Source organism: Gallaecimonas pentaromativorans, from assembly GCF_003751625.1.
Lineage (GTDB): Bacteria > Pseudomonadota > Gammaproteobacteria > Enterobacterales > Gallaecimonadaceae > Gallaecimonas > Gallaecimonas pentaromativorans.
This window is the reverse complement of sequence record NZ_RJUL01000004.1, coordinates 223,323-278,529: the sequence shown is the minus strand read 5'-3', so window position 1 is coordinate 278,529 and position 55,207 is coordinate 223,323. Positions and strand designations below refer to the sequence as shown.

Here is a 55,207-nt window from a genome sequence, read left to right as displayed (position 1 = left end):
TCGTGAGTGAGACCCTGCTTTACACCGCCACCAACACCTTGGAGGCTCATCTGCTGCAAGGCTTGCTTGCCGGTGAGGGCATCAAGGTGCGGCTCGACAGCGATCTGTTGATGGGCGGGGTGGGGGATCTGCCGGCCAATGTACAACACATTCGGCTGTGGTGTTACAGCTACCATCTGCTGGAGGCCCAGGCGGTGCTGGAGGGGTATTTCAACCACAGCGGCCAGGACTGGTATTGCGGGCAATGCGGCGAACATAACGGCAGCGCCTTTGAGCTGTGCTGGCACTGCCAGGCCCCGAAAAAAGCGGGATAAAAAAGGCGCCAACCGGCGCCTTTTTCAATACAGCAGGCTAAAGAGCTGACGCCGGTACTTGGCGGCAAGAGCGTTGCCCTGGCCAAGGGCAGCCAGGATATCCAGGCAGGTTTTCTTGGCTTCGCCGTTCTGGAAGTTCAAATCCTTTTTCAGCACCGTCATCAGGCTATCGAGGGCTTCCTCGTTACGCCCGGCGGCGTGCAGCTGCACCGCCAGTTTCAGGCGCAGGCTGTCGTCCTCTGGCGCCTGAGCCAGGGCGTCGGCCAGGGCCCGGATCTCAGGGGTGTCGGCGGCATCCTTTTTCAGTTGCAACTCAGAGAGAAGCCCTTTGTAATCGGCGTCCTGGTCTTTCATGGCAATGGTGGCCAGCTGCGCTTCGGCCTCATCCAGGCGGTTTTCCTGCAAGTAGGCGTGAATAAGCGCCAGTTTTACCGGGTGCGGATCGCGAGCGTTGGCCATGGCTTGGCTGAGCTTGGCAATGGCCTCTGCGGCCTTACCGGCTTCCAGTAGCCCCAGGCCTTCTTCAAAGTCTGGGTCCTGGGGCGCCGGCAGGTGTTTGTCCAGCAGCTGCTGAACACTCTCTTGGGTCTGCGGGCCGGCCACGCCGTCGATGGGGCGGCCTTCTTTTAGCAAGTAGAGGGTCGGCACGGCTTGAATTTGAAACTGGGCGGCCAGCATCTGCTGGGCGTCGCAATCGACCTTGGCCAGCACAAAGCCGCCCTGGTAGTCCGTCGCCAGTTGGCTCAATACCGGGGCGAGGCTGTCGCAGGGCTCATGCCCGTTAACGTAGAAGAACACCAAGACCGGCTGCGTGAAGGAAGCATCCAGCAAGGTTTGCTGAAAATTTTCGGTGGTGACGTCGACTATGTACTGGCTCATAAAGACATTTTTTCTTTGGGTGATGCTGTGCAATATGGGGGCTCGTTGGCAGAATGCAAGGGCAGGTGGTGTCCGTTACCCTTGCGTTTGTCGCATCTGCCTTGCCAGCTTCCTCTCTTTGGGGCAATGTCGAGGTGATACTATAACAATCAGGGAGAAGAAGAATGAAACGGTTACTGCCCCTGGCCTTGTTGTCGGCCTCGGCGCTGGCCCATGAAGGCATGTGGATGCCGAGCCAATTGCCCCAGATGGCCGACACCCTCAAGGCTGCCGGCCTTAAGCTCAACCCGGCGGACCTGGCCGATTTAGGTAAGGCCCCCATGAATGCGGTGATAAGCCTCGGTGGCTGCACCGCTTCTTTTGTTTCCCCCAAGGGGCTGGTGGTCACCAATCACCACTGCGCTTACGGCAGCCTGCAATACAACAGCACCGAACAGCATAACCTCATTACCGATGGTTTCCTGGCCCAGACCCTGGGTGAGGAAAAACCGGCCGCCCCCGGCACCCGCATCTGGGTAACCGAGTCCATGACCGATGTCAGCGCTGCGGTCAGTAGCGCCCTTGGCGACAAAACCGGTAGCGCCCGTTACCAGGCCCTGGAAGATAAAGAAAAGTCCCTGGTCGCGGCCTGCGAATCGAGCCCCGGTTATCGCTGCAACGTTTTCAGCTACTACGGCGGTGCCCAGTATTGGCTGCTTAAACAGATGGAAATCAAAGACGTGCGGCTGGTCTATGCCCCGGCCGAGGCCATCGGCGTCTTCGGTGGCGACATCGACAACTGGATGTGGCCCCGCCAAACCGGGGATTTCTCCTTCTACCGCGCTTATGTGGATAAAAACGGCAAGCCGGCCGATTACGCCGCCGACAACGTGCCGTACCACCCCAAATCCTTTTTAACCATCGACGGCGCCGGCGTCTCTGCCGATGACTTTGTGATGGTGGCCGGCTACCCGGGCTCCACCAACCGCTATCGCACTAGCGAAGAAGTGCGCTTTGCCATCAAGGATTACTACCCGGCCATGCAAAAGCGCCTGGCCCACCTCAACGCGCTGATCGGCAAGGCTTGCACGGCAGAAGAGGGGGCTTGCATCAAATACGCCTCCTATCGCCAGGGCCTGAAAAACTACGCCAAGAATTTTGAAGGCCAGTTGGACGGCTTTGCCAAAAGCGATTTGGTGGTAAGAAAAGTGAAGCTCGAGGCCGAGCTTAACCGCTGGGTCAGTGCAGACCCCGACCGCGAAAGCCGCTACGGCAAGGCCCTTAGCGACTTGGGCGCCTTGATAGATGAGCAGCAAAAGGCCGACCTTGCCCAGTTCAAGCGCCGCGGCGTGATGGACAGCCAGCTCTTTGCCACCGCCTACCGACTCTATCGCTGGTCACTGGAGCAGCAAAAGCCCGACGCCGAGCGTGAAGCCGGTTACCAAAACCGCGACAAAGACCGCCTGCTGGGCAGCCTTAACGCCATGGACCGCCGCTTTGCGGTGACCGTAGACAAAGCGCTGTGGCTGGACGGCCTCAAAGGCTACGACAGCCTGCCCAAAGCAGAGCGCATCGGCGCGGTAGACAGCGCCATTGGCAGCGATGCCGCCAAAGCGGTGGACGGTTTTTACGCCAGCACCGAGCTTACCGACAGCGCCAAGCGCCTGGCCTGGGTAGATAAAACCCCGGCAGACTTTGACAAGAGCCGCGATCCCTTCATTCGCTTGGCGGTGGCCAGCTACCCGGCACTCAAAGCCCTGGAAGATGCCGAGAAGGACCGCGACGGGCGCTTTTTGAGCCTGCGCCCGCAATATATGGACGCGCTGATAGCCTACAAGCAAAGCCTGGGCGAGCTGGTCTACCCCGACGCCAACTCGTCGCTGCGGGTCACCTATGGCCACGTCAAGGGTTACACCCCGGCGCCCGGCACCATCAAAGGCGATGAAGACGGCGCCCATTACAACCCCAAGGGCACCTCTTATTACGTGCCCTTTACCACCTTGAAGGGCATTGTCGCCAAGAACACCGGCAAGGTGCCCTTTAACGCCCCCAAAGCCGAGCTTGATGCCATTGCCGATCAGGATTTTGGGCCTTACTACGTGCCGGCGCTGGACTCGGTGCCGGTCAACTTTTTGTCTACCGTGGACACCACCGGCGGCAACTCGGGTTCACCCACCCTCAACGCCAAGGGCCAGTTGGTAGGCCTGCTGTTTGACGGCACCTACGACTCCATTAACGCCGATTGGGATTTCACCCCCAACACCCGCTCCATCCACCTCGATACCCGTTACATGCTGTGGGTGATGGATAAGTTGGACGGTGCCGACAACCTGTTGCAGGAAATGACCATCGTTAACCTGCCAGACGATCTCTGACAGCCAAAACAGAGAAAACCCGGGCTTGCCCCGGGTTTTTTCTATCTGTACTTGAGGCTTTACATTGCAGTAACATATTCCGGTAACAAAATAGACCGTAATAAACGGCGTAAAAACAGGGAATTAGCACGTTGAAGAAAACACTGATTGTGGGAGCCTTGCTGGTGGTGGCGGCGGCGGGAAGCAGCCTGTTGCTGGGCAGTCAGACCCAAAAAGAATACCTCAAGTGGGTAAACAGCTTATCGGCGCATCCGGGCATCAGCGCCAAGAGCCTGGACTTTGAGTCCAGCCTGTTTGCTCCTCGTGCCAAAACCAAACTCAGCGTGACCGATCCGGTACTCAAAGCGAGCCTCGCCGAGCGAGGCCTGCCCGACAGCCTGGTGCTGGTACACCAGTTCCAGGTCTGGCCCTGGCAAGTGGCCAGCAGCACCGCCATTGCCTGGGACAAGAAAAGTGCGCCGTTCAAGGCGCTGTTCGGCTCAGACATTGCCTTGAAAGTCGAAGGCCACCACTGGATCTGGGGTACCCAAAGCCTTAAGGGCCGGGTGGGTATGGCGAGCTGGCAGCAAGACGGCGAGCTGCTCAACTTCTACCCTTTGACCTTCAGCGCCAGCCACAGCCAGCAGCATTGGCAGCAAAGCTTTAACTGGAACGGCATGGAGGCCAAAAGCCCGGAAGGCCGCCTGGTGCTGTCCGGAGTCAAACTCAAAAAAGAAGGGCAGGGCGACGACGGCCACTTTGACGGCCAACTGGGCGCCGTCACCTACACCGGCGAGCATTTTGTTGGCCTCTCGGGCATGACCTTCAAAGGCACCGACAGCGACAAGCTCACCAAGGGGCGGCTGCAGGCCGAAGAGGCAAAATTTAACCGCGAACCTTTTAGCCATCTCGACCTTGCCTTGGCTATGGAGTCGGTCAATAACCACGCTCTGGATAAACTGCTGCTAAGCGCCCTGGGTATCGGCCTGACCGGCGACGCAGAAGCCCGCAGCCAGTTCAGTGTGGCCCTTGGCGCGCTGCTCTCCGGCGGCGGCAAACTGCAACTGGACGATTTAAGCCTCGACTCGGTAAACGGCAAGCTCATCGGTCGTGGCCAACTGGCGCTCAAGGCCGGTACCGTAGACAGCCTAGAGAGCTTCCTGGCTGCCAGCCAAGGGGAGCTGAAATTGGTGGTGCCGCGCCATTTTGGCGAGCTGGCGTCGCTGGACACCGACACCCTCAACGTGCTGGCCCAGCGCGGCTGGGTGCGCGAAGAGTCCGGCGGCCTGGGCCTTGATTTCAAGGTGGCCGACAAGTTGCTGACCTTAAACCAGCAGCCCCTGATGAAAGCGTTATAAGGAGTCCGGCCATGGCGAAGGTATGGGGAATGTTGCTGCTCGTCGCCTGCCTTCCCGCCCAGGCCGTGCAATGGGTGTCCCTGGCGTTGCCAGCGCCGGCCAACGGTGCCTGGCAGCAAGCCGGGGACTTTTTGTATCTGGCCGGCAACAGCCAGGATAAGCGCAGCCTGACCCGGGTGAATACCAAAAACTGGCAGGCTGCCTTGATGGCGCTTCCCAAAGACGGCGACCGCTTTTGCACTCTGGACGACGGCCGCCTGCTGCTCTTTGCCCGCGACCAAATCTTTTTAGGCACGGCCAGCGGCCCCAAAGCCCTTGGCAGCGCCCCCAGCATCTGGCGAAGCGTCGCCCCCAAAAAACTCCACAAGGTAGAGTGGTGCCAGGGCAACCGCCTTTTTGTGCCGGACTTTGATGTGCTGCGGGTTTACAGCGTTTTTGAAAGCGGGTTGACGCTGGTCAGCACCTTGCCGGTTTCGGCCTTTATGGAGCTTCGCCAGGGCGACCCCAGCTACAGCGCCAAGGCCTTGTTCCTGGCCGACATCAACCTTGATGGCAAGCCTGATCTGCTGGTGGAAGACGACAATGGCCTGAGCCTTTTTCTCGCCAAGGGAGCGGGCTTTGAAGAGCGGCCCCTGGCTTTTGCCCCGGCCCTTAACCTGACCCCGCTCGCCAAACGGATGCTGCGGGTTAACGACGGTGAAGACTTTGAAAAGCTGCGCATTCGTACCATTGCTTCGGTGACCGATCTCGATGGCGATGGCCTAAGCGATTTGATTGTCTCCAGCGTGCAATCGAAAAGCCTTTTAGACCAAAACCAGTCCTTTGAAGTGCGCTTTGGCATCAAAACCGCCAATGGCTTGGGCTTTGCGGTCGCCCCCGACACCGCGCTCAATACCCAGGGCGTGGTGTTCAAGCTCAACCGCCAAGACTTGGATGGCGATGGCCATATGGATTTATACACCCCGTCGGTGAAACTGGGGGTCGGCAAGATAGTCTCGGCGCTGTTGACCGGTTCGGTGTCGGTGGCGCTGGATATTCGCCGCCTGGACGGGCGCACCCTGGTGGCCCTGGATGACGGCATCGACGCGGACATGGACGTGTCCCTTGGCAGCGGCGAATTCAGCATTCCGCTGATGGCCGCCACCGAGCTGGCCAGCGGGACTCTTTTTGCCATCAAGAACGGCGAAAACAAGCTGGCGCTCTACCGCTTTAGCGATGGCCGCCTCAAGCGCGATGGCAGCCTGACCTTGCCGCTGCCCAAGGATGGCAGCCGCTGGCAGCAGGGTAAGGGCTGGTTGGCGATTTTGCCGGGGCCAAGCGATGGCGACCAAAACCATATCCTGGTCCTTGCCGATAAGCTGGACGCCGCCGCCACCGGGCCCTGAGGGCCTTTGTCACCGCGTTGTCATGGAGCGGGGGTAAGCTTTTGGGTTAAAGAACAAGCCTGAGCCTTAACCGTGTCTGGCCTTACTCCCCATCGCCTGCTGCCTGTAGCGCTGCTGCTGTTTCTCTGGACCTTGCTGGGCAGCACCGGCTATTGGGTCATAGAGCAAAGCCGGGCCCACCAGCGCCAACAAACCCACATCCTGGCCCTGCAAATTCGCGAGCGCCTCAAAACCTTTGCCACCGAACGCCAGGCTGCCATCAAGCAGCTGGCCTCGGTGTGGCCCGAAACCCACCCCAATACCGAGAACTGGTTTGCCCAGGAAGCCGGCAACCTGCAAAACATGTTGCCGGGGCTGGGTTATCTGGCCTGGGTGGACGGCAGCGGCGCCCTGCGTATCGCCCGCCAGGAAAAGGTGCCCCAAGGTTGCCAGTGGCTGTGGGGGAGCGAGCCCATCAATGCGCGCCTTGGCGCTATTCGCTACGGCATCGCCCTTTGCCAGGTGCTGCCCACCATCATCGACAGCGCCCTTGCCACCGGTTTTGCCGCCGCGGTGCGGCTAGATGAGCAGGCGGTATACGCCCTTGGCCACCCCGGTGAAGTGACCATCCGCGAGCCTTTTATCTGGTTTAACAAAAATCTGCAGCTAGAGCTTTCGCCAATTGCCGGCCTTAATGGCCACCTGTACCTGATGCTGGGCTGCGCCATGGTGGTGGCGCTGATGCTGTCGGTACTGATGCACTTTTCCCTAAAAAGGGCCTGGGCCCTAAACCGCAGCCGCGGCATTTTCCAGGCCGCTTCCAAGGCGTCAGTCGATGGCCTTTTGGTATTCACCCCAGACGGCGGTGAGTGGCACCTTGCCGAATACAACGACTCTGCGGTGCGGCTGGTAAGCCCGGCACCCGACATGACCTTAAGCGCCTTTTGCGAGGCCTTGGCAGCGCCCTCGTTAACCGGCCAACTGGCCGCGCTCGACATTGGCGACAGCATCATTACCAGCCTGGAACCCGTTGCTGGGCGCAGCCTGCACCTGCAAGGGGTGCGGGCCAAAAGCAACCTTGCCATCACGGTTCGTGACATCACCCAACTTAAACTGGCCGAAGCCGACCTTGCCGCCAGAGAAGCCAAATACCGCCGGCTTATCGAAGGGTTACGGGGCCATTTGGTGTTCAGCCTGGATGAGCGCGGCGAGCCGGAGTTTTTATCAAAAGGGGCGGCCGAGCTTTTTGGCAACGAGGATATCGGCGAGGTGTTTAGCCAGCTCCGTGGCCAGCAGCGCTGGCGTGAGGCCAAGCAGCGCTTAAATAGCGGCGAAGACTCGGTGCGGGTGCAGCTGCCGCTTCGCATCAACGAGGTGGAGCGCCATATCGAAGTGGTACTCAGTAAGGTTGAATTTGGGTTTGAAGGGTTGCTTCGGGACGTAACCGACGAGGCTGAGCTGATGCGCCGTATTCGCCATCAAGCCAGCCACGACGCACTCACCGGCCTTGCCAACCGTTATGCCTTCGACAAGGCCCTGACCAAAGCCTGGCAGCAAGGTACTGCCTGCCAGGCCCTGCTGCTGATGGACTTGGACCAGTTCAAGCTGGTGAACGACCGTTTTGGCCACGAAAAAGGCGACCAGCTGCTGCTGGGGGTGGCCGAGCGTTTAAGTAGCGCTTTGGCACCGCAAGCCTTTATTGCCCGCTTGGGAGGCGATGAATTTGCCGTTGTGCTGAGCGGCGAGGATTTGCCCGGCCAAGGCCAGCAACTGCTCGACGCCCTTCGCCAGGCGCCGGTGGCAGCCGGCGAGCACCAGTTTCCGATCACCGCCTCCATGGGCCTGGTACCTTTTGGCGCTGCCAGCGACACCGCCGACTTAAAACGTATTGCCGATATGGCCGCCTACGCCGCCAAGGAAGCAGGGGGCGATCGCTTGCAGTGCTACCGCGACGGCGACGGTTGGCTCAAAGCCCGTGAAGAGACCATGGTCTGGGCCGAAAAGGTGCGAAGCGCCATCTCGGAACACCGCCTGGCGCTGGCGGTGCAAAGCATTGCCCGAACCGAGCAACCGACCACGGTGGTGCACCGGGAGGTGCTGGTGCGGCTTTGGGACAACGGCGAGCTTATTCCGGCCTGGCGCTTTATTCCGGCCGCCGAGCGCTATGGCCTGATGGTGGCCCTGGATAAAGCGGTGATCGCCAAGGGCCTTGCCTGGCTCGCCACCAGGCCTGCCGAGCGCCTGGCCTTTAACCTCTCCGGGGCGTCGCTCTCTGACCAAGGCTTTTGCCAGTGGCTGCTGGCTACCCTCAAAGAAGGTCAATTGGCGCCAGAGCGGTTGTGCTTTGAAGTAACCGAAACCGCTGTTATCGAACACCTAGGCCACGCCACCGAACTGATGGATGCGCTGCGGGCCCTAGGCTGCACCTTGTCCTTGGACGACTTTGGCTCGGGCATGAGTTCTTTGTCGTATTTAAAGGCGCTGCCGGTTGACCATATCAAGATTGATGGCGCCTTTATCCGGGAAATTAAGAACACCCACTTTGATCGGGTGGCGGTGCGCACCATTGCCTCGCTGGCAAGGGCCTTGGGGAAAGTTACCATCGCCGAGTATGTAACCGATCAGGCGACCCTGACCCTTTTAAAACGCTTGGGCGTGGACATGGTCCAGGGCTACGCCATAGACCAGCCCACCTTGCTTGAAGAGCTTCAATCGCTGCCGGCCACCATGGCCTGAAACTCGCTACTGTCGCTTAAGGCTTCAAAGTCTTCTTCTTCCCGGGCTGATTGGCGCAGGGCGTCAGAGAGGTTGATGGCCCGGCCCAGATCTGACAGTGCCCGCTCTTTTTGGCCAAGACCGGCCAGGGCGCAGGCCCGTTGGTAAAGGGCGTGGGCGTTGTTGTTGTCTACCGCCAACACCTTGTTGCAAATAGACAGTGCCCAGCGACGCTCGCTCATCATCATGGCCGCATCGGCCTTATGGGTAAGGGCATCGAGATCTCCGGGGCGAAGGGAAAGAATTTCGTCATAGATCTCGATTTTGTTTTGGGGGCTGGGCTCTTGTGAGGCTTTGAGCCACAGCGAGTGAATGTCCCCCAGGCGCTCTATTTCCTTGTGTTGGTCGGCGATGGCCGAGGTTTTGCGCCGCAGCTCCTGCTCCAGGGTTTTAAGGCGCTTTTCATATTGCTGGGTCAGGCGATTTATCTCGTCGTTGGCAAACTGCTTGGTATTGGCCTTGATCTCTCGAAGGCTCTGCCAGCCTACCAGCGCCAGTACCGACGCGCCGCCAGCAATGAGGTAGAAAAAATAGCTGACGGTATTGGTGGAGTAGGTCAGGGCCCGTTCTGACAAGCTCACATCGCGCTGGGCCATTTCTTTGGCAACCTGTGCCTTGTATTCGAGCATGTCGGTGCGCAGGGTCTTAAGCTCGTCCAGCAGGTAGCGCTCCATCAAGGGCGGCAGTTCGGTGCGCTTTGGCGCCGGGTCTGCCGCTTTTTTATCGGCGTTATCTGCCAAAGGTTCGGCGGCAAACAGCGGCAGGGAAAACAACAAGGCCAGCACGGCGATACGCATCAGGGCTCCTTATATTGGCAAGAGAGGGGAAAGAGATGGTCGATAAAACGCTGGGCCGTGGGGTGAGGCTCGTGGTTGGCAAGACCGGCCCGCTCGTTGGCCTCGATAATGACGTACTCGCTTTGGGTTACATCCGGCACCAGCAGATCCATGCCCACCACGGCAATATCCAGCGCCTTGGCGGCTTTGAGGGCCACATCCACCAAGTGTGGGTGCAGCTGGCCGGTCACGTCCACCAGCCGGCCGCCGGTGTGCAGATTGGCGGTGCGCCTTACCGCCAGGCTTTTACCGGCCTCAAGTACGGTGTCTAAATCAACCTTTTGAGCCTTTAAGGTGCGAATGGTCTCGTCGTCAACCGGAATACGGGATTCTCCGCCGGTGGCCGCTTCCCGGCGCCGCGACTGTTTGGCGATAAGCTCGCCGATACTGAGCCTGCCATCGCCCACCACAAAAGGCGGCTCGCGCCGGGCGCCGGCCACCACTTTATTGCCGATCACCAAAATGCGCACATCGTTGCCGGGCATCAAGGCTTCTAGCAGCACCTGGTCACCATGGTGTTTGGCAAGGGCAATGGCGGCCTCCAGTTCGTCGCCCTGGCGCACATCAATGCTGATGCCTTTGCCTTGTTCACCGTCCAGGGGTTTGACGACGATGCGTTGCTGCTGGTGCAAAAACGCCTTGTCTGCTTGGCTGCCGTCACTTAGCCGGTAGGGCGGGGTTTTCAGGCCGGCGCGGCGCAGGCACTGGTGGGTCAGGGATTTATCCTGGCAGCGCAGCATGGCCAAGGCGTGGGTCTGGCTGGTTAAGGATTCAAAGCACTGCACGTCCTTGCCGCCGTGATGCAGGGTAAAAAGCCCTCTGGCGGCGTCTGTTACCGTTACATCAATGCCCCTTGCCACTGCCTCGTCGACAATGATGCGGGCGTAAGGGTTCAGGCCGGAGAAATCCTGCGGCCCCATAAACAGCTTTTGGTTAAAGGCGCTGCGGGTTTTGATGGCAAAGCTTTGCAGCGGCCGAAAGCCCAGGGACTCGTACAAACCGATGGCGGCGCTATTGTCGTGCATGACCGACAGATCCATAAAAGCGGCGCCCTTGGCTTGGAATTTCTCGGCTAAAAAGCGCACCAGCGCTTCTCCTACGCCGGGGCGGGCGGCGTCTCTGTCTACCGCCAGGCACCAAAGAGAGCTGCCTCGGTCCGGGTCGTCGGCCAATTCCCGGTAGTTAAGGCCAGTGACGGTGCCTATCACGGTGCCGTCGCTGGCGTCTTCTGCCAGCAACAATAAATGGCCTTGAGAGAGCCTTGCCTCGGCGGGGAGGGTATCTGGGATGACTTTCAGGCTATGTTGGCGGTACAGACGATTAATGGCCGAAGCGTCGGCCTTGTCCTGGGCGCGGCGAATGCGAATACCGCCAATAGGGGTGGCTTTGGGGCGATAGTCGCTCAGCCACAACCGCAAGGTGTCGGAGGGGTCTAAAAAGAGTTGCTGGGGCGCCTTGGCCAGTACCTTGTGGGGGTCGCGCACATAAAGGGCGATGTCCCGCTTGTCTTCGCCTTCTTGCAGTAAGGCCTGGGCCAAGGCACTTGGCGAGCTGAAGGTATGAGACAGCAGCAAGCGGCCCCAACCGCAGTCGATCACCACGTCGCTTTTGCCGTTATCTGGGCCATGGTGCAGGTAGCCGGGAGTGCGGGTACGTTGCAGGCGATGCTGGGTGTTGCGTTGGCTGTCATAGGTCATGAGCTTGCATCCACAGTTCCAGGCTGGCCAGTTGCCACAGCTTGTTGCCGCCAAGGGGGGTTAGTGCCTTTTCAGGCGCGCTAAAAAGCCGGTCAAGGTAGCGGGGGTTAAAGAGGCCCCGCGCCTTGGCCCGGTCTGAATACAGGGTGTCTTTGACCAGCGCCAGCACCTGGCCTTGGATGTACTTGAGCTTGGGTACCGGAAAATAGCCTTTGGGCCTGTCTATTACCGCGTTGGGCAGCAATTGATAGCCGAGCTGGCGCAAGAGGTATTTGCCGCCGCCCGGCACTTTCAGGTGTGGCGGCATGCTGGCGGCAAGCTCAACCAGTTCGTGGTCCAAAAAGGGCACTCGCGCTTCCAGACCAAAGGCCATGGTCATGTTGTCTACCCGCTTAACCGGATCGTCTACCAGCATCACCTGGCTGTCCTGGCGCAGGGCTTTGTCGATGGCCAGCGTGGCGCCGGGCATCGCAAAATGGCTTTTTACAAAGTCGCCGGCAAAATCGCCCTGCTGCCAAGGTGGAAGTAAGGTCTCTTGCATCTCTTGAATGCTTCGGTCAAAAAAGTGCTGGCGATAACAGTCAACCGGTGCCGAGGTGTCTTGCATCGGTGGGTACCAGTGATAACCAGCAAAAACTTCATCGGCCCCTTGGCCCGATTGCACTACCTTGCAATGGCGCGCCACGTGCCGGGATAAAAGGTAAAAGCCGATGCAATCGTGGCTGACCATGGGCTCAGACATGGCGCTAATGGCCGGCAGCAGTTCTTTAAGCAGGGTGTCTTCGTCAACGCGAATGCGGTGGTGCTCGGTGCCGAACTGCTGTGCGATAAGGTCGGAGTAACGAAACTCGTCCCCTTCTTCGCCGCCTGCGCCTTCAAAGCCCACTGAAAAGGTCTGGACCTTGGGGTGCACTTCGCTGACCAGCGCAGTAATAAGGCTTGAGTCAAGGCCGCCAGAGAGCAGTATGCCCACGTCTACTGCGGCCAGATTGCGCCGTTTAACCGCCCCGCGAAGGCTGTGGGCCAGTTTGTCTAGCCACTGGGCCTCGCTCAGTACGGGTTTGTGGTCAAAATCGGGTTGCCACCAACATTGGCGTTCGGTGCCCTTGCTGCCAAAACGCTGCCAGTAACCTGGCGGGAGCTTTTCGATGCCTTCTAGCACGGTGTCCGGCGCTGGGGTAACACCGTGAAAATTTAAATAAAAGTCCAGGCCCTTGGCCGACAGCGCTGGTTTTTCACCTTTGCCGAGAAGCGCCGGCAGGGTAGAGGCAAAGCGCAGGCCGCCAGCTTCCGGTTTTAAGTAAAGCGGTTTGATGCCGAGGCGGTCTCTTGCCAAAAAGAGGCTGTTGTCGGCGAGGTTGTAAATCGCCAGGGCAAACATGCCGTTAAGGCGAGGCAACATCTGCGGCCCCCAGGCATGGAAGGCCTTGAGCAGCACTTCGGTGTCACCGTCTGAGTGAAAGGTGTAACCCAGGGCGCTTAGCTCCTGGCGAAGGGCAGGGTAGTTGTAGATGGCGCCGTTAAAGACCATGGCCAGCCCCAGAGTGTCGTCCACCATGGGTTGGGCCGAGCCATCGGAAAGGTCCATGATTTTAAGCCGCCGGTGGCCCAGCAGCAGGCCGTTTGTTTGGTAGCGGCCTTCGGCGTCTGGCCCTCTGGGGGTCAGCTGTTGGAGTGCGCGTTCGAGTTGCTGTGGGTCAAAATGATTGTCACCTTGACGATAGTGCCCGTAAAAACCGCACATAGCCACGATATCCTCTCGTTGCTTGCCAGTTTTCTATCATGGGAAAGTGACTTAAATATTTCAACACGAATGAAATGTTGCGGCAGCTTACGCTCATCTTCGCTAACAGTAAGCTGCCTGCAATTTAGATATGGCGGTATTCGCCGTCGACCAAAAACTCATCCAGTACCGCCAGCAGATCGTCTGCTCTGTCCATAGGCACCGGCGCTATTGGGTCGTCTTCGTCGCCATCTTCGTCTTGCTCCCAGAAGAAGCGGCGAAGGGCGTCGGCAAAGGGGCTACTTTGCTCGCAAAGGGCGTCGAGGCTGTCCAGATAAACGATGCGGCGAAGGCCAACGGTCAGATCGTTCAGGGCATCGGCCAGGGCCTGGCCTTCCATGAATTGGCCCAGTTGGATAAAGCGCTCCCGGGCCGACTCTTGCTGGTCTTCGTCCAGCTCGCCAGCGTGGGCCACCATGCCCAGGTAATCTTCAGTCAGGTAGTGCAGCAGGGCCTCTTCGTCGTCGAGGAGCTGATATTGACTGCCTCTTTCCAGCAGCATGGTGTGGGAGAAGCTGTCATCGATATGGCAAAGGACCAGCGACATAGGCGGTAGCTCGTTGAGGTTGGTGGAACGACAGTGTGGCGGCAAAAGCGCCATGAAAAAAGCCCTCATCTTGCGATGAGGGCTTTTTCGTTATGGTCGGCGCGAGAGGATTTGAACCTCCGACCCCTGACACCCCATGACAGTGCGCTACCAGGCTGCGCTACGCGCCGTTGACCACGTTGCTGCAATAAGCGTGGGGGCTTGCCATGCAGCGGCCGCTACTCTCACCGATCTGAGCGGCGGATGCAAGCAAAGTTTGCGCCCTTGCGCTTAACTGCTGGCTTTGTGCGCGCCCTGCCCGGAATTTGCCCAGGGGTGATGGCAAAGGACAAACCCTTCGTCACTGCCTGGTGGCTCAAAGTAGCGGCATACCGCGGCAAATTGCTCGGCGCTGGGGGCGAAGGGATGTTCGCCCCTGCGATTGCGGGCCAACAGCCGCTCAAGGCAAATGGCTTCGGGCACATCAAGGCAATGAAGCTGATGGCCGGTGTTCGCGGCGGCAATGAGCTGCTGCGCCCAGGCCCGGCTTTGGCGGGTGTTCATGGGAAAATCCAGCACTAGGGTATTGCCGGCCTTTAACAGGGCAACCAGATGCTCAAAGAGCGCGGCTTTCAAGCGAGGCGCGAAGGCGGCGTAATCAGCCAGGCTGGTCATTTGCGGCCCATAGAGGTTGGCAAGCCACTTGTCTTCGCTTAAGAGCAGTGCTCGCTGCTCGGCGGCGATGCGGTGGGCGAGGGTGGATTTACCCGAGCCGATAGTGCCGCAGAAAAGGTGCAATTGTGGGTGGGGCATGGCGCTCTCCTGATTAAGGCCCCGAAAAACGACAAACCCGCCTTTCGAGGCGGGTTGGGGAAGACAAGGTTCAGCCCGCCATTTAGGGAATGGCGATAATTTTCTGGCTGAAATAAAAGGTAAAAAACGTCATGTCCCCAGCATGCCCGGCAACGAAACGGTAGGCAAGGCGTAGATAAAGAAAAAGCCCTCGTCTTTCGACGAGGGCTTTTTCCGTTATGGTCGGCGCGAGAGGATTTGAACCTCCGACCCCTGACACCCCATGACAGTGCGCTACCAGGCTGCGCTACGCGCCGTTGACCACGTTGTTGCAATAAGCGTGGGGACTTGCCTTGCAACGCCGACAAGTTTACTCATCCGCGCTTTTCATGCAAGCCCTGTTTGGAGCTTGACGGTCTGTTTGGCGACTTTTTGCCCGAGATGGGCCTAAGAGGGCGACTTTTCGCCCTTTACGGCACTTAGCCACGTATTTTTACCTGCAATATCAGTAGCCCAGCAAAAGTACGGCAATAAAAAAGCGGCCTGCTGGCCGCTTTTTTTACCGGTAGAAGCGTTTCAGTTCTTTTAACGCTTCCATCAGGGTGCCAATCCTGACATGGGCCTTTTTAATTGGCTGGTAGTGGTTGTCGCGAATGCTGTACTGGCCGAAGCGGTTCATGACCAGCACGCGATCGTTTTGCAAGATGGCGAACTCATGGAAATCCCCAAGAATGGCCCAGCCAGGCCGCTGGTCGGCAAAAAGACTGGTGCCGGAGCTGTACTGGTTGCCAGGCACCTGGCTACCCAGGGCGCTGCCCACCAGGGTCGGCAAAATATCCTGGTGGCTGGTCAGGCCGTTGAAGGTCTGGTGGGCCATGCCGGGCCAGTTGATCACCAGGGGCACCTGGGTTTGATAGCGGCTGAAGTCGCTGTTGTAGCCCCAGGTGTCGTTTTTGTTGTCGTTAAACTCCATGCCATGGTCGGAAGTGACCAGCAGCAGGGTGTGGTCCAGCTCGCCCCGCGCTTTGAGGGTGTCGATAAGTTTGCCCAGCAGATCGTCACTGTAGTGCACGGCATTGAGGTAGCGGTTTTTCACCTGATCGACATCGCTACTGGCGTCCAGCTCTGCCAGGTTCACCACCGGCCAGTCTGGCTGGAAGGGGTTGGGGTAATCCTTGGGCGTAGAGAAGCTGGCCGGTGCCCCCAGTTGCAGGTAGGCAAAGTAGCCGCCCTGGCGCTTGGCTGTCCAATCCAGGAGGGCGTCCAGCGCCTGCTGGTCTCGGTGGGAGACACTGCCGCTAAAATCCGCAATGCTCATGCCGCGAAAGGCGGTTTGCCCCAGGTCGTTTTGGGTGAGGCCGTCTGAGGCGAAAACACCGATGGGGTCGTTGAGGTCTTTAAAGCTTTGCACCAGTAAGGACGGGTCGCGGCCCAGCTTGACAGCGTTTTGATAAACCGCCGGCAGGCCATAGAAGAAGCTGAACATACCGTCGCGCGGCTCGTTGGAGCCGGAGAAATGCTCATTAAAGCGAAGGCCCTTCTCGGCCAGGGCTTCGAGGTTTGGCATGGTGTCGGGGGCCAGGGCATCGGCTCGCAGGCCCTCAACCACTACCACTATGACCTTGGTGTCGGGGTGGCTAAAGGGGGCCAGGGTCTTGGGCATCTTTAACAGGCTTTCGGTGCCTTTGGTGTCTTGCAGCCGCTTTTGGTAATCGTCCATGTCCAGCAGGCCGTGGCTGGCCAGGAAGGTCTTGGCTGTGGCGGGGTAGGAGACAGGGAACACCGCCCCTTGGCGCAAAATGGGGTAATAAACCCGGGCATCAGCCCAGATGTGCATGCTGTGAGAGGCGAAAAAACACACCACAAAGGCAGCGGCCACGTTAAAACCCATGCGGGTTTCTTTAAAGCGGTGGCGCCGGCGCCAGAGGAAATTTCCAGCCACCAGCTCCAGGGCAAAAATCACCACCAGCAGGATGCCAAGGGCCATCCAGGTAAAATAGTGGCGGGTCAGCACCTGGCCTTCGCCTGAGGCAATCAAATCCCACAAGAAGCCGTTAAGGTGCAGCCGGTATTGACTGAACACAAAGGTGTCGGCCACCAGGGTCAATTGGCCAAGGGTCGCCACCAAGGCGCCGAAAAAGCGCACCAGTCGCGGCAGCGGCACCAATATTGAAAAGGGAAAGAGGGTGATAACAAAAACGATAAAGGCCAGGAAGGCAAAATGCCCGGCCCAGGTGACAAGGGTATAAAGCAGGCCAAGGAAGGTGTCGGGCAGGCCATTTTCAATGAGGTAGCGGCTGCCGATCAGCATCGCCAGCAGAATATTGAAGAACGTAAACCAGTGGCCCCAGTTAATCAGCCTGGAAATACGCTCGGCCAGCCGTGGCTCCAATCTGTCCTTTTCCTGTCCCGTCATTGCCTGTCTGCTTGTTGTTGATTTGGCGGGAACATTGTCACATTGAATGCCCCGCCCGGCAATCAGTGGTGCCCGCTGACCACACTTTGTTCAAGGGTTTTGGCAAATTGTTTGACCAGCTCACTGCGCCGGCCTGCCGGCACGTTGTCGTTGACCACGTTGCTCAGCACGTTACCCAGCACCATCAGCGCCAAGTCTACCGGCACCTTTTCTTTAGTCAGCAGTGCCAGCATGTCGCTGGACAGTTTGGTGATGTGCTCGGGGTCGTATTTGGATTGAAAGGGCATGGGGGTGGTCTCGGTCTGTCAGCAAAGCTGATATGATACCACGCCCTGTTAACCTGCCAGATACCCTATGAGCATCGACGTTAAAGCCGTTATTCTTCATCGCCTGGATCTTAACCAGGAAGGCCTGTTGGTGGTGCGTCCCCGTGAGCAGCAACTACCCAATAGTGACGCTGTGTCCAACCTCATTGCCGAGCTGCACGCCAGCTACGCCGCCAAGCCCGGTAAAGGTTTTGCCGCCTTTAAAGACGGTGGTAGCGGCTTTGCCGAAGCCCTGGCCAATTACCTCGACGGCCAGCAGCCCTTTGTGCCCTTCTCCTTGCAAGCCGCCGAACTGCTGCAAGCCCAGCTCAATCACTACGCGCTGATTGAAACCGGTTATCTGCTGATTGCCCACTACCAGCATCTGGCGGTAGACAAACTGCTGGTAATGCAGCTCAAAGCCCAGGATTCAGTGACCATCACTGACGCCCTGGAGCTGGGCCAGACCCGCTTTTTGGAACTCAAAAGCCTGCAACTGGCGGCCAGTATCGATTTAACCGCCTGGCAGGTGGAGCCTGAGCGGCGCCAATACATCAGCTTTATCCGTGGCCGCGCCGGGCGCAAAGTCTCGGATTTCTTCCTCGATTTTCTCGGCTGCGAAGAAGGGGTTAATGCCAAGGCCCAGAGCCAGGCCCTGCTCACCGCCGTGGACGACTACTGCGCCGCAGCAGGCCTTGAAGGCCAGGAGCGCCAGGAAGTGGGCAAACAGGTCTTTGATTATTGTAAGGAAAAGGCCTCAAGCGGTGACGAGGTGAATGTGGCAGAGCTGTCCGATGCACTGCCGCCCTGGGAAGGGGAAAGCCGCTTTGCCGATTTCGCGGTGCAAGGCGAATACGGCCTGGAAGACAAATTCCCTGTCGAGCAAAGTGCCCTTAAGCCGCTGGTGAAATTTTCCGGTACCGGCGCTGGCGTCACCATCAGCTTTGAAGAAAAGCATTTGGGCGAGCGGGTTGTCTACAACGCCGCTACCGACACCCTCACCATCAAGGGCTTACCGGCCAACCTGCGCGACCAGCTAAAACGTCGGCTAGGTAGCACGGATTGAAAAAACCGGCGTTAGCCGGTTTTTTATTGGCCCAAGGAGCTTGATTCTGCCGGTCGGCAGTATAAATTCTCGACAGAGCGCAACTTTTCCCGGCGGTCGGCTGGTAGGGAAAAGGCAGGAGAGCGGTAGCCTTCAGGCTGCCCGAGCACAATAAGAATGCGGTACTTTTGAAGGGGAACAGCATGATAAGAGCCGAAGATCTGCGCCGCGAGCGGCGTATGGAAATCAACTCGCCGGTAGAGATAATCGTGCAGGATGCCCATCTTGCCGGCCATTGCAGCAACTTGAGCGGTAACGGCATGGGGGTGATGCTTGATGAGCCGCTGGCCGAAGGCACTCAGGTGCAAGTCAAGATAGAAGGGGGCATGGACCGGCTGCCGCCTTTTATGGCCGATGCCGTGGTGATCCGCTGCGAGGCCAAAGATCCGGGCTTTGAAGTCGGCCTTTCTTTCTCAAACTAACAAAGGTGAGCGCTTTTTAAACAAAAGGGCGGTCCGCTGTACCTTTCACCGGGGTGCTGCGGTCTTATAAGGGAAAGCTGTCACAGGAGTCCCTTATGTTAAAAGCAGCCCTTACCATGGCGCTGACAACGGCGGTGCTGGCCATGCCAGCTTACGCCGACAGGGATGAGCAGCGCCGCCGTGACCCGCCCCAGTGGCAAAATAAGTCGGTCACCCTCAATAACCCCCATCAAACCCGCCAAAAAGGCGAAGAGTTCAAACGCCAACGCTTTGCGCCCCAAGAACATAAGGGGCGCAAAGAGCATCGCCGCCAGGATAACTGGCAGGGCCAGCGCCACGAGCCCAAACACCGCTCCGATTGGCAGGGCAAACCGTCCTATCCCCATTGGCAACAGCCCAAGCCTCGTTACCATCAGCAGCAGCGGCCCCGGTATTCCGGGTATACCCAGCACTGGCACCCATCGCGCCATCATTACTATGTGCGCCAGTTGCCAAGGGTGGCGGTGAGCTTTGTGCTAGGGGGCCTGACCTTTTACAGCGCCTACGACAGTTACTACCGCTGGTACCCCAGCTATGGCTATTACGGCCTGGTCGACCCCAGTGAGATTTGGGCGGTGGGCACTGTGGTCAGCGCCTTACCCCCCGGCGCCATTGAAGTGTGGGTTGCAGGTACCCGCTATTACGCCGTGGGCGATGTGTATTTTCTGCCCTTACGTGGCGCCCGTCACGGCCGGTTTGTGGTGGTTGCCCTTTAAAAAAGCCGTGGCGGTTGCCACGGCTTTTTCATAAGGCCACGGGGCAATCAAGGCACACCGCTAGCACCCTGAAAAACTCTGCTTCCTCTCCTGTCACCACGCCGTCTTGGCGGATGGCTTTGAGCGCCCCTTGCAAGAAACGCTGGCGTACCGGCTCAGAGGCGCCTTGCAGCTTGCTAAGGGCCTGACCCAGTGTCTGCGGCGTAGGCGCCTCAGGCAACAGGGTGATGTTGTAAAGCCCCATGCTGTTAGCGCCCATGCCAAAGGCGCGGGTGGCGGCGTTGTCATCGGGGTTTAGGCGGGCGAGTGCGCTCAGCAGCAATTGCACCTCTTCGCTAAGGGCGGAAAGTTTGCGCACCTTTATGCCCTGGCCGGTAGGCGCTTCGTATTGAGCGCCCAACTGATGGGTGACCAAACGGTAGAGCAGCCACTCAAAGAGACTGGTTTTGCCGTCGGCCTGCACCAGTTTCATCAAGATGTCCCGGAATTGGCGATACTGGCTGTCAGACAGCGCCTTGAGGCTGGGAATGGCCTTTTCAACCAGTGGGAAACGCTGCCCCGGTTGCAACTCGCCAAGCTGTTCGAAGAGCTTGGCTACCGGCGCTGGGTTTTGCAGCATCGCCAGCTGCCGCTCGCGCACCGCGCTGTCTTGGTCCAGCAGCAGCGCAAAGACAAGGTGGCAGCTGTCCAGTGGGTCGCGGCTGGCTTTATCCAGGCCGTAGGGCAGGGTGGCTGCCAGAGCAACGGCGGCCTGCATGGCGATATCGGCTTGGCGGCTTGGCTTGACCTTGGGGCTGACCATCTCGCCTTGATTGGGTTCTTGGCGGCTGTAGTTACCGTCCCAGTTGGGGTCGAGCCTTAAAATGCGCTGGCGAAGGGGCGGGTGGCTGGCAAAAAGCCCACCAAACTGGGCGGTGAGCGCCGGGCCAAAGAACAGATGGCTGTAGTTTTGAGTGTCCGGGTGCTGCACCGCCGAGGCCACCACATGGCCGCCCAGCTTTTTAAGGGCCGACGCCAGGCTCTCGGGGTGGCGGGTAAATTGCACGGCTGAGGCGTCGGCCAGGTATTCGCGCTGGCGATTGATGGCCGATTGCATGATGCGCGCCCAAAGCACCCCCAGATAGCCCATGATCACCAGCCCCAGGCCGATAAGGGGCAGGGCGTTGCCGTCTTTTTTGTTGTTCCGCGATGACCCGGAGCCGGCGTGCAGCAGCAGCCGGCCCAACTGGCCCACAAACAGCAAGCCAAACAACAGCGCCACCAAACGCAGGTTAAGGCGCATGTCACCGTTAAAGATGTGGCTAAATTCGTGGCCGATAACGGCTTGCAATTCGGCGCGGGTGAAGGTGTCCACGGCGCCGCGAGTCACGCCGATCACCGCATCGTTGATGGAAAAACCGGCGGCAAAGGCGTTGATGCCTTTCTCATTTTCAAGAATGTACACCGGCGGCACCGGCACGCCCGAGGCGATGGCCATTTCTTCAACGACGTTCAGTACTTTACGCTCGGCTAAATCCTGAGTGTCTTGGCTCACCCGCCGGCCGCCGAGGGCCTCGGCCACTTTGCGTCCGCCGCCTTTGAGGCTGAAGTACTTAAAAAGAGCGGCTAGGATCGCCGCGCTCATCACCCCGGCCGTCACCCAGCTGTAAAGGCCAAGGCTTAGTAGCGGTTTGGTGTCGTGGTAGCCGTCGCTCTGGTTGGCATTGAGGCCAAAGCCCACCACCAGCGTGGTAACGAGCGACAGTAGCAAGAGCCCTGCCACAAAAAAGACCAGCAGCCAGAAGGTCTTCTTTCTGGCCTGGTCCTGATGGCTGTAAAAATCCATGGCTTAGAAGCTGACTTTGGGCGCGGCCTGGATGGCGGCGCTGTCCTCAAATTCCAGCAAGGAAGCGTCGTTGGGGTGGCCGAAGGTGGCGGCAACCAGCACGTTGGGAAAGGATTTGCGGTAAATGTTGTAGCCGGTCACCGCGTCGTTAAAGGCCTGGCGGGCAAAGGCGACTCGGTTTTCGGTGGCGGTCAGCTCTTCGGTGAGCTGCATCATGTTCTGGTTGGCCTTGAGATCCGGGTAGGCCTCCAGTTGCACGTTAAAACCGGCCAGACTGCTGGTCAGTTGTTTCTCGGCTTGGCTGAGGGCTTGGATAGCATCGGGGTTGCCGGGCTGGCTGCTGGCCGCTTGCAAGGACGCCAGCGCCTGGTTGCGGGCTTCGGTGACCTTGGTCAGGGTTTCGCTTTCGTGCTTGAGGTAGGCCTTGGCGGTTTCCACCAGGTTGGGGATAAGGTCGTAGCGGCGCTTGAGCTGCACTTCGATTTGCGAGAAGGCATTTTCAAAACGGGCTTTGAGGGTTACCAACTGGTTGTAAATGGACACCAGCCAAAAGGCGAGGATGGCGACGATCACCACCAGTACGATCAATCCGGTCATCGGGATTCTTCCTTGGTCAAAGAGTTAGCCACACTTTACTGATGGATGGCCTAAAAAGAAAACCCCGCTGGTGCGGGGCTTTTTGTATCAGAATTTTGCGTTGCCCGGCGAGCGGGGGAAGGGGATCACGTCACGAATGTTCTGCACACCGGTCACGTAAGACACCAAACGCTCGAAACCAAGGCCAAAACCGGCGTGGGGCACGGTGCCGTAGCGGCGCAGATCCCGGTACCACCAGTAGTCTTCTTTATTCAGGCCCATTTCTTCGAGACGAGCGTCCAGCACGTCCAGGCGCTCTTCGCGCTGGGAGCCACCGATGATCTCGCCGATACCGGGGGCCAGCACGTCCATGGCGGCAACGGTTTTACCGTCGTCGTTAAGGCGCATGTAGAAAGCTTTGATGTCCTTGGGATAGTTCTGCAGGATAACCGGCGCGCCAACATGCTCTTCGGCCAGATAACGCTCATGCTCGGATTGCAGATCGGTACCCCATTCCACCGGGAACTCGAAGGTCTTGCCGCAGTTTTTTAAGATCTCTACCGCGTCGGTGTAATCCATGCGCACGAACTCGGCATCAATCATCTTCTCAAGACGGTTGATAGCGTCTTTATCGACGCGCTCGGCAAAGAAGGCCATGTCGTCAGGGCATTCTTCCAATACCGCTTTGAACACGAACTTGAGCATGTCTTCAGACAGCTGGGCGATGTCTTTGAGCTCGGCAAAGGCCACTTCCGGCTCCACCATCCAAAATTCCGCCAAGTGACGGCTGGTGTTGGAGTTTTCGGCGCGGAAGGTGGGGCCGAAGGTGTAAATCTTACCCAGGGCGCAGGCGTAGGTTTCACCGTTCAGCTGGCCGGATACGGTCAGGAAAGTTTCCTTGCCGAAAAAGTCCTGGCTGAAATCCACGTCGCCTTTGTCGGTACGCGGCAGGTTGGCCAAGTCCAGGGTTGATACCCGGAACATTTCGCCGGCGCCTTCGGCATCGGAGGCGGTCAGGATGGGGCTGGCCATCCAGAAATAGCCGTTCTGATGGAAAAAGCGGTGAATGGCCTGGCTCAGGCAGTTACGAACCCGGAACACGGCGCCAATCAAGTTGGTGCGGGGGCGAAGGTGCGCCACTTCGCGCAGGTATTCAATGGAGTGGCGCTTGGCTGCCATGGGGTAGGTGTCGGGGTCTTCTACCCAGCCCAGCACCTCAAGGCTGCTGGTATCCAGTTCAAAGGCCTGGCCGGAGGCAGGAGAATCCACCACCTTGCCGGTCACAACCACTGAGCAGCCGGCGGTCAGTTTTTTGACGTCGTCTTCGTAATTATTCAGCGAATTGGGCACGACGGCTTGCAGGGGATTAAAACAGGAGCCGTCATAGACAGCCACGAAAGAGATCCCGGCTTTGGAATCCCGGCGGGTACGTACCCAACCTTTAACCTGCACTTCGGTACCAACCGGAAACTCACCGGCCAATACCGCTTTTACCGACGCTTGCGTCATGCCTTTTTCCTTTTATTTGGCTTCACTTCGTTAAGGAGCAGACATGATACCTGCAACGTAGGCCAAGACAAGCGGCATTGGCGGGCAATTTACTTCCCTGCTAAAAGGAGTACATTAGGTCGGGGTTAACCAGTGAAGGTAGAAAACTTATGGTCGAGTTATTGAACTTCCTTAATGAGCTGGGCCGAGATGCTGCAGTGGCCCGTGAGTTCCAACACAATCCCCGCGCGTTGATGGTATCCAGAGGTTTGGATAGCCGTTGTCAGGATGCGCTCTTGCAAGGCGACATGGCCCAGGTGGGTACACTGGCCGCTGTCCCCTCCGTCAATATGATCATCAGTATTGTAACCAGCTTCGGAGAGTAATTTTGCCAAAGCTGCTGGCCCGCCTGGCATCGACAGCGTTTTTACTGCTTGCCCTTGGTGGGCCGTCTTTGTTTGCAAAGGCGGCAGAGTCGGATGTTGAAAGCCTGCTGACCCAGGCAGAAGCGTCTCGTGTTAAAGACCCTCAGGCAACGCAAGCCTTGCTTCGGCAGTTGGCCGGTAAAATAGACAGCGCCACAGAAGACGAGCTTATTCGTTACCAATTGTTGCAAGCCCACCAGGAAATATTGAAAGGGCAATACGACACCGCCACCGCTTCGTTAAAGCAAATTCTTGAAGCCACCGAGAACCCAGACCGTAAAATGCGGGCCCTCTATTTACTTGCCCAACTGGAAGGTATTCGCAGCCACTTTGATGCCAGTTTTGAATACATTTTACGGGCCAGTGAGCTGTATCCAAAACTGACCGAGACTCAAGCCAAGGTCGATTATTTTTACATCATGACTTACATGTACAGCCGGGTAGAGGACTTTGATACCGCTCTGGCCAATGCCGAAAAACTGGTGGCTTTGGTGGAAGAGAGGGGTAGCCCTTATCAGCGCTGTATTGCCCAGCAATCGTTGACCACCATCTATCACCTCAAGGGCGACTTGGAGCAAAGCCTGGCGGCGGCTCAAAAACAATTAGCGGTTTGCTCCAAGAGTGCCGGCCCTATTTATGTGGCCAGCGCCAACCTGGTGATTGGCCATTATTATCTGAAAAAGAACGATGCCACTGATGCCCTTGGCTATTTTTTGAAAGCCAAAAATGGCTTTGACGATGCCGGTTACAAAGACGGCCAGCTCAATACCAGCGTCGGCATTGCCAAAAGTTTCTATGCCTTGGGTAATAAAGCCCTCGCTTACAGCTGGGCCAGCCGTGGCCTCGATATGCTGGGGGGCAGCCAATGGAAAGAAAAAAGCGACTTGTATTTGTTGATGGCCAAAATCAATGCCGCTGACAAAGATAAAGAGCTGGTGGATTACACCGAAAAGTATGCCAGTGCCGTGGAGTCTTTGGCTAATGAGAGCAAAAATACCCGGCTATCCTACCTGCAGGCCAAATTGCGATTTGATAGCCAAAAGCAGCAAATCTCCCTGCTCGAGCAGCAAAACCAGCTGCTCACGTTGCAAGACGACAACGCCCACCAGCGCTTCTGGTTGTTGGTGCAAGGTCTGCTAGGTTTGGTACTGTTTTGCGCGCTGCTGATGGTGCTGCTTTTTAGAAATCGCCATCAACAAAAACGACTTAAGGCGTTATCCGAGCGGGACGAGCTAACCCTGTTCTACAACAGGACCACCTTCTTTAAAAAATGCGATGCGCTGTTTGCCGAGGGGAAATCACTAACCTTAGTGGTAGTTGGGGTAGATAATTTCTACCGCTTCAACCTGCAATACGGTGTGCAAACCTCGGACCGGGTGATCCACCGGGTAGCCCAACGTTTTGCCTCGGCTGTGGGCTCCGAGTTCTTGCTGGGCCGCATTGGCGCCGCCGAGTTTGTGGCGGTCATGGAAGATGTGCCGATAGAAGTGGCCAAAGAGCGGGTCAGGGCCTGCCAGCGGCCGGGGCTACGCGGCGAAGACGTTAATCTTGATCTCCTTTATGCATTGAGTTTTGGGATAGCTCAACAAAACCAAGACGACAGCACTTTTGAGAGCCTGCTCCAGCGGACCCAAAAGGCCATGTGCCTGGCCCGCGAGAACGGCAAAAACAGCGTGGAAGTGGCAACGGAAAAGGAAAACTCCGTATGAGTCTGGTCATCGTAGGCCTGGGGATAACCCTGGGTAAGCATTTGAGTGAAAGGGCGCTCAGTGAAATTAAAACGGCAGACAAAGTGTTTGCGCTGGTTGATGGCCTGGCGCTAGCCTGGCTGCAAAATGTCCGCCCCGATCTTGAGTCCCTTCATACCCATTACGCCGAAGGCAAGTATCGCCCGCAAACCTATGTCGATATGCGCGATCAGGTGATGGCGGCGGCCGAGCAGGGCCAGAATATCTGCGCCGTCTTTTACGGGCACCCGGCTATTTTTGCCGATGTGCCTCATATGCTGATGCAGGCCGCTAAAAAGGCCGGTATCGAGGCTCGCCTCGACCCTGGGATCTCCGCCGACGCCTGCCTTTATGCCGACCTTGGCCTCGACCCCGGTAAAAGAGGCTGCCAAAGCATGGAAGCCACCCAATTTTTACTCTTTAAACGCAGCATTGACCCAAGCGCGCTACTGATCCTTTGGCAGGTGGGGCTAACCGGCGACTTGAGCCTCAAACGTTTCGATACCGAGCCCAAGTGGTTGGCGCTTTTGGCTGAAAAGCTGATGCAATGGTACCCGGGTGACCACGACGTCATTCTCTACGAAGCCAATATTTACCCCATCGGCGATTGCCGGGCCGAGCGGGTGAAACTGCAGGATCTCGAGCACGCCGTTACCAGTCAAATCACCACCTTGGTGGTGCCCGCCTTAACGAAACCTTTAGAGGTGGATGAATTTTGGCGCGAGCGACTAGAGGCCATTTAAGGCTCTGGCATATGCTCTAGGGGTTTGATATGGAGAACAACATGAAACGCTGGATCTTACCTTTTGCCCTGATGGCCGCCCTGGCGGGTTGCTCCAAGGTTACTTTGGAAAATTACGACAAACTCAGTGTTGGCATGAAAAAAGCCGATGTTGAAGCGCTGCTCGGTAAAGCCGACAGCTGTGGCGATGCGGTATTAAAGGCCCAATCCTGCCAATGGAAAAGCGGTGACAAGACCATCACGGTGCAATTTTTAGGCGACACCGTGGCGGTATACAGCCGCGCAGGTTTCTAAGCGAAGAGATAAATAAGAAGAGATAAATAAAAGGAGGCAGCCGCCTCCTTTTTTCTCGCCATTTACAGCGCCGCTTTGATGGCCGAGGTCAATTGAGTCAGTTCATCCGGCTTGATGATATAAGGCGGCATCAGGTAAATCAGCTTACCGAAGGGCCTGATCCACACCCCCAGCTCAACAAAGTTGGCCTGCAACTCGGCCATTTTCACCGGTTCTTTGACTTCCACCACACCAATGGCCCCCAACACCCGCACATCTGCCACCGCCTCATGGGCGCTGAGCGGCAGTAACTCGGCTTTGAGCTGGGCTTCAATGGCTGCGACTTGCTGCTGCCAGTGGTTTTCGCTCAATAGCGCCAGGCTTTGGCAGGCCACGGCGCAGGCCAGGGGGTTACCCATAAAAGTGGGGCCGTGCATAAAGCAGCCAGCCGGGGAGTCGCTGATGCCATCCGCCACCTCCTGGGTGGTGAGGGTGGCGGCCAGGGTCATATAACCGCCGGTAAGGGCTTTGCCCAGGCAAAGGATATCGGGGAAAACCTCGGCCCATTCCATGGCAAACAGCTTGCCGGTGCGGCCAAAGCCGGTGGCAATTTCATCGAGAATCAGCAGCACCTGGTACTTATCGCAAAGGGCGCGAATGCCTTTCACATAATCGGGCGAGTAAATGCGCATGCCGCCAGCCCCTTGCACCACCGGCTCCAAAATAACGGCGGCCAGCTCTTGGTGGTGCTCGGCAAAATACTGCTCGGCGATGGCCAAGTCATTGCTGGCGTCCCTGTCAAAGGGCGTCTCTGGCATCGGCATAAACACATGGCCCGGCAGCAAGCCCTTGAACATCCAGTGCATGCCTGAATCCGGATCGGTGACCGACATGGCGCCGAACGTGTCGCCGTGGTAGCCGCGTCTTGGGGTCAGGTAGCGGCATTTTTGCGGCTGGCCACGCCCTTGCCAGTACTGCACCGCCATCTTGAGCGCCACTTCCACGCTGATGGAGCCCGAATCGGCCAGGAATACCTTTTCCAGGGGCGCCGGGGTCATGGCCACCAGCTGCTGGCAAAGGCGAATGGCCGGTTCATGGGTAATACCGCCAAACATCACGTGGCTCATCTTGCCCAGCTGCGCGGTCACAGCATCGTTGAGGGCAGGGTGGTTGTAGCCGTGAATGGCGGCCCACCAGGAGGACATGCCGTCAATCAGCGCCCGGCCATCTTCCAAGTAGAGCCGCACGCCGCTGGCACGGGCAATGGGGTAGGTGGGCAGGGGATCGCGAAGGGCCGTGTAGGGGTGCCAGATATGGTGGCGGTCGAACTGGGTGTCGGAATTTGAAATGCTCACTAAGTAACCAACTGTAAATCTGATTTAACTGGTAGGCGTTGACAGCTTAACGGCTATCCCTACACTAGCCAAGCAAAGACAAATGATAAGGAACGCCTGTGAGCCTGCGTAACGATTGGACCATTGCCGAGATTGAAACCCTCTTCAACCTGCCCTTTAACGATCTCCTTTTTCGCGCCCAAACCGCGCACCGTGCCAATTTCAATCCCAATGAAGTGCAGGTCAGCACCCTGTTGTCCATCAAGACCGGTGCCTGCCCCGAAGACTGCAAATACTGCCCGCAATCAGGCCATTACCACACCGAAGTGGAGCGCGAGCGTCTCCTGGAAGTAGAAAAGGTGGTGGCCGAAGCCCGCAGGGCCAAGGAAGTGGGCGCCACCCGTTTTTGCATGGGCGCGGCCTGGAAGAACCCCAAAGAAAAAGACATGCCCTATGTGATGACCATGGTCAAAGAGGTGAAAGCCCTGGGCCTGGAAACCTGCATGACCTTGGGGATGCTGACCGCCGACCAGGCGCTGTCACTAAAAACGGCCGGCCTTGATTATTACAACCACAACCTCGACACCAGCCCCGAGTTTTACGGGCAAATCATCACCACCCGTACCTACCAAGACCGCCTCAATACCCTGAGCCATGTGCGCGACGCCGGCATGAAGATTTGCTCCGGTGGCATCGTCGGTCTGGGTGAAGACAAGCGTGACCGCGCTGGCCTGTTGCAGCAACTGGCCAACCTCGAGGTGCACCCCGAGTCGGTGCCAATCAACATGCTGGTGAAGGTCAAAGGCACGCCGCTGGAAAATGTTGACGATCTCGACCCCATCGAATTCGTGCGCACCATTGCCGTGGCCCGCATCTTGATGCCCCAAAGCCATGTGCGCCTCTCGGCCGGGCGCGAGAAAATGAGCGAAGAAATGCAGGCGCTGTGCTTTTTTGCCGGTGCCAACTCCATTTTCTACGGCGACAAGCTGCTCACCACCAAGAACCCGGAAGCCAACACCGATCTGCAACTGTTCGCCAAACTGGGTATCAACACCGAGCAGTACCACGGCGCCGACGACGAAACCACCGAAGCGGTGCTGTCGGCACAAATTGCCATGGAAAACGCCCCGGTCAATTACTACGAAGTGCGCTAAATGCTAAGTAGCTGGTTAGGCCCGCGCCTCGATAAAGCGCGGGCCGAAGGACTCTGGCGGCAAAGCCGCCAAGTGACTCGCCTGGGTCAAGGCCGGGTAGAGGTGGCAGGGTTCAATGCCCTGGACCTCGCCGGTAACGACTACCTGGCGCTCGCCGCCGAAGGGCAAGGTTTTGGGGGCGGCGCAACGGCGTCGCCCTTGGTGAGCGGCCAAAGCGAAGCGCACCAGCAGCTTTGCGATGAGCTGGCCGACTGGCTGGGTTTTGAGTCGGTGCGGCTTTTTTCCTCCGGTTTTGCCGCCAATAGCGGCGTGCTGAAACTCTTCGGCGAGGTGCCGGTCTTTCACGACCGCCTCAACCATGCCTCCTTGCTGGACGGCAGCTTGCAAAGCGGCACCCGTTTTCGGCGCTATCGCCACCAGGATCTGGCCCAGCTGCAAGGGCTTATCAAAGCCCCCAGCCTGATTGTCAGTGACGGCGTCTTTTCCATGGACGGCGACACTGCCGACATCCCCGCCCTAAAGGCCCTTGGCCAAACCCTTTATATCGACGATGCCCACGGCATCGGCGTGCTGGGGGAGAATGGCCGCGGCCTGATTGAGCAGCAAGGCGCCAAGCCCGATATCCTGATGGCCACCTTCGGTAAGGCACTTGGCGCCGGCGGCGCCTTTGTGGCTGGCCCCCAGATTCTGGGGGAGGCCATCGACAACCTTTGCCGCGAATACATCTATTCCACGGCGCTGCCGCTCGCTACCGTCAACCTGGTGCAAAGCAACCTTAAAAAGGTGCAAAGCGAGCCTTGGCGGCGGGAAAAGCTTGGCGAGCTTATTCGCCATTTTCAGGCCGGTTGCCGGCAGCGAGATATTGCCGTTATGCCCTCTCAAACGGCGATCCAACCTGTGCTATGCCAAGACAGCGCGGCGGCCCTTGCCTTGTCGCAAAGGCTGCTGGAAGCTGGCTTTTTTTGCCCGGCCATTCGCCCGCCCACCGTGCCCCAGGCCCGGCTTCGCATCACCCTCAACGCCGGGCTCAGTACTTCCCAATTGGATGCACTGCTTGATTGTCTGGAGGCCAGCCATGGCCCTTGCTGATGTGGCCCGCGCCTTTGGCAGCGCTGCCCGCCAGTACGACAGCCGCGCGCACTTGCAGCAGCAAGTGGCCGACTGGTTGTTAGAAGCAGTGCCCGCGAGGGTAAATACTGCCTTGGATCTGGGCTGTGGCACAGGTTACTGCCTGGCAAGGCTCAATGCCCAGAAGCGATTTGGCCTGGACATCAGTCGCGCCATGCTGTTGGAAGCGCGGCAAAAAGCGCCGGACTGCCCCTTTATTCAAGCCGACGCCCAGCACTTGCCACTTGCCACGGGCTCAGTGGATTTGCTGGTATCGAGCCTGGCGCTGCAGTGGTGCAGTGACCTTTCCTTGGCCCTTGGGGAAGTCGACCGGGTACTGGCCCCCGGCGGCCAGGCGCTGCTCACGGTGCCGCTGGCCGGCAGCCTTAACGAGCTGGCGAGCGCCTGGGGCAAAAGCCAGGGCCATCTTCTGGCCATGCCCGATGAAAACAATTTGGCAGCCATGCTGCCCACCGGCGCGCGGCTCAAGGTTAAAGACTTTGTGGTGCACTTTGATGACCTTACCGCGCTGCGCCAAAGCCTTAAGGGCATTGGCGCTCACCATGTGCCAGGGCGGGCCCAGGGTCTGACCGGCAAGGCGCGTTACCGCCAATTTGTGGCCGCCATCGAGGCGAAACGTACGCCGCTGGGGCTGCCACTGACCTACCGAATTGGATTGATCTCATGGCAAAACGCCTTTTTGTAACCGGCACCGATACCGACGCCGGTAAAACCCACATTAGCTGTGCCATCCTTGCCCATCTTACTCGCCAAGGGCACAAGGTGGCCGGGCTCAAGCCCATTGCCTCCGGTGGCCGCGACGACGCCGAGCGCCTTTGGCGTCACTCCAACCTGCAATTGCCCCTCGATACCCACAACCCTTTTTATTTCGCGCCGCCCATCGCGCCGCACTTGGCTGCAGCCGAAGCCGGGGTGACGCTCGATGTCGATACCGTGCTGAGCGCCATGGCGCCCTGGCAGCAGCAACAGGCTGATTGGCTGTTGATGGAAGGGGCCGGCGGTTGGCGGGTGCCGCTTAACGAGCAGCAGCGCTTTTCCGACTTGGCTCAACGCTGGGGCGGCGGCGTGGTGCTGGTGGTGGGCATGAAGCTTGGCTGCGTCAACCATGCATTGCTGACCGCCGAGGCCATTGAACGTGACGGCCTTGAGCTGATGGGGTGGGTGGCCAACTGTGGCCTTGGCAAGATGGACCGCGTTGAAGAGAACCTGGCATATCTGAAAAGCCATATCCAGGCGCCGCTGCTGGCCACCGCCAGCCACAGCCCTAACCCCGCCGATATCGAAGTGAACTGGCATCCGTGATAGGCTGCCAGCCTTTTTTACGGCAGCGGAGCCTTTCATGCAGTATCAATGGGTGCTTTTTGACGCCGACGAAACCCTGTTTTACTTCGATTCCAAAGGGGGCCTGAAAAGCCTGCTTGCGCGCTATGGCCATGACATGACCGAGCAGTGTTTCAGCGATTTTCAGGCCATCAACCTCAAGCTCTGGGACCAATACCACCTGGGGCAAATCGACATGCTGGCATTGCAACAAGGCCGCTTTGCCCATTTTGGCCGCCAGTTCGGGGTGGAGCCCACCACCCTTAATAGCCAATTTCAGGACGCCATGGTGGACAACTGCCCGCCCATGGTCGGCGCTCATGAGCTGCTGCACAGCCTCAAGGGCCGCGCCAAGCTCGGCATTATCAGTAACGGTTTTAAGGCCATGCAGCCCGGGCGTCTTGCCAAAGCTGGCTGGCATGAAATTTTTGATCTGGTGGTCACTTCCGAAGAGGCGGGCATTGCCAAGCCAGATCCGGCCATTTTCCATTACAGCTTTGAGAAAATGGGCGGCCAGCCGCAAAAGGCGCTGATGGTAGGGGACAACCCCCACGCCGATGTGGCTGGTGGCGCAGGCGTGGGCCTGGATACCTGCTGGTTTAACCGCCACGGCAAGGCCCGCCCTGACGGCATCACCCCCACTTTTGAAGTGAGCGCCCTTAGCGATCTGCAGGCGCTGCTGGCCTAACGGCTACGAAGGGCCCCCGGCGTTTGGCCGGTGGCCTTTTTAAAGGCGCGCGAGAAAGCGCTACTAGAGCCGTACCCCAACCGATATACCACTTCCGATAACGCCATCTTGTCCTGCTCCAGCCACTGGCGAGCCAGCTGCATGCGAAGTTCACTCACGTAAGTAAGAGGCGTCAGGCCAGTCATGGCTTTAAAGCGCTCGGCAAATACCGAGCGGGACATGCCGATATGGCTGGCCATGGAAGCAACGGTCCAGCTTTGGCCGGGGTCTTGATGCAGGGCGCTTAGCAAGGTCCCCATGCGCGGGTCGTTGATGGCCTGTATCCAGCCGGTGCTGTTAGCACACTGGCATTCAACCCAGCCGCGAATAAGGGTGGCGGCCAGCACTTCGGCCAGACGCGATAAAATACCGGCTGCGCCTGCCCGCATCAAAGACGACTCGCGGCGCATGGCATCGAGGATGGCGCCAAGCTCGGGGTAGCGGTCCAGCAAGGTGCCAACGTGGATAACCTCCGGCATTTGCGCTACCAGCGGCTGCATTGGCCCCAGATCCATGGCCATACAGGCACTGAAAAAACGGTGGCTGCTGTTTGGGTTATCGCCTAGGCACCCGAAATGGTCGCACACCGGCTCGGCGTCTAATGAGAGGATGTCGGCGCAGGCCAGCTCCCGTTCGCTTAGCAGCGCGTGTTCCTGGCTGCGCGGCAGCAGCAAGGCATCTCCGGCCACCAAACGCTGATAACCACTGGCGGTGCGCAGTTCCAATTCGCCCTCTATCACCACATGCAGCTGGCTGCGGCCGGGATGATGGCTGTAGCTCAGGCCAAAGGGGGCTTCGGCCTGCACGTGGCGATAACAGACGCCAAACAGGCGCATACCCATCAGCAGTTGGCTGAGCCGGTCTTGGTTGGACGGCGGAGCTTCAGACGATATGTCAATCATTGCGGACTTGGTGTGATAGTTCGTCCGAGAAGCTTACCGTATTCTTAGCATCGATTTTGGATAATTTCAGAGGTAAGCATGTCCGACTCTTCCACTCCTGCCGCGGCCGGGGCCTCCACTACCGGCTGGCCTGCGGTCTGGTCCATTGCCATGGGGGTTTTCGCTCTGGTCACGGCTGAATTCTTGCCGGCCAGCCTGCTCACCCCCATGGGCAACGAGCTTGGGGTCAGTGCTGGCCAAATGGGTCAGGCGGTAACAGTGACGGCAGTGATGGCGCTGTTGGGAGGTATTGCCGTTGTGCCTTTGACCGCCAATATTGACCGGCGCCGGGTAATGGTGAGCCTGAGCGGCCTGATGCTGCTGTCCAACCTGATGGTGGCCGCTGCGCCAAACCTCTGGATACTGCTGGCAGCGCGCATCGGCCTAGGCTTGGCGTTGGGCGGCTTTTGGGCCATAGCCGCGGCCACCACCATTCGCCTGGTCAGCGAAGAGCAGGCGCCACGGGCCCTGTCCCTTATCTTTAGCGGGGTGCCGCTGGCTACCATCACCGCCGCCGGCCTTGGCAGTTATCTTGGCGGGCTTTTGGGCTGGCGTGAGGTGTTTATGATGGCTTCGGTGCTGAGCGCCCTGACCATGGCTGGCCAATGGCTGGCGTTGCCACCGCTGAGTCCGCAAACCAGCGGCAGCGTGTCGGGGCTGTGGATGGTACTGAAAAGGCCGGGTATTGGCCTGGGTATAGGGGTGGTTGTACTCATCTTTACCGCCCACTTTGCCGGTTTTACCTACCTTCGCGATTATCTTGAGAGCCAGCAGCTCGGGCTGCAAACCATCGCGTTGGTGCTGCTGGGCTTCGGGCTTGCCAATTTCCTTGGCACCTTGCTGGCCGGGCGCTTGATTGGCCGGCACCTGGCCAAGGTGTTGTTGTTCACCGCGCTGATGATGATGGCGGCGTTGCTGGCCTTGGGGGCGATGGGTAGCGCGGGGCTATTGTGCCTGCCGGCCATCGTGCTGTGGGGGCTTGCCTTTGGCGGCACACCAGTCAGCTGGTCAACCTGGATAACCAAGGTAGTGCCGGACCAAACCGAGAGCGGCGGCGCGTTGATTGTCTCTGCTATTCAATTAGCCATTGCTCTGGGGGCGGCCCTTGGCGGCGTAATTGTCGACAGTAGCGACGCCCAGGGCGTGATGCTGGCGAGCGGCATATTGATGCTGGTGGCAGCAGCCATGACCTATCGCTCGCTGTGTAAGCTGCGTTGAAAAAGCCGCCTTTTAGGCGGCTTTTTACTGGAGTATCCGCCGGGCCGTCCAGTAATGGGCTTGCCAGTAGGGGTCGGCAAGGGCCGACACGGTTACCCCCAAACTGGTGGAGGCGTGCAAAAACATCCCGTCGCCTTGATAAATGCCCACATGGCGCACTCGGCCAATCTTGAAAAACACCAAGTCTCCCGGACGCAGCTTTTGCTGGCTTATCCAATGGCCTTGTTTGACCTGCTCGGCGGTGGTGCGCCGAAGCGACGCATCAAACTGCTGGGCAAAAGTGATTTGGGTAAAGGCGGAGCAATCCACCCCGCTTTTACTGGTGCCCCCCAGGCGGTATTTCACTCCGCGCCACTGGCGATATTGGCTATGGAGCTTTTCGGTAACGGTGCTGGCCGCTTTGGGCTTTGGCGCAGGCGCCGTGGGCGGCGCTTTACTGGCGCAGCTACTTAGCAACAGGCAACAGGCGAGGGCGGTTAAAAATCTCATGGCGGGGCCGGCAGGTGTTTTTGCCACCTTAGCAGCAGGCAAAGGCCCTGCCCAGCGGGGCAAGGCCTTGTTTCAGCGCGAGTTTAGACCCAGCACCTGGGTAAGCCAGGCGCCAATGTCCTTGATTTGCACCAAGCAAAGGCTGTGTTCCATGTTGTAGCGCCGGTACTGAGGGCTATACCCCATGGTGTTGAGAGTGGCCTTGGCTTGCTGGCCCAAAAGCTCCGGTACCACCGGGTCTTGCACGCCGTGGTGAATGGCGATAGGTAGGCTTTTATTGGCAGGGCTCAGCTCAACCGTTGCCTTGGTGGCAAAGTAGGTTGAGAGCGCCAATAGCCCGGCCAGAGGTTTGTCAAAGCTCAGCGCCGTTTCATAAGCCACGGCGCCCCCTTGGGAAAAACCGGCAATCACAATGCGGTTGCTGGCAATGCCCCGGGCCAGCTCTTGCTCGATAAGGGCTTTAACTGCAGCACTTGAGGCTCTGAGCTGCCCTTCATCCAACTTGCGTTCGAGATCGAGGCTGAAAATGTCGTACCAGGATGGCATCACATAACCGCCATTAACGCTCACCGGTCTGCTGGGCGCGTGGGGGAAGATAAAACGTACCGCCGCCCCTTGGGGCAGGCCAAGCTCGGGTACTACCGGGGCAAAATCGTTGCCGTCAGCTCCCAGGCCATGGAGCCAGATAACGGTCGCATCGGGGTTGGGAGCGGTTTCAAGGGTCAGGTGTGGCAAAAGGCTCATGGGTAATTCCATTAAAAAAGGCAGCCGAAGCTGCCTTTTGCGGTGTGGCTGGTTATTCGATGTCCAGCAGCTCGACTTCAAACACCAGGGCCGCGAAGGGCGGAATGGCCCGGCCGGCACCTTGTTCGCCATAGGCGAGATCCTGAGGAATGGTCAGACGCCACTTGGAGCCTACCGGCATCAGTTGCAGGGCTTCAACCCAGCCTTTGATAACGCCGGTCACCGGGAAGCTAATGGGCTCGCCACGGGCAACGGAGCTGTCAAAAACGGTGCCGTCAATCAGGGTGCCGTGATAATGCACCTTGACCTTGTTGGCCGCGGTGGGGATGGCGCCGTTGCCTTCGGTCAGCACTTCGTACTGAAGGCCGGAGTCAGTCACGGTTACGCCGTCTTTCTGGGCGTTTTCGGCCAGGAAAGCCTCGTTGGCACCGATAAAGGCGCTGTGGCGGGCTTTTTCTTCGTCTTCCAGACGGCTGCGAATAACGTCAAAGGCAGCGTTGATCTCGTCCGGGGTAACGGCAAATTCTTCGCCGCGCAGGGCGTCGGCCAGACCTTGCTGAACGGCGGGGATATCCAGGCCGTCAAAGGCTTGCTGGGCCAATTGGTCGCCCATTTGGCGGCCTACACCGTAACTGGCTTTCTGTTCGAGGGTTTGATAATCAGCCATGTCTGACTCACTTACTTAGCTAAAAAGAAAGGGGATCTTAGCAGAGCCCCGGCCTCGTTACAGCCAGTGGCTGAGATCGCAGCCTTCTTCAATGCGCTGGGTGTCGCCAAAGCGCATCAGGTAACCGCCTTTGTCGCCCAGCAAGGTCAGCTTGTTGCCATCGAGGCTCAGCGCCGTGCCTTCTGGCAGGCACACCACGCGCTCTTGCGGGTTTAAGGTCAAAAACTCGTTAAGACGGTCGCTACGGGTTTCACCGTTATGGCCCGGCTGCACGTAGTCGGTAAAGTGGGGGTTGATTTGAAAGGGTACCAAGTTGATGCCGTCAAAGCTTGGCGGGTAGACGATAGGCATGTCATTGGTGGTGCGCACGCTTTTGCCCGCCACATTGGAGCCGGCGCTCCAGCCCATATAAGGCGTGTCCCCTTGCACCTTGTCTCTGATGGCGCCCAGCACCTGCTGCCCATAGAGTTCGGTCACCAGCCTGAAGGTATTCCCGCCGCCAACGGCGATGGCTTTGGCCTGGCGCACCGCCATGATGGGGTCATCAGTGCTGTGAATACCGGTGACGGTGATACCGAGCGGCGCCAGGGCTTCGGCCACTTTGCCGGTGTAGTCGTCCCAAGAAATGGTGACCCCGGCATAGGGCACAAACAGCAGCTCGCGCTCGGTGCTTTTGAGCAGGGCGTCGATAAAGGGCAGGGCATGGACAAGATAGGGCGTGTCGCCAACGCGGGACGCCGAAAGCAGTAAGGCTCGCATCAGTGAAACCTTTATGGTGACTGTAAAGGTGCCAATGATAACGAAAATTTATTGTCAGTGGGCTTGAAAACCAAAAGTGCGGACATATTATGTCAATCAGACCAACGCGTCTTTGACCAAAGGAGTCTTATTGTGAAACGCGTCATCTTGTTCCTGGCAACCAACCTGGCTGTGATCCTGGTGTTGTCCGTGGTGCTAAACATCGTGATGTCGGCGCTGGGTGTGCAATATCACTCTATCGGCGGCTATCTGGTGATCGCAGCCGTATTTGGTTTTGGCGGCAGCTTTATCTCGTTGCTGATGTCCAAGTGGGTCGCCAAACGCTCCACCGGCGCTCGGGTCATTGACCAACCCCGCGACCAAATGGAGCAGTGGCTGGTAACCACCGTTGCCCGCCAGGCCCAGCAAGCCGGTATCAAAATGCCGGAAGTGGCCATCTACGACTCACCCGACATGAACGCTTTTGCCACCGGCCCCAGCAAAGACAACTCGCTGGTGGCGGTATCCACCGGCCTTTTATACAAGATGGACCGCGATGAAGTAGAAGCGGTGCTGGGCCATGAGGTTTCCCACGTGGCCAACGGCGACATGGTGACCATGACCCTTATCCAGGGCGTGCTCAACACCTTTGTTATCTTCTTCGCGCGGGTCGTGGCCGGCATTATTTCCAACTTCTTTCGCGGCAACGACGAGGAAGAAGGCCAAGGCCTTGGCGGCCTTGCCTACTTTGCCATCGTAATGGTGCTGGAGATGGTGTTCGGTATCCTCGCCTCCATCATCGTCGCCTGGTTCTCTCGCCAACGTGAGTTCCGTGCCGATGCCGGTGGCGCCACCCTTGCCGGTCGTCAAAAAATGATTGGCGCGCTGGAGCGCCTGGGCCGTGCCCATGAAGAGTCTCACCTTGAAGGCCAATTGGCGGCCTTTGGGATCCAAGGCGGCAAGCGCACCCTGGGTGAACTGCTGATGAGCCATCCGCCCATCGAGAAACGTATCGCCGCCCTGCGTGCTGGCTAACCTTATCCCCACTCCTTGAGGCCGCCTTGTGCGGCCTTTTTTTTATCCTAGGCTGAAAGAAACATCAGTCGGCGGAGTGTGTGGATGGATATGTTGTGGAAAGGGCCCTGGCAAAGCCTGGAACATTTGAGCTTTAACGAGCACGACCTGGAAGGCACGGTGCTAGGGCTCTATGAGAGCAAGCCCTTTGCCATCGATTATGAAATTCGCTGTTTTTCCTGCTGGCGCACCCGCCAGGCAACGGTGATCCCCAAACGGGGGCTGCCCATTGCCGTTGTCGGCGACGGGGAGGGCAACTGGACCTGTGACGGCGAGCCCCGGCCCGAGTGGCAAGGCTGCCTGGATGTGGATCTTGGCTTTACCCTGGCCACCAACATGTTGCCCATCAAAAGGCTCGATTTGGCCGTGGGCGACGACAGAACCATCAAGGTTATCTGGTATCGCTTCCCCCAAGGCCGCTTTGAAGTGGTAGAGCAAAACTACGCCCACCTTGCTCCCCGGCTCTACCGTTACACCAATCTGGCTACCGGCTTTACGGCCGATCTCAGTATCGACGATAACGGCATGGTCAAAGATTATGGCGAGCTGTGGTGTCAGCTTTGTTGATGCCCGGGTATCACAAAGGCATTTTGTCGGGGCTCAAGGCCCCGATTTTATTGGCCTGACGTTCCCCAAGGCTGACGCCCGAAAACACAACCTAACTTACCAAAATATCCAATTCTGTAATAAAATCAATGACTTACAGTGTAATCCTATCATTAGCGCCGCCGCAGTGCCAGCGGTTTTAGGCGCCATCGCCGCCGCCCTCTTTGCAAGCTCCGCCCAAACGTTTTTTACCTTCGGGCTTTCTTCTCTTTCTTCGTGATACCGCGCTACCGCCTCTCCTGCTGGTACGCCTGCACCTTCCGCTATTTCAACTATCCAGTGGTCAGCAAGCGGCTTTTGGCCGACCTTTGCACTTGATAGCAATGAAGGCGATATGCCCAACTTTTCTGCCGCTTCGAGTTGGCTTTTTAGGCCGTTTTCCTCTCTGTAGCGTTTCAGTAGAGCCTCTAGGTACATTTGTCGTCCTCCTAAAAATTTACTGAAAAGTTTATTCCATCCCTTGTAATGTACCTAATGGTATATATACTCATTTGTATATTCACCACTTGGTATACGACAGGGAGTCTCAATGAACACGGAAGTCACCCTTCATCTCGACACAGACACCGCAATAGCCGTCCTGCACGGCCTCGACCACTACGCAATGTCCGCAATCTCTCCAGCCGACCGCGACAAGCGCCAAGCCCTGGCTTCTGAGTTCCGCACCGCTTACATCATGGCCGGTTGCGAGCGACTCCCCGAGCCTGAGGCGTTTTTTGATGATTCTGTTGCCGAATCGTCCAGCACGTTAGATGACCCGCACGTTAGAGGCGTTTTAGCGTCAATGTTGATGATTGCTGCCTGGGCCCTTTTTATCGCCTGCGTTTCATCGGCTCTTTATATGACCGTTAGCCCGAATTCTGAAAACGTTCTAATGGGAATTGAAAAATGACTCCTCGCATTTCAAATATCATTGTAATAGGCGTTGCCGCTATTTTCGTTGAGTCTTTGATTCTTGCTGATTTTACCGGCGACCCTGTTTATTTGGCTCCATTTGTTATTTTTGTTTCTCTCTACCTCATTGTTTTGTTTGTATCCCTCTTTTCTCGGTTGGACCGCCAATGACTCGCCCAACCATTGACCAGCTCATGGGCCTATTACCAATGCCCACTTATTCCAGCCGCAATTTGCCGCTTTCTAACGATGACCTTAAGGCTTTTACTCAAGGTCTTGTTTCTCCTGTTCCACGGCGTGAAATGTCGATTCCCGCCAATCCATTGCAGCGGCCTTTTTATTCCTCTGCGGCCCCTAGGGGCCGCTATTTACCCCATCAGTACGTTGGTACGTTCACTTGCAACCAGAAACGCGCTGACGGCGCTGTTTGTAATGGTGAGGTTGCCGTCTGGCTTGACCCCAACACAGACACCCTAGAAGGCTCTTGCTCCGCCTGCTTCGGCCTTCATACCGAGTCAGGCTTTTTTGCCCATGGGAGCGCTCACGATGCTTGATTGGGTTGATGCCGTCATTCATTGCCGCCACCGCCCAATTGTCGGTGGTCGCTTCATCCGTATTGATGAATTTGGCTCTGTTGTGAAAGACGCGCCGACCTTTTCAACTATTCGTGGCTCTCACGATGCCGGTGTTTGTGTTCGTTCCGGTGGGTATTTAGAAAATGGCATGGCTACTCAGCTTTACCTGTCTGGCAACCCAAACAAATTTCTGACCGGTCACAATATTGTTGGTTCGGATGATATTTGCGCCCTGGTAACAGAAACTGTCGCTCGGATATTTGAAAGTGTCGGCGAAACCCTTGATGAAACCGCCCGTGCTCGCCTTCTCGCTGGCCGCTTTGATTTGAAACGGGTAGATATTAACTACATGCTTGAATTGCCCAGCCACAGCGATGTAGAAGCGTTTTTAAAAGCCCTTACTGTTAAATGCCGCTCACGCCATGGCGTCGCTCAAGCGAAAGGCCAGACTGTCTATTTTGGCCTCGGCTCTCGCCGCTGGTTACTTAAGTTCTACAGCAAGTTTTTAGAGATAACATCAGGCCGTAAAGGCCATACGCTGCCAGACGAATTTTTATCAACTCCGTTATTTGATTTCACTACTAATAAAGTTCGCGCCGAATTGCAGATTCGCAAACTGGAATTGTGCCGGTTTTTCAATACAGACAACCCTCAGGGTTTTCATTTAACCGACCCGTATCTGTTGTGGCGTGATTATATGTCGAGGCTCAATATGCAAGGCAATCTCGCACTCCGTCAAGAGGATGAATTTCATCTCCCTGCCAAATTGCAGGCCCCCTATTTGCTGTGGAAACAAGGCAGGCATCTTCGGGATGTTTTTTCTAAAGCCACCTTTTACCGCCACAGAAAAGAATTGCTTGAATACGGTATTGATATTTCGATGCCGTATGAAGGCATTACCCCAGCTTCTAACGTTATCCCGCTGGTACGGGTTCTAGAGGCTAAGCCCGTTGCAATACCCACTAACTTACAAGCCTATTGTTTTTAAGGAGCTTTTATGAATATCGCATCTGGTTATAACTTGGTTGGCAATTTTCTTGGCACCAAGCAAGAGCAGAAAGTTAACACCCAAACCGGCGAGGTAAAAAGCTGGTTTGAAATTGGCGTTCAAGTTCAGGTTTCTGACGGCTTTGGCGGTTTTGCTGAGCGCACTATTACTGTTCGCATTCCTCACAGCAAAGCCAAAGACGGCGTTTCGTATTACGCCCAGTTTTTGCAAAAGCAGGTCGCTGTTCCTGTTTTTATGTCGCCCTGGTCTAACGGTAAAGGTATGACCGTTTTTCTTGCTGACGGTCCTATCACCGTCTTGTCTGCACCCAATAGCAAGGCGGCCTAATCATGTTGGAACTGGAAACCATTTTAGTTATTGGATTTCTGGTTCTTTTGTTTGCCCATGGGTTTAGTGCGGGTCAACAGAGGTAAATCATGGATTACATCTTGAATGATGCTGAGTCTAAATTTGTCGCTGCTTGCGTCCTCGCTTGGCTCTCGGGTTACGGTCTTGGCGTTGTGTATCGCACATTTCGTCAAGCTATCGAAAAGGCAACTCGTTCCTAAGGAGGAATTATGCCGTTCAATAAAGCTCGTTTGGCCTCTGGCCTGAAGAAAGCCGCTGTTGCTGTCGCAGCTGTTGGCATGTCTGTCGGCACCGCTGTAGCCGGTTCGTTGGACTCCGCCACCGTTACCGCCCTTCAGACTTCGGTTACTGAAGACGTTAACACTGCTGGTACTTCTGGTTTTGCGGTGATGACCGTTTCGCTCGGTCTGTCCATCGGTATGGGCCTGCTCAGCAAGTTCATTTCCAAAGGCGCCCGGGGTTAACCCAACAAAAAGGGTGCAGGGCACATTGCCGCAGGCAGTGGGCCCTGTGCCCTTTTCTTATTGGAGGCCTTATTTATGCGTACCTTTCTTTTTTCACTGTTAATTGTCCTGTCTCTTGGCTTTATCGTTGCGCCACGCCCTGCTATTGCCGGTTATGCTGCTGTTACTCAATCTATATTGCCCAACAAAATCGCGCCTACTGGCTTCGGTTATTGCGTTATGTCTCTCGCCCGTGGTTTTGCATCTAATGACCCTGTTGCAGCCGCAAGTGCTTGCGCTACTAAAAGTAATTTACGTGCAGCCCTTAAATATGGCGCTCGTATTATTAAGCATCCTTTTATTCTGGCGCTCGTTGTTGCTGCGGGTTGGTATTTTGGCGATGACGGTGAGATTTATTCTGATGTTTCAAAGCGCCTTTATTATGTTTCGTTTAGAGGTTCTATTCGTCAGCATTTGACTGAATCCGAAGCAAAGGCGTTTATTGATTCTGAGGTTTTAATTTATTCCGAATCAAACGGTTATTCTTCTTTTAATGTAACTTCATATCCTAATTTCTCTGCTGTTACGTCGTCTTTTTATAATTCCTCCGTTTATTTTGACTATGTGAATAGTATTGGTGAAACAGGTTCCACTTCATTGTCTATTACGTTGTTATTGCAAGGCTCGCAATCTTTTTCTGAGCCTGTTTCTGATTCTGATTGGGACGATTTTTTAAATTCCGCTATCGCTGGTGATGTTCCCGGTGTCGCAAAAGAGGACATGTGGCAGGTCTTTACTAATCCTGACGGTTCACCCAATCAAAGCATTATTTCTGCGCCCCAGTACAACCCCGCCACCGTCCCTGAAATGACAGAGGCCCTCAAGTGGTATAACGCTGGCTTGGCGCAATCTACCGACCCTAACGCCGCTTATTACATAGCGCCTGAGGCAATGCCTTTGGTTGCTGCTAATGCTGCCGCTCTTCTTGCTGGTAATCCGTTGCCGTATACCGACTTTTCCGGTCAGCCAGCAACACAGCCTGTTCCTGATGATGCTCCTACCTATAATCCTGGCGTCACTCCTTTTCCTGGCTTAACCCAGGCGCAGTATGAGCAATCAAATAATAAATTCGGTCAGCTTGCCGCTGATGCTGTTCCTGAATTTGACCCGTCTAGCATTACCGACCAGTGGTCGGAATTTGATGATTCTGTTACCAAGATAAAAGAGACTGACCCGCCTTGGTATTCTGATTTTCCGTCTATATCTGATTTGTGGACAATTCAAGGCGGTGTTTGTACCGGTTTTCCTTTGACTGTTTCTGCTGGTGGTATTACTCAAAATATTCAAGTTGACTCGTATTGTCAGCCTTATTCTGATTATTTTGAACCTGCTTTGCGTTGGTTCTTGTATGTGTGTACGGGCCTTTATTTGATTTATATGCTGGTTCGTGCTTTGTCTGGTCAACATGTGAGTAAATAATTATGCTGGCTTTATTTACAAAACTCGGTGGTCTTTTAACGGCATTTTTCACTCTTTTTGCGCAATTTATTGCGCGAAAAGGTGTTCTTTCCGTTCTTTATATCGGCGTTTACATTGCTATTACCGGCACTTTTATTGCTGGCGTGAATGGCATTATTTTGTCTCTGAATCGTTCTTTTCCTGGCAATGTTTATTTTCAGGCTGGCATTCAATTAGTTCCTTCGAATGCCGGTCAATGTATTGGCGCAATTGCTGCCGCTCACCTTCTTTTAATTACCTACAACTTCAAGCAAGTTTTGCTTAAATTGAAAATACTTTCTTAAGGAGGATTTATGGCTGTTTTTGTTGAGGGCACCCGTGGCTCTGGTAAATCAAAACTGGCTGTGGCCGAAATTCAAACAGCCTTAGGTATGGGTAGACGTGTTGCTACGAACCTTAATTTAAATATGGATAAGCTGATGCCTGCTGATAGTCAGGCATCAGTTGTTAGATTGCCTGACAAGCCCCGTGCTTGTGACTTAAAAGACCTTGGCATGGCTTATGAGGGTTTAAATCCTGAAGACCCTAGTACGTATGACGAAAATAAATTCGGCCTTATCGTACTTGATGAGGTTTTGACTTTTTTTAACTCTCGCTCTTGGAATCAACCCGGCCGTCTTGACGTTGTTGAATTTCTTGTTCAATCGCGCAAATACGGCTGGCGTTTGTGGTTAATTGGCCAATCCGTTGATTTTATCGACGGCCAGATGCGTGACACCCTTGTTGATTATCTCTATAGCTGCAAATCATCCAAAAAAATAAAGATTCCCGTTTTGTCTACTATTTGGGGTGTTATTTCTCACGTTATTACTGCTGGTAAAGGTCTCCCTTCTTTTCATTTGTGTAATGTCTATGAGGGCGTTACTAAGAATAAAGTCATGCGCCATGAATGGTTTTTCTTTCGTCGTAATGACTTACACGCTTGTTATCAGACCGCGCAGCAGTTCAAAGAAGACTGGCTTGTTATACCCGGTCATCCTAAGCCTGTTGATATGCGCGCCTCTTATTCGATGCTGCCATCGTCTATTTTGCATAAGTGGTATTCGCCCCAGGAAGCTGCTCCCCAGTCAGAAGAGGCCAACACGAAACCTGAGCCAAAGCCTGTTAATGTTTTTTCTACGATTTCCAAGTTCTTGTTGATTGTCGGTATTGGTGCCGGTGGTTATGTCTACGGTATTCGCCCTCATTCGCAGTCTGTCGCAGTTCAGCAACAGCCCTTAGCTGATGCGCCAAAGCCTGTTGAAGATGGCCCTAAGGAGCTTTCTGGCGTTCATATCAGTTGTGCGATGCGAGAGTTTCGCACTATGGGTGAGAAAACTTATCCTGGCGCCTATGTGAAGGTGTGCTTTCAGAAAGGCGAGGATGTTTTTTATCCGGAGTACGCTGGCTATACCGTCAGGATGGTTTCTGACTGTCTCGCGTTCCTGGAGCATGACGCCGCTGTTTACCGGGTGACGTGCTCACCCGTTCGTCATTACCGGCCCTATGTCGCTCAGATTGAGCCGTCGCCGGCTGTTGCTGATACGCCGTCCACCTGATTTCTCGGTCGAGGTTTTGTTAGCGTTACTGTCGGCGCCGGCGCAACCTGGTTTGTTTTTGTGTTAGCAAATTAAGCGCCGGCCAGCTGGTGCCAGGTTCTTTTTTGTTAGCATAAGCATTGATTTTTCTTTTTTGTTTTGCTAACATTAAAGAGTCCCAGGAAGCGCTGCAGGCAGTTAATTTGTTAGCGTTAATCGTCATCGAGAGAACCAGGTAGAACGAGGATTGTTAGCATGGCAACTCTTTACAAGTGTTATTCAGACCGTAACTCAAAGCTTGTTCATCGTCTTACTGACGAGCAGGCAGAAAAGCGCGCTCGTCGCCATGCCCTGTCTGCTCCTGGTCGATATGCTTATGTCGATTTTGATGACGGTACTTCTTATCGTTTTTGGTTGGCCCACGGTGAAGTTGAGAAGGTGCAATTCTGATGGCTACGTTAATGCTTAGAGATGTTGATGATTTGCTGGTTGAACAGCTTAAGAAGCTTTATGGCGAGGCTACCGCCAGTAAAGCTTTCCTGGCTGCTGGTGCACGCGCTCCCATTCTTCACGAGGAGTGCAACCGCCTTATGGGGGAACTTAAAGAGGCCAGAGAGCTTATTGTGGACTTGGTTCGCTCTAGTCAGGCTCTGGCCCTTTCTGAGGCTCGTCACGCTGAGTCTTTGCAGGCGTTGAAGAAGTTTGTTCACTGGGGGGATGGGGGCAACGCCCCCATGTAAGGGCCTACGGCCCGAAGCGTTGCCTCTTAGGTGGCTCTTAAACGGCCCTGGCGCTACCGTTTTTTTTTGGTTCGGCCTTGGCATACCGCCGCCCTGGTTAGACCGCTCTTAGCCCCGCGAGGGGCTTTTCTTTTCCTGTACGCTTATACAGGCGAAGCCGAAAAGGTGACTGTAACACTGCACCATAGTCTCAAATTGAGACTTTTCTTCTCCTTTGTATGTCTTGCCTTCACCCCAAAAAAAAGCCCCTGTTGGTGTAACAAGGGCTGTGTGTAAACCGGCTTTTTCTGTAACGCCTGCTGTATTTTTTTATACGCTTTTTATGGGCTCCAGGCCGCTGTTTCTGTGGGTTCTAACTTTCCAAAATATCCATTTTAAAATTTAATAAATAAGATTGACTGAATAATATTTGTCCGTAAAAATGTGTGTAATGTAACTATTACACATTTACATAAAGGTGCCTTATGCCTGTTAACCCTCTCGGCCAGCAACTCAGGGCCAATCGCGACAACGTATGGAAAGCGGCGCAGACCCTGGTAGAGGAGGGTAAACAGCCATCGGTGAATAACGTCCGGCAGTGGCTTGGGGGGGGCTCCAACAGCTCTATTAGCCGTTATTTGCAGGAATGGCACGCTTCTTCGCAGGAAGAACGCAGTGTAAGGCTCGCTACACCGTTACACCTTCAGCAGTCTCTGGACGCGCTATTTCAGCAAATGGAAAAGGACAAAGACGCAGCGATCAGTAGCGCTGAAGCCGCAGTTAATGCCCGTATTGCTGCCTTGGAGCAGGAAAAAAGCGACGCGCTGGCCGCCCTTGCCACAGCTCGTGAGGAGCAAGCCAAGCAGCAACAGGCTTTGCAGGCCGGTGCAGAGCGCGAAGCGGCTCTTGGCGAAGAGCTGGCTCAGCAACAAAAGCTGCTCACTGAGAGCCAGCGGCAGTTGGCGCTGGTGCGCCAACAAGTTGGGCAATGGCAGCGCGAGGCCGAGGACAACCGTGCCCAGGTCAATCACCTCTTTCACCAGCAACAGCACTTTCAGGAACGTTGGCAAGCCGAAGCCAGTAAGCGCCAGGAGGCGTTTGAAGAGAGCCGCTGGCAGTGGCAAAACGCCCAGAAAAAGCTCGAAGACGCCCTTCGAGACAGCCAGGAAGACAACCGCAACCTAAGTGGCATGGTGCAATCGTTGCAGCAGCAGGCCAGCGCCTTGCCGGCGCTAAAAGCCGAAGCGGATGACAAGGCCCAGGCACTTGAGCAGGCCTTGGCAGAGATCGCGGCTCTCAATAGCGAGCTTACCCGCAAGAGCGCTGCGCCAGAGCTTGCCGAGGCTCTTGGGCAGCAACAGCAGCAGCTAGATACCCTGTTAGGCGAGGTGGCTTTTTTGACCGAACAGGTACGAAAGCGCCAGCAGCTTAAAAGCGAGCTCGAAGCCCTGAAAACTTCCCTGGGTGGCGCATGAGCCTGCCCGCTCTGCCGGACGATTGGCTGGAGCTGGCAACAGCGCCTGGCACCCGCAGCCAATACAGCGCTGGCCTTAAGCAATTTGTGACTGCCGGCTTTACCCTGCCAGCAAGCCCAAGCCAGCTAAAACGTTATCTTGGGCTAAAAGGGGCACGTCTTTCGGTTAGCACCCTTCGCAGCCATATCAGTGCCATCAAGGCCTGGCATCGGCGCCAAGGGTTTGTTGACCCAGTGAACGACGAAGTGCGCCAAGCCTTTAAGGCCCTTGGCCGTTTACAAAAGGGCACCGACAAGAAAAAGGCCGCCACCCTCAGCCGCGCGCAAATCGACACCCTCTTAAGAAGCTGCGAGAAAGACGGCCTCCTTGGCCTTCGCGATGGGGTGATGATAAGCCTGGGCCTGGCGGCTGCCATGCGGCGCAGCGAGCTTGCCAACCTGCGCTTTGAGGATGTGGAGCGTACCGAGGCTGGCCTTGCTATTCGTATTCGTTTTTCCAAGACCGATCAGCAGGGCCTTGGCAAGGTATTGGTGCTGCCAAAGCTGCCAGCACCCCTTGACCCAGGCCCTTGGCTGCAAAAGTGGCGCGAGCAGAGCGCGCTCTGCTCGGGATTGTTGCTGCGCCGGGTTAATCGCCATGGGGCGGTGATGGGCGAGGGGATGACCACCCACGGTCTTAATCATGCTTTGCAAAAACGGGCCTTAGCATTGGGTTTGGAAGGGGTTAGCTGCCATAGCTTGCGGCGCAGTTTTGCTACTTTGGCGGTACGTAACGGGGTCAGCCTGGTGGATGTGGCGGCGGTGGGGCGTTGGCAGAGCCTGGAAAGCCTGAAAGAATATGTCGATACCACCCCCAAAGAAGCCATAGCCAAAGCCTTTTCATGAAACTGCGGCCCTATCAGCAAGAAGCTGTCCGCGCGACCGTCAATTACTTTAAGAAAAACCGCGAGCCCGCGGTGCTGGTGCTACCCACCGGCGCCGGTAAGAGCCTGGTGATCGCCGAACTTGCCCGCATAGCCAAGGGCAGGGTGCTGATGCTCACCCATGTGGCCGAGCTGGTGGAGCAAAACGCCGCCAAGTACGCGGCGGTGAGAGAAGACGGCTCTATTTTCTCGGCGGGTCTTGGGCAAAAGTGCAGCACGGGGAAAGTGGTATTTGCCTCGATACAATCGGTAGCGCCTAATCTTTCGCAATTTGGCGACGACTTCTCCCTGGTAGTGGTGGATGAATGCCATCGCATAGGCCCCGATGATGAAAGCCAGTACCGCCAGGTGCTGCGCCATTTCGCCTCGGCTTTTGTGCTGGGCCTCACCGCCACACCTTATCGCCTGGACGGTGGCTGGCTGTATCAGTTTCATGCCAGTGGCCAAGTGCGCAGCACCGAGCCTAAGTTGTTCAAATACTGCGTTTATGAGCTGCCTCTTCGCCGCTTGATAAAAGACGGCTTTTTGACCCCGGTGCATAAGGTGCCGGCGCCCGCCATCTGTTACGACTTTTCCCAAGAGGTGGAACATTGGACCGAGGCGGCCCTGGACCGCGCCTTAGCCGGGCAGGGCAAGCTGACCCCGGCTTTGGTGCAACACCTGGTTGAACTCAGTGATAGGCGCCGCGGGGTAATGATCTTCGCCGCCACCCGTAAACATGCCAGAGAGATCCTCGCCTGCCTACCCGAGGGGCAAAGCGCCCTTATTCTTGGCGACACGCCAAACGCCGAGCGCCAGCGGCTGATCGGCGATTTTAAGGCGCAAAAGCTCAAATACCTGGTCAACGTATCGGTGCTGACCACCGGCTTTGACGCCCCTCATGTGGATGTTATTGCCTTGATGCGCCCCACCGAATCGGTGTCGCTTTTCCAGCAGATGGTGGGGCGCGGCCTTCGCTTGTTTGAGGGAAAAGACGATTGCCTGGTGCTTGATTATGCCGGCAGTGATGTCGATATCTTCAGCCCCGAGGTGGGTGAGCCCAAGCCGCCAGGCACAGTACCGGTTTCGGTGCCATGCCCAGTGTGCGACTTTACCAACACCTTCTGGGGCAAGGTGGATGAAGACGGCGACATCATCGAGCACTTTGGCCGCCGCTGCCAGGGCATGACCGGGCCCGAGCAACAATGCGATTTTCGTTTTCGCTTTCGCCTGTGCGGCCAGTGTGGCGGCGAGGCCGATATCGCTGCCCGCCATTGCCCTCATTGCCAATATGCCCTGGTGGATATCGACAAGCAGCTCAGAGAAGCCATGAAGAGCCGCGATAAGCACCTATTCAAGGTGGCCGACTGGCACTGCGCCGTCGCCGATGATGCCCTAAAGCTGACTTACCTTGATCTTGACGGGCAGGACCTAACCGAAAGCCTGAAATGGGGCTCCAAGGCGCTGCGCCGCTTTTTATCCGAGGCAAATCCAGCTCCTGGCGCATTATTTTTGCCGGACGATGCGCGCCTTGGCGGATTTTTGGCAAAGCTTCGGCGGCCGAAGTTTTTGGTACTGGCCAAGCAAAAGGGCTGGCGCGTGAAAGAGCGGGTCTTTGACTACCAGGGCCGTATCAGCCACTACCAAGACCACTAAGCCAGCCCCGCCTTCGCGTTTTTCAAGATGCGCTTGGCCATGGAGGAGGCGGGCCTGTCTGCAAAGGCGCTGCTGCTGAGTCGCTCAACCAATTGGCTTTCAAGCCGGGTAAGCAGTTGAGCTTGCTGGGGATGGCTTTGCAGCGCCATTGATAAGGTTTGGGTGACAATAAATTCCATGACCGCCAGTCTTTCAGCCATATCCACTGCCGAGTAGTTATCCATTTCCTGCATCCTTGGTGTTGCGCTTTTTACTCTTACGCGGTCAACAGCCAACTGGATGCAGGCAACTAAACAGCGGTGGTGAGTTCGTGGATAAGACGGGTGAAGTTCAGTACGCCTTTTTCCACCTCCTCCATGCCTTGGTTGATGTCCAAAATCATATGCTGGCCTTGTCCGGCTTCGGCATTGATCCCTTCCATCTGCTTGCTGATGGTGGTGATGAGCTGGCCATTGTCTGAAACCACCCGGGCTATCTCCTGGGTCGCCTCACCGGTGCGGGTGGCCAGTTTACGCACTTCGTCCGCAACCACCGCAAACCCCCGGCCATGGTCACCGGCACGGGCCGCTTCAATGGCGGCATTGAGGGCCAGCAGGTTGGTCTGCTCGGCGATGGCCCTGATGGTGGAGACGATGTCGCTGATGGACGATGAATGCTGCTCCATGGTGCTGCTGGTGCTGCGAGCTTCCTCAACCTGACAGGTAATGTGCTGGGAGGTCTTTACCGCATCTTCAAGAGCATGCTTGGCATTGGTGGTGATCTGCGACGTTTGCTCCGAAGTAGAGGCCGCCAATTCAGCAGCTTGCTGCAACTGGTTGACCCGCCCGCTGATGTCGGAGGCGAACTTGATTATTTTGTAGACCTTGCCGTCCTCGTTGAACACCGGATTATAGGTAGCCTCCAACCACACCGGGCGGCTGTCGGCGTTCAGCCTCTCAAACTTGCCGCTAAAGTGTTGCCCGGATTGTAGCCGCTGCCAGAAGTCCTTATTGCGCTCGTAAAAATCGGCCTTACAAAACATCCGGTGGTGCTTGCCAAGTACCTCGTCTAGGCGATAACCAAATACCCGTAAGAAGTTGTCGTTGGCGTTCAGTACGTAGCCGTCAGGGGTGAACTCAATCACGGCCTGGGATTTATTCACCGCCTCAAAGATGGCGCACTTTTCCTGAGAAGCTTTGAAGGCTTCGGAAATGTCTGAGGCGATTTTGATGACCTTATAAATGGCGCCGTTGTCGTCTTCAACCGGGAAATAAGTTGCTTCCAACCACAGGGCTGAACCGTCTTTGCGCCGCCGCCTGAAGGTGCCTTGTTGCGGCTTGCCCTGGGCTAAATCCAACCAAAAGGTGTTATATGCCCCAGACGAGGCGTGATCCTTTTCACAGAGCATACGATGATGGTGACCCACCAGCTCTTCGCTACTAAAGCCCGTCACCTTGCAAAACAAGGGGTTAACTTCCTCGATGATGCCGTCAGGGCTGAAGCTGATAAAGCCCACATGTTCCTTGATGGCCGCCAAGTCGTGTTGGTGGTCAGCCACCTGTTGTTGGAGGCTATCAATCTTCTCCAACCACTGCTTCTTATGCTGAAACATGTTCGTCCCTTAATCATTTTTTACATTCCTTTATTAATAGGCGGTCGCTAATACGTTGATAGGCTTGTGCCTAGGCGATTTATCATTGTTACGTGACAGCCATCACGTTATCGGGCGCTAAAGCGGAAGGTTCGCGCAGGCCTGGCTTTCTGACGGAGGTGTTTTTTTCTTCATTATCTGTATCTTATCTTTAGAGAAGAAAAAGCAAGAAAGTCAGGCAGCCAGTGAGCAGGGAGTCAATGTTGATGACCGCCAAACAACACCGCATTTTATTTATCTGCATGGGCAACATTTGCCGCTCGCCCACGGCTGAGGCTGTGGCCAGGACACGTTTCGCCGACCATAAGCTTGACGCAGTTCTGGACTCGGCCGGCACCATTGCCTATCACGCTGGCGAAGAGCCGGATCGCCGTGCGCGCCAGGCCGGGGAGAAAAGGGGATATAGCTTTGCTAACATCCATGCACGTCAGGTTTCCAGCGACGATTTTGTTCACTTCGATCTGCTGCTGGCCATGGACAGGCGCAATCTGGGGGACTTGATGAGCCGTTGCCCGGAGCGCCACAAGCACAAGGTGAAGTTGCTGATGGACTTTGCAACCCAAAGCTTGGTGGATGAGGTACCCGACCCATACTACGGCGGAGCCAAGGGCTTTGAAGAGGTGCTGGATCTGGTGGAAGCCGCGGTCGACGGTTTGATAAAGACGCTGGCGAAGAGCCCGGAGTAACCAAGTCAGCCAACTAAAAGCAGCTATAAAAAAGGCGCCTTTCGGCGCCTTTTCTTTTAGGGTTTTTTAGACCTTGGCCATGGGGCTTGAAGCCCGGCTGGCAGGGCTGTTCAAGCCACCGGCTTTGCCGCTGCTGGCAACCGGCTGGCGATCAAATGGTTGCGGGTTACGCACCACAGGCGCCAGGTCGATTTCGGCAGGGCGAGCCATCGGAGCTTGGGCACGGCCAACTGGCTTGGCAGCTTTGGGCGCTTTAGCTTCGGCTTTGGGCTGGGCTTTCACCGGCTCAGCTTTGGGCGCTTCGGCTTCCAGCACAGGGGCAGCTTCAACAACCGGCGCAGCCGCGGGCTCTTGAGCGGTGGCTTGTACTTCGACTACCGGCTCTGGCACCACTTCTTTTACCGCAGGCTCGGCGATCTGTACGGCCGGCTCAACGGTATCGACAGTATCGACCTTAGGCTCTGCTTGCGTTTGGGCAACAGCCAAGTCCAACTCACCTTGCTCTTCGGTGCTTTCAGCCTGACGGTCAGGGCGCTGGCGACGATGGCCACGCAGGTGACGCGGGCCACGGCGACGCTGACGGTTGTCGCCGTCTTCATTGCTGTAATGAGAAGTTGTGTCTTCACCGGTTTCAACTACGGCAACGTCTTCTTGCTCGGCTTCAACCTTGGGCTGCTGAACTTTGGCGGGCTGCGGCTTGGGCTGCTCGGCAACCTGCGGCGCGGCGTCCACTTCAATGCGGCTTACCTGGGCTTCACCGTCTTTCATGCGCACCGACTGGGTCAGCTGGCGACGCTCGCGGCGAACCTGTGCTGGTCTTTCGTTGACAACTTCTTCCTTGACCTCTTCAACAACGGCTTCAACCTGCTGCTCTTCATGCGCTTTTTGCTGGCGTTTGCTGTTGCGGTCTTCGTCGCTGCGTTGACGGCGTTTGTTGCGCTCTTCCTCGCGGCGGTTGTCGCGGTTCTCAGCAGCCTTGGCATCGCGTTCGCGGTCACGATCCCGGTTATCAGCTTTGGCCACCGGCGCGTTGCGCTCACGGCGCTCGCCACCTTCGCTGCGCTGACGGTTGTTACGGTTGTCGTCGCGGCTGTTGCGGTTATTGCCACGGCCTTTTTGCTGGCGACGGGCGTCAACACCTTTGCGGTTGTGTTGTTGGCGCTTGTTGTCTTTGGCTTCAGGCTGCTGCACTTCGGCTTCGCTGGAACCAAACAGCGCCTTGATAATGCGGCTGATAAGGCCCGGTTTGGCTTCGGCTTTAGCTGCTACCGGCTTAGCCTGAACCGGCTTGGCAGCAGGTGCGGTCGGAGCCGGAGCGGCAGGGGCTTGCAGGCCTTTGAGCACCGGTTCATCACGCTTGTGCTTGGCAGCGACTGGTGGCACGTAAACGGCCTTTTGCTGCTCGGGTGCTTTGGCCAGGTCGTAAGACGCATCTTCGATTTCGTCGTCTTCGCGGTGACGGAGCACCTCAAAATGCGGCGTTTCCAAGTGCGTGTTTGGCACAATAAAGACGCGCACATCGTGGCGCTGCTCGATAAAGCGAATAGCGCCCCGTTTTTCGTTCAGCAGATAAGCGGCAACGCTCACCGGAACCTGCGCTTCTACCTGAGCGGTGTTGTCTTTAAGAGACTCTTCTTCGATCAAGCGAAGAATGGACAGCGCCAGGGATTCGGTAGAGCGAACATAGCCGGTACCGGTACAACGGGGGCAAATGTGGTTGGACGCATCGCCCAGAGACGGGCGCAGGCGCTGGCGAGACATTTCCATCAAGCCAAAGCGGCTGATGCGGCCAAGCTGTACGCGGGCGCGGTCGGCACGGACAGCTTCGCCCAGGCGGTTCTCCACTTCCCGTTGGTGGCGGGCCGGGGTCATGTCGATAAAGTCAATGACCACCAGGCCGCCAAGGTCACGCAGGCGCAGCTGACGGGCAATTTCGTCGGCCGCTTCCAGGTTGGTGTTGAGCGCGGTTTCTTCGATATCGCCGCCCTTGGTGGCGCGGGCCGAGTTGATATCGATGGCGGTCAGGGCTTCGGTGGAGTCGATAACGATGGAGCCACCAGAAGGCAGCCGCACTTCGCGCTGAAAAGCGGACTCGATTTGCGACTCAATCTGGTAGTAGTTGAACAGCGGGATCTCGCCTTTGTATTGCTTGACCCGGTTCAAGAAATCCGGACGCATGGTCTGGATGTGATTTTTAACCTGTTCGAATACACGGCTGTGGTCGATAACAATTTCGCCCACGTCACGGCGCAGGTAATCGCGGATCGCCCGAACGATAACGTTGGATTCCTGGTGGATAAGGAAGGGGGCAGGGCGGCTGTTGGCCGCTTCCTGAACTGCCTGCCAGTGGTGCAGCAGTACGTCCAAGTCCCACTTGAGCTCCTCGGCAGATTTACCGACACCGGCGGTGCGGACAATCAGGCCCATGCCTTCCGGCACTTCCAAGCCAGACATGGCTTCTTTGAGCTCGGTACGCTCGTCACCCTCGATACGGCGGGAAATGCCACCGGCGCGGGGGTTATTGGGCATCAATACCAAGTAAGAACCGGCAAGACTCAGGAAGGTGGTAAGGGCGGCGCCCTTGTTGCCACGCTCTTCCTTGTCGATTTGGACAATGACTTCCTGGCCTTCTTTCAACACATCTTTGATGTTGGGACGGCCGGAAACCTTGGCGCCTTCGACAAAGTATTCGCGGGCAATTTCTTTTAAGGGGAGGAAACCGTGGCGTTCAGCACCGTAATCGACAAAAGCCGCTTCCAGACTGGGTTCTACGCGAGTGATTTTACCTTTGTAAATATTGGCTTTTTTCTGTTCGTGACCAGGGTGTTCAATATCCAGATCGTATAGTTTCTGGCCGTCCACCAAAGCCACCCGCAACTCTTCAGCCTGAGTTGCGTTGATTAGCATTCTTTTCATAGTGACTCATTACCTTGTAATGGCCACAGCACTCACATTGACGGAGTGCGCATCCTCTGGGCCT

At 56.6% G+C, this 55,207-nt stretch carries 56 protein-coding genes and 2 tRNA genes (1 of these 58 running past the window's edge); 35 read left to right on the top strand and 23 right to left on the bottom strand.

What is annotated here, in order from left to right; genetic code table 11:
* A protein-coding gene (locus EDC28_RS09350) for a lipase family protein (protein WP_170164077.1) crosses the window boundary here: on the top strand, nt 1-6 show its 3' portion. The gene continues 744 nt to the left of window position 1, outside the view; 6 of the gene's 750 nt are visible here — the last part of the coding sequence; its start codon lies beyond the left edge, outside the window; its stop codon occupies nt 4-6.
* Nucleotides 3-314, top strand: a complete 312-nt coding sequence (locus EDC28_RS09345; RefSeq protein ID WP_170164076.1) for a putative signal transducing protein — start codon at nt 3-5, stop codon at nt 312-314. Before EDC28_RS09350 ends, EDC28_RS09345 begins: the two co-directional genes overlap by 4 nt.
* A 24-nt stretch (nt 315-338) precedes the next feature.
* Here EDC28_RS09345 and EDC28_RS09340 read toward each other — a convergent pair whose 3' ends face one another.
* The gene (locus tag EDC28_RS09340) at nt 339-1,193 is read right to left on the bottom strand and encodes a thioredoxin family protein (protein WP_123421419.1); all 855 of its coding nucleotides are present in this window, start codon (nt 1,191-1,193) and stop codon (nt 339-341) included.
* Between the two features lie 164 nt (nt 1,194-1,357).
* Between EDC28_RS09340 and EDC28_RS09335 the strand changes: the two genes are divergently transcribed.
* The 4 genes from EDC28_RS09335 (at nt 1,358) to EDC28_RS09320 (ending at nt 8,984) form a co-directional block, all read left to right on the top strand.
* A complete protein-coding gene (locus tag EDC28_RS09335; protein WP_123421418.1) occupies nt 1,358-3,547 on the top strand; it encodes a S46 family peptidase in 2,190 nt (729 codons plus the stop codon).
* Between the two features lie 131 nt (nt 3,548-3,678).
* Nucleotides 3,679-4,884 (top strand): DUF945 family protein, encoded by a 1,206-nt coding sequence (locus EDC28_RS09330; RefSeq protein WP_170164075.1) that lies wholly within the window; start codon nt 3,679-3,681, stop codon nt 4,882-4,884.
* 29 nt (nt 4,885-4,913) lie between these two features.
* Entirely contained in the window at nt 4,914-6,269 is a 1,356-nt protein-coding gene (locus tag EDC28_RS09325) for an FG-GAP repeat domain-containing protein (RefSeq protein ID WP_123421416.1), read from the top strand.
* 72 nt (nt 6,270-6,341) lie between these two features.
* Nucleotides 6,342-8,984 (top strand): putative bifunctional diguanylate cyclase/phosphodiesterase, encoded by a 2,643-nt coding sequence (locus tag EDC28_RS09320; protein ID WP_123421415.1) that lies wholly within the window; start codon nt 6,342-6,344, stop codon nt 8,982-8,984.
* Here the strand turns inward: EDC28_RS09320 and EDC28_RS09315 are convergent.
* The 9 genes from EDC28_RS09315 to EDC28_RS09275 all read right to left on the bottom strand — a co-directional run bounded on the left by EDC28_RS09315 (nt 8,957) and on the right by EDC28_RS09275 (nt 17,360).
* Nucleotides 8,957-9,820: a tetratricopeptide repeat protein gene (locus EDC28_RS09315; protein ID WP_050660036.1), complete on the bottom strand. Its 864-nt coding sequence runs from the start codon at nt 9,818-9,820 to the stop codon at nt 8,957-8,959. The genes EDC28_RS09320 and EDC28_RS09315 overlap by 28 nt on opposite strands.
* On the bottom strand, nt 9,820-11,556 hold the full coding sequence (gene ngg, locus EDC28_RS09310; RefSeq protein ID WP_123421414.1) for an N-acetylglutaminylglutamine synthetase: 1,737 nt from the start codon (nt 11,554-11,556) through the stop codon (nt 9,820-9,822). The genes EDC28_RS09315 and ngg overlap by 1 nt, the downstream gene beginning before the upstream one ends.
* Entirely contained in the window at nt 11,546-13,300 is a 1,755-nt protein-coding gene (locus EDC28_RS09305; RefSeq protein ID WP_123421413.1) for an N-acetylglutaminylglutamine amidotransferase, read from the bottom strand. Before EDC28_RS09305 ends, ngg begins: the two co-directional genes overlap by 11 nt.
* A gap of 124 nt (nt 13,301-13,424) precedes the next feature.
* A complete protein-coding gene (locus EDC28_RS09300) occupies nt 13,425-13,886 on the bottom strand; it encodes a hypothetical protein (RefSeq protein WP_050660033.1) in 462 nt (153 codons plus the stop codon).
* A 93-nt stretch (nt 13,887-13,979) separates the two neighbouring features.
* Nucleotides 13,980-14,056: transfer RNA gene (locus EDC28_RS09295), tRNA-Pro, on the bottom strand.
* 100 nt (nt 14,057-14,156) lie between these two features.
* Nucleotides 14,157-14,678, bottom strand: a complete 522-nt coding sequence (locus tag EDC28_RS09290; protein ID WP_050660973.1) for a P-loop nucleotide/nucleoside kinase family protein — start codon at nt 14,676-14,678, stop codon at nt 14,157-14,159.
* Nucleotides 14,679-14,897: 219 nt separating this feature from the next.
* A tRNA-Pro gene (locus EDC28_RS09285) sits at nt 14,898-14,974 on the bottom strand.
* A 242-nt stretch (nt 14,975-15,216) separates the two neighbouring features.
* Entirely contained in the window at nt 15,217-17,073 is a 1,857-nt protein-coding gene (locus EDC28_RS09280; RefSeq protein WP_083445792.1) for a DUF3413 domain-containing protein, read from the bottom strand.
* A gap of 62 nt (nt 17,074-17,135) precedes the next feature.
* The gene (locus EDC28_RS09275; protein ID WP_050658260.1) at nt 17,136-17,360 is read right to left on the bottom strand and encodes a YejL family protein; all 225 of its coding nucleotides are present in this window, start codon (nt 17,358-17,360) and stop codon (nt 17,136-17,138) included.
* A gap of 67 nt (nt 17,361-17,427) precedes the next feature.
* On the opposite strand from EDC28_RS09275, the gene yejK reads away from it, so the two are divergent.
* From yejK to EDC28_RS09260, 3 genes are all read left to right on the top strand, one after another.
* Nucleotides 17,428-18,444, top strand: coding sequence for a nucleoid-associated protein YejK (gene yejK / locus EDC28_RS09270; protein WP_050658259.1), 1,017 nt, complete (start codon nt 17,428-17,430; stop codon nt 18,442-18,444).
* Between the two features lie 182 nt (nt 18,445-18,626).
* Nucleotides 18,627-18,905 carry a PilZ domain-containing protein gene (locus EDC28_RS09265; RefSeq protein WP_123421412.1) on the top strand — a complete coding sequence of 93 codons (279 nt, stop codon included), beginning with the start codon at nt 18,627-18,629 and terminating at the stop codon, nt 18,903-18,905.
* Nucleotides 18,906-19,000: 95 nt separating this feature from the next.
* Nucleotides 19,001-19,660, top strand: coding sequence for a hypothetical protein (locus tag EDC28_RS09260; protein WP_123421411.1), 660 nt, complete (start codon nt 19,001-19,003; stop codon nt 19,658-19,660).
* A gap of 28 nt (nt 19,661-19,688) precedes the next feature.
* Here the strand turns inward: EDC28_RS09260 and EDC28_RS09255 are convergent, their stop codons facing one another.
* The 3 genes from EDC28_RS09255 to asnS form a co-directional block, all read right to left on the bottom strand.
* Nucleotides 19,689-21,485 carry a M48 family metallopeptidase gene (locus EDC28_RS09255; protein WP_123421410.1) on the bottom strand — a complete coding sequence of 599 codons (1,797 nt, stop codon included), beginning with the start codon at nt 21,483-21,485 and terminating at the stop codon, nt 19,689-19,691.
* Nucleotides 21,486-21,488: 3 nt separating this feature from the next.
* Nucleotides 21,489-22,082: a LemA family protein gene (locus tag EDC28_RS09250; protein WP_123421409.1), complete on the bottom strand. Its 594-nt coding sequence runs from the start codon at nt 22,080-22,082 to the stop codon at nt 21,489-21,491.
* 87 nt (nt 22,083-22,169) lie between these two features.
* Nucleotides 22,170-23,570 carry an asparagine--tRNA ligase gene (asnS, locus tag EDC28_RS09245; protein ID WP_050658254.1) on the bottom strand — a complete coding sequence of 467 codons (1,401 nt, stop codon included), beginning with the start codon at nt 23,568-23,570 and terminating at the stop codon, nt 22,170-22,172.
* Between the two features lie 149 nt (nt 23,571-23,719).
* Between asnS and EDC28_RS09240 the strand changes: the two genes are divergently transcribed.
* From EDC28_RS09240 to EDC28_RS09225, 4 genes are read left to right on the top strand one after another with little or no spacing between them, the layout of a single operon-like run.
* Complete coding sequence (locus EDC28_RS09240) at nt 23,720-23,935, top strand: hypothetical protein (protein ID WP_050658253.1); 216 nt, start codon at nt 23,720-23,722, stop codon at nt 23,933-23,935.
* A 2-nt stretch (nt 23,936-23,937) separates the two neighbouring features.
* Nucleotides 23,938-25,683, top strand: a complete 1,746-nt coding sequence (locus tag EDC28_RS09235; RefSeq protein ID WP_123421408.1) for a tetratricopeptide repeat-containing diguanylate cyclase — start codon at nt 23,938-23,940, stop codon at nt 25,681-25,683.
* Nucleotides 25,680-26,444, top strand: a complete 765-nt coding sequence (locus EDC28_RS09230; RefSeq protein ID WP_050658251.1) for an SAM-dependent methyltransferase — start codon at nt 25,680-25,682, stop codon at nt 26,442-26,444. Before EDC28_RS09235 ends, EDC28_RS09230 begins: the two co-directional genes overlap by 4 nt.
* Before the next feature lie 41 nt (nt 26,445-26,485).
* Complete coding sequence (locus EDC28_RS09225; protein WP_050658250.1) at nt 26,486-26,737, top strand: hypothetical protein; 252 nt, start codon at nt 26,486-26,488, stop codon at nt 26,735-26,737.
* 62 nt (nt 26,738-26,799) lie between these two features.
* Here the strand turns inward: EDC28_RS09225 and bioA are convergent, their stop codons facing one another.
* The gene (bioA, locus tag EDC28_RS09220) at nt 26,800-28,071 is read right to left on the bottom strand and encodes an adenosylmethionine--8-amino-7-oxononanoate transaminase (RefSeq protein ID WP_123421407.1); all 1,272 of its coding nucleotides are present in this window, start codon (nt 28,069-28,071) and stop codon (nt 26,800-26,802) included.
* Nucleotides 28,072-28,169: 98 nt separating this feature from the next.
* On the opposite strand from bioA, the gene bioB reads away from it, so the two are divergent.
* The 5 genes from bioB to yjjG are packed head-to-tail and all read left to right on the top strand — an operon-like array spanning nt 28,170 to nt 32,340.
* On the top strand, nt 28,170-29,204 hold the full coding sequence (gene bioB, locus EDC28_RS09215; protein ID WP_050658248.1) for a biotin synthase BioB: 1,035 nt from the start codon (nt 28,170-28,172) through the stop codon (nt 29,202-29,204).
* Complete coding sequence (locus EDC28_RS09210) at nt 29,205-30,293, top strand: aminotransferase class I/II-fold pyridoxal phosphate-dependent enzyme (RefSeq protein WP_123421406.1); 1,089 nt, start codon at nt 29,205-29,207, stop codon at nt 30,291-30,293.
* Nucleotides 30,280-31,017 carry a methyltransferase domain-containing protein gene (locus EDC28_RS09205; protein ID WP_170164074.1) on the top strand — a complete coding sequence of 246 codons (738 nt, stop codon included), beginning with the start codon at nt 30,280-30,282 and terminating at the stop codon, nt 31,015-31,017. Before EDC28_RS09210 ends, EDC28_RS09205 begins: the two co-directional genes overlap by 14 nt.
* Nucleotides 30,996-31,634, top strand: coding sequence for a dethiobiotin synthase (gene bioD / locus EDC28_RS09200; RefSeq protein ID WP_123421404.1), 639 nt, complete (start codon nt 30,996-30,998; stop codon nt 31,632-31,634). Before EDC28_RS09205 ends, bioD begins: the two co-directional genes overlap by 22 nt.
* A 37-nt stretch (nt 31,635-31,671) precedes the next feature.
* Nucleotides 31,672-32,340 carry a pyrimidine 5'-nucleotidase gene (yjjG, locus tag EDC28_RS09195; protein WP_123421403.1) on the top strand — a complete coding sequence of 223 codons (669 nt, stop codon included), beginning with the start codon at nt 31,672-31,674 and terminating at the stop codon, nt 32,338-32,340.
* On the opposite strand, the gene EDC28_RS09190 is transcribed toward yjjG, so the two are convergent.
* Nucleotides 32,337-33,281 carry an AraC family transcriptional regulator gene (locus tag EDC28_RS09190; protein WP_123421402.1) on the bottom strand — a complete coding sequence of 315 codons (945 nt, stop codon included), beginning with the start codon at nt 33,279-33,281 and terminating at the stop codon, nt 32,337-32,339. The two genes, yjjG and EDC28_RS09190, sit on opposite strands and share 4 nt — an antisense overlap.
* Before the next feature lie 78 nt (nt 33,282-33,359).
* Here EDC28_RS09190 and EDC28_RS09185 point away from each other — a divergent pair, with 78 nt between their 5' ends.
* Nucleotides 33,360-34,538: an MFS transporter gene (locus EDC28_RS09185; RefSeq protein WP_123421401.1), complete on the top strand. Its 1,179-nt coding sequence runs from the start codon at nt 33,360-33,362 to the stop codon at nt 34,536-34,538.
* A 24-nt stretch (nt 34,539-34,562) separates the two neighbouring features.
* Here the strand turns inward: EDC28_RS09185 and EDC28_RS09180 are convergent, their stop codons facing one another.
* The 4 genes from EDC28_RS09180 to pepE form a co-directional block, all read right to left on the bottom strand.
* Nucleotides 34,563-35,027 carry an NlpC/P60 family protein gene (locus EDC28_RS09180; RefSeq protein ID WP_123421400.1) on the bottom strand — a complete coding sequence of 155 codons (465 nt, stop codon included), beginning with the start codon at nt 35,025-35,027 and terminating at the stop codon, nt 34,563-34,565.
* Between the two features lie 72 nt (nt 35,028-35,099).
* A complete protein-coding gene (locus EDC28_RS09175) occupies nt 35,100-35,771 on the bottom strand; it encodes an alpha/beta hydrolase (protein WP_050658240.1) in 672 nt (223 codons plus the stop codon).
* A gap of 52 nt (nt 35,772-35,823) precedes the next feature.
* Nucleotides 35,824-36,438 carry a BamJ family beta-barrel-assembly machinery protein gene (locus EDC28_RS09170; RefSeq protein ID WP_050658239.1) on the bottom strand — a complete coding sequence of 205 codons (615 nt, stop codon included), beginning with the start codon at nt 36,436-36,438 and terminating at the stop codon, nt 35,824-35,826.
* A 57-nt stretch (nt 36,439-36,495) separates the two neighbouring features.
* A complete protein-coding gene (gene pepE, locus EDC28_RS09165) occupies nt 36,496-37,197 on the bottom strand; it encodes a dipeptidase PepE (RefSeq protein ID WP_123421399.1) in 702 nt (233 codons plus the stop codon).
* 132 nt (nt 37,198-37,329) lie between these two features.
* On the opposite strand from pepE, the gene htpX reads away from it, so the two are divergent.
* Both htpX and EDC28_RS09155 read left to right on the top strand, forming a co-directional pair.
* Nucleotides 37,330-38,211 carry a protease HtpX gene (gene htpX / locus EDC28_RS09160; RefSeq protein WP_050658237.1) on the top strand — a complete coding sequence of 294 codons (882 nt, stop codon included), beginning with the start codon at nt 37,330-37,332 and terminating at the stop codon, nt 38,209-38,211.
* A gap of 84 nt (nt 38,212-38,295) precedes the next feature.
* The gene (locus EDC28_RS09155) at nt 38,296-38,817 is read left to right on the top strand and encodes a putative glycolipid-binding domain-containing protein (protein WP_050658236.1); all 522 of its coding nucleotides are present in this window, start codon (nt 38,296-38,298) and stop codon (nt 38,815-38,817) included.
* Between the two features lie 96 nt (nt 38,818-38,913).
* Here EDC28_RS09155 and EDC28_RS09150 read toward each other — a convergent pair whose 3' ends face one another.
* The gene (locus EDC28_RS09150) at nt 38,914-39,273 is read right to left on the bottom strand and encodes a hypothetical protein (RefSeq protein WP_123421398.1); all 360 of its coding nucleotides are present in this window, start codon (nt 39,271-39,273) and stop codon (nt 38,914-38,916) included.
* A 112-nt stretch (nt 39,274-39,385) separates the two neighbouring features.
* Here EDC28_RS09150 and EDC28_RS09145 point away from each other — a divergent pair, with 112 nt between their 5' ends.
* The 13 genes from EDC28_RS09145 to radD all read left to right on the top strand — a co-directional run bounded on the left by EDC28_RS09145 (nt 39,386) and on the right by radD (nt 49,911).
* The gene (locus EDC28_RS09145; protein ID WP_123421397.1) at nt 39,386-39,748 is read left to right on the top strand and encodes a hypothetical protein; all 363 of its coding nucleotides are present in this window, start codon (nt 39,386-39,388) and stop codon (nt 39,746-39,748) included.
* Nucleotides 39,745-39,921 (top strand): hypothetical protein, encoded by a 177-nt coding sequence (locus tag EDC28_RS20125; protein WP_170164073.1) that lies wholly within the window; start codon nt 39,745-39,747, stop codon nt 39,919-39,921. The genes EDC28_RS09145 and EDC28_RS20125 overlap by 4 nt, the downstream gene beginning before the upstream one ends.
* A 375-nt stretch (nt 39,922-40,296) precedes the next feature.
* Nucleotides 40,297-41,313, top strand: coding sequence for a phage/plasmid replication protein, II/X family (locus EDC28_RS09140; RefSeq protein WP_170164072.1), 1,017 nt, complete (start codon nt 40,297-40,299; stop codon nt 41,311-41,313).
* Between the two features lie 9 nt (nt 41,314-41,322).
* The gene (locus tag EDC28_RS09135; protein WP_123421395.1) at nt 41,323-41,661 is read left to right on the top strand and encodes a DNA-binding protein; all 339 of its coding nucleotides are present in this window, start codon (nt 41,323-41,325) and stop codon (nt 41,659-41,661) included.
* Nucleotides 41,662-41,891: 230 nt separating this feature from the next.
* Nucleotides 41,892-42,146: a hypothetical protein gene (locus EDC28_RS09130; protein WP_123421394.1), complete on the top strand. Its 255-nt coding sequence runs from the start codon at nt 41,892-41,894 to the stop codon at nt 42,144-42,146.
* A 75-nt stretch (nt 42,147-42,221) separates the two neighbouring features.
* Nucleotides 42,222-43,604: a hypothetical protein gene (locus tag EDC28_RS19990; protein ID WP_148049829.1), complete on the top strand. Its 1,383-nt coding sequence runs from the start codon at nt 42,222-42,224 to the stop codon at nt 43,602-43,604.
* Nucleotides 43,605-43,606: 2 nt separating this feature from the next.
* Complete coding sequence (locus tag EDC28_RS19985; protein ID WP_148049828.1) at nt 43,607-43,927, top strand: DUF5455 family protein; 321 nt, start codon at nt 43,607-43,609, stop codon at nt 43,925-43,927.
* 9 nt (nt 43,928-43,936) lie between these two features.
* Nucleotides 43,937-45,181: a zonular occludens toxin domain-containing protein gene (locus EDC28_RS09120; protein WP_123421392.1), complete on the top strand. Its 1,245-nt coding sequence runs from the start codon at nt 43,937-43,939 to the stop codon at nt 45,179-45,181.
* Between the two features lie 234 nt (nt 45,182-45,415).
* On the top strand, nt 45,416-45,610 hold the full coding sequence (locus tag EDC28_RS19980; protein WP_148049827.1) for a hypothetical protein: 195 nt from the start codon (nt 45,416-45,418) through the stop codon (nt 45,608-45,610).
* A complete protein-coding gene (locus EDC28_RS09115) occupies nt 45,610-45,900 on the top strand; it encodes a hypothetical protein (RefSeq protein ID WP_123421391.1) in 291 nt (96 codons plus the stop codon). Before EDC28_RS19980 ends, EDC28_RS09115 begins: the two co-directional genes overlap by 1 nt.
* Nucleotides 45,901-46,364: 464 nt before the next feature.
* The gene (locus tag EDC28_RS09110) at nt 46,365-47,354 is read left to right on the top strand and encodes a DNA-binding protein (RefSeq protein WP_123421390.1); all 990 of its coding nucleotides are present in this window, start codon (nt 46,365-46,367) and stop codon (nt 47,352-47,354) included.
* Complete coding sequence (locus EDC28_RS09105) at nt 47,351-48,238, top strand: tyrosine-type recombinase/integrase (protein ID WP_123421389.1); 888 nt, start codon at nt 47,351-47,353, stop codon at nt 48,236-48,238. Before EDC28_RS09110 ends, EDC28_RS09105 begins: the two co-directional genes overlap by 4 nt.
* The gene (gene radD / locus EDC28_RS09100) at nt 48,235-49,911 is read left to right on the top strand and encodes a DNA repair helicase RadD (RefSeq protein ID WP_123421388.1); all 1,677 of its coding nucleotides are present in this window, start codon (nt 48,235-48,237) and stop codon (nt 49,909-49,911) included. Before EDC28_RS09105 ends, radD begins: the two co-directional genes overlap by 4 nt.
* Here radD and EDC28_RS09095 read toward each other — a convergent pair.
* Together EDC28_RS09095 and EDC28_RS20410 are read right to left on the bottom strand one after the other, a co-directional pair.
* The gene (locus EDC28_RS09095) at nt 49,908-50,135 is read right to left on the bottom strand and encodes a hypothetical protein (RefSeq protein ID WP_050658232.1); all 228 of its coding nucleotides are present in this window, start codon (nt 50,133-50,135) and stop codon (nt 49,908-49,910) included. The genes radD and EDC28_RS09095 overlap by 4 nt on opposite strands.
* Before the next feature lie 65 nt (nt 50,136-50,200).
* A complete protein-coding gene (locus EDC28_RS20410; RefSeq protein WP_123421387.1) occupies nt 50,201-51,502 on the bottom strand; it encodes a methyl-accepting chemotaxis protein in 1,302 nt (433 codons plus the stop codon).
* 245 nt (nt 51,503-51,747) lie between these two features.
* Here EDC28_RS20410 and EDC28_RS09085 point away from each other — a divergent pair, with 245 nt between their 5' ends.
* Nucleotides 51,748-52,227 carry a low molecular weight protein-tyrosine-phosphatase gene (locus EDC28_RS09085; RefSeq protein ID WP_123421486.1) on the top strand — a complete coding sequence of 160 codons (480 nt, stop codon included), beginning with the start codon at nt 51,748-51,750 and terminating at the stop codon, nt 52,225-52,227.
* Between the two features lie 66 nt (nt 52,228-52,293).
* Here the strand turns inward: EDC28_RS09085 and rne are convergent, their stop codons facing one another.
* Nucleotides 52,294-55,143 (bottom strand): ribonuclease E, encoded by a 2,850-nt coding sequence (gene rne, locus EDC28_RS09080; RefSeq protein ID WP_123421386.1) that lies wholly within the window; start codon nt 55,141-55,143, stop codon nt 52,294-52,296.
* Between the last annotated feature and the right edge of the window lie 64 nt (nt 55,144-55,207).

Excerpts from the sequence above, each read along its gene's own strand:
- EDC28_RS09340 (WP_123421419.1), bottom strand. The coding sequence starts at position 1,193 with ATGAGCCAGTACATAGTCGACGTCACCACCGAAAATTTTCAGCAAACC.
- EDC28_RS09335 (WP_123421418.1), top strand. The coding sequence starts at position 1,358 with ATGAAACGGTTACTGCCCCTGGCCTTGTTGTCGGCCTCGGCGCTGGCC.
- EDC28_RS09325 (WP_123421416.1), top strand. The coding sequence starts at position 4,914 with ATGTTGCTGCTCGTCGCCTGCCTTCCCGCCCAGGCCGTGCAATGGGTG.
- EDC28_RS09315 (WP_050660036.1), bottom strand. The coding sequence starts at position 9,820 with ATGCGTATCGCCGTGCTGGCCTTGTTGTTTTCCCTGCCGCTGTTTGCC.
- ngg (WP_123421414.1), bottom strand. The coding sequence starts at position 11,556 with ATGACCTATGACAGCCAACGCAACACCCAGCATCGCCTGCAACGTACC.
- EDC28_RS09305 (WP_123421413.1), bottom strand. The coding sequence starts at position 13,300 with ATGTGCGGTTTTTACGGGCACTATCGTCAAGGTGACAATCATTTTGAC.
- EDC28_RS09300 (WP_050660033.1), bottom strand. The coding sequence starts at position 13,886 with ATGTCGCTGGTCCTTTGCCATATCGATGACAGCTTCTCCCACACCATG.
- EDC28_RS09290 (WP_050660973.1), bottom strand. The coding sequence starts at position 14,678 with ATGCCCCACCCACAATTGCACCTTTTCTGCGGCACTATCGGCTCGGGT.
- EDC28_RS09280 (WP_083445792.1), bottom strand. The coding sequence starts at position 17,073 with ATGACGGGACAGGAAAAGGACAGATTGGAGCCACGGCTGGCCGAGCGT.
- EDC28_RS09275 (WP_050658260.1), bottom strand. The coding sequence starts at position 17,360 with ATGCCCTTTCAATCCAAATACGACCCCGAGCACATCACCAAACTGTCC.
- yejK (WP_050658259.1), top strand. The coding sequence starts at position 17,428 with ATGAGCATCGACGTTAAAGCCGTTATTCTTCATCGCCTGGATCTTAAC.
- EDC28_RS09265 (WP_123421412.1), top strand. The coding sequence starts at position 18,627 with ATGATAAGAGCCGAAGATCTGCGCCGCGAGCGGCGTATGGAAATCAAC.
- EDC28_RS09260 (WP_123421411.1), top strand. The coding sequence starts at position 19,001 with ATGTTAAAAGCAGCCCTTACCATGGCGCTGACAACGGCGGTGCTGGCC.
- EDC28_RS09255 (WP_123421410.1), bottom strand. The coding sequence starts at position 21,485 with ATGGATTTTTACAGCCATCAGGACCAGGCCAGAAAGAAGACCTTCTGG.
- EDC28_RS09250 (WP_123421409.1), bottom strand. The coding sequence starts at position 22,082 with ATGACCGGATTGATCGTACTGGTGGTGATCGTCGCCATCCTCGCCTTT.
- asnS (WP_050658254.1), bottom strand. The coding sequence starts at position 23,570 with ATGACGCAAGCGTCGGTAAAAGCGGTATTGGCCGGTGAGTTTCCGGTT.
- EDC28_RS09240 (WP_050658253.1), top strand. The coding sequence starts at position 23,720 with ATGGTCGAGTTATTGAACTTCCTTAATGAGCTGGGCCGAGATGCTGCA.
- EDC28_RS09230 (WP_050658251.1), top strand. The coding sequence starts at position 25,680 with ATGAGTCTGGTCATCGTAGGCCTGGGGATAACCCTGGGTAAGCATTTG.
- EDC28_RS09225 (WP_050658250.1), top strand. The coding sequence starts at position 26,486 with ATGAAACGCTGGATCTTACCTTTTGCCCTGATGGCCGCCCTGGCGGGT.
- EDC28_RS09210 (WP_123421406.1), top strand. The coding sequence starts at position 29,205 with ATGCTAAGTAGCTGGTTAGGCCCGCGCCTCGATAAAGCGCGGGCCGAA.
- EDC28_RS09205 (WP_170164074.1), top strand. The coding sequence starts at position 30,280 with ATGGCCCTTGCTGATGTGGCCCGCGCCTTTGGCAGCGCTGCCCGCCAG.
- bioD (WP_123421404.1), top strand. The coding sequence starts at position 30,996 with ATGGCAAAACGCCTTTTTGTAACCGGCACCGATACCGACGCCGGTAAA.
- yjjG (WP_123421403.1), top strand. The coding sequence starts at position 31,672 with ATGCAGTATCAATGGGTGCTTTTTGACGCCGACGAAACCCTGTTTTAC.
- EDC28_RS09190 (WP_123421402.1), bottom strand. The coding sequence starts at position 33,281 with ATGATTGACATATCGTCTGAAGCTCCGCCGTCCAACCAAGACCGGCTC.
- EDC28_RS09185 (WP_123421401.1), top strand. The coding sequence starts at position 33,360 with ATGTCCGACTCTTCCACTCCTGCCGCGGCCGGGGCCTCCACTACCGGC.
- EDC28_RS09180 (WP_123421400.1), bottom strand. The coding sequence starts at position 35,027 with ATGAGATTTTTAACCGCCCTCGCCTGTTGCCTGTTGCTAAGTAGCTGC.
- EDC28_RS09175 (WP_050658240.1), bottom strand. The coding sequence starts at position 35,771 with ATGAGCCTTTTGCCACACCTGACCCTTGAAACCGCTCCCAACCCCGAT.
- EDC28_RS09170 (WP_050658239.1), bottom strand. The coding sequence starts at position 36,438 with ATGGCTGATTATCAAACCCTCGAACAGAAAGCCAGTTACGGTGTAGGC.
- pepE (WP_123421399.1), bottom strand. The coding sequence starts at position 37,197 with ATGCGAGCCTTACTGCTTTCGGCGTCCCGCGTTGGCGACACGCCCTAT.
- EDC28_RS09155 (WP_050658236.1), top strand. The coding sequence starts at position 38,296 with ATGGATATGTTGTGGAAAGGGCCCTGGCAAAGCCTGGAACATTTGAGC.
- EDC28_RS09150 (WP_123421398.1), bottom strand. The coding sequence starts at position 39,273 with ATGTACCTAGAGGCTCTACTGAAACGCTACAGAGAGGAAAACGGCCTA.
- EDC28_RS09145 (WP_123421397.1), top strand. The coding sequence starts at position 39,386 with ATGAACACGGAAGTCACCCTTCATCTCGACACAGACACCGCAATAGCC.
- EDC28_RS20125 (WP_170164073.1), top strand. The coding sequence starts at position 39,745 with ATGACTCCTCGCATTTCAAATATCATTGTAATAGGCGTTGCCGCTATT.
- EDC28_RS09140 (WP_170164072.1), top strand. The coding sequence starts at position 40,297 with ATGCTTGATTGGGTTGATGCCGTCATTCATTGCCGCCACCGCCCAATT.
- EDC28_RS09135 (WP_123421395.1), top strand. The coding sequence starts at position 41,323 with ATGAATATCGCATCTGGTTATAACTTGGTTGGCAATTTTCTTGGCACC.
- EDC28_RS09130 (WP_123421394.1), top strand. The coding sequence starts at position 41,892 with ATGCCGTTCAATAAAGCTCGTTTGGCCTCTGGCCTGAAGAAAGCCGCT.
- EDC28_RS19990 (WP_148049829.1), top strand. The coding sequence starts at position 42,222 with ATGCGTACCTTTCTTTTTTCACTGTTAATTGTCCTGTCTCTTGGCTTT.
- EDC28_RS19985 (WP_148049828.1), top strand. The coding sequence starts at position 43,607 with ATGCTGGCTTTATTTACAAAACTCGGTGGTCTTTTAACGGCATTTTTC.
- EDC28_RS09120 (WP_123421392.1), top strand. The coding sequence starts at position 43,937 with ATGGCTGTTTTTGTTGAGGGCACCCGTGGCTCTGGTAAATCAAAACTG.
- EDC28_RS19980 (WP_148049827.1), top strand. The coding sequence starts at position 45,416 with ATGGCAACTCTTTACAAGTGTTATTCAGACCGTAACTCAAAGCTTGTT.
- EDC28_RS09115 (WP_123421391.1), top strand. The coding sequence starts at position 45,610 with ATGGCTACGTTAATGCTTAGAGATGTTGATGATTTGCTGGTTGAACAG.
- EDC28_RS09110 (WP_123421390.1), top strand. The coding sequence starts at position 46,365 with ATGCCTGTTAACCCTCTCGGCCAGCAACTCAGGGCCAATCGCGACAAC.
- EDC28_RS09105 (WP_123421389.1), top strand. The coding sequence starts at position 47,351 with ATGAGCCTGCCCGCTCTGCCGGACGATTGGCTGGAGCTGGCAACAGCG.
- radD (WP_123421388.1), top strand. The coding sequence starts at position 48,235 with ATGAAACTGCGGCCCTATCAGCAAGAAGCTGTCCGCGCGACCGTCAAT.
- EDC28_RS09095 (WP_050658232.1), bottom strand. The coding sequence starts at position 50,135 with ATGGATAACTACTCGGCAGTGGATATGGCTGAAAGACTGGCGGTCATG.
- EDC28_RS20410 (WP_123421387.1), bottom strand. The coding sequence starts at position 51,502 with ATGTTTCAGCATAAGAAGCAGTGGTTGGAGAAGATTGATAGCCTCCAA.
- EDC28_RS09085 (WP_123421486.1), top strand. The coding sequence starts at position 51,748 with ATGACCGCCAAACAACACCGCATTTTATTTATCTGCATGGGCAACATT.
- rne (WP_123421386.1), bottom strand. The coding sequence starts at position 55,143 with ATGAAAAGAATGCTAATCAACGCAACTCAGGCTGAAGAGTTGCGGGTG.